45 protein-coding genes and 1 riboswitch (1 of these 46 only partly in view) are annotated in these 57,671 nt (G+C 55.8%); of the genes, 34 read left to right on the forward strand and 11 right to left on the reverse strand.

Annotated elements, in window-relative coordinates; translation table 11 throughout:
• Positions 1-9 precede the first annotated feature (9 nt).
• Positions 10-1,107, reverse strand: a complete 1,098-nt coding sequence (locus tag F1379_RS00550; RefSeq protein WP_150265208.1) for an ATP-binding protein — start codon at positions 1,105-1,107, stop codon at positions 10-12.
• Positions 1,108-1,782: 675 nt separating this feature from the next.
• On the opposite strand from F1379_RS00550, the gene F1379_RS00555 reads away from it, so the two are divergent.
• The 15 genes from F1379_RS00555 to F1379_RS00625 all read left to right on the forward strand — a co-directional run bounded on the left by F1379_RS00555 (position 1,783) and on the right by F1379_RS00625 (position 16,393).
• Positions 1,783-2,565 carry a uracil-DNA glycosylase family protein gene (locus F1379_RS00555; protein WP_239004499.1) on the forward strand — a complete coding sequence of 261 codons (783 nt, stop codon included), beginning with the start codon at positions 1,783-1,785 and terminating at the stop codon, positions 2,563-2,565.
• A gap of 182 nt (positions 2,566-2,747) precedes the next feature.
• The gene (locus tag F1379_RS00560) at positions 2,748-3,122 is read left to right on the forward strand and encodes a Na-translocating system protein MpsC family protein (protein ID WP_203457002.1); all 375 of its coding nucleotides are present in this window, start codon (positions 2,748-2,750) and stop codon (positions 3,120-3,122) included.
• Positions 3,123-3,258: 136 nt separating this feature from the next.
• Positions 3,259-4,044: an ABC transporter ATP-binding protein gene (locus tag F1379_RS00565; RefSeq protein WP_150265210.1), complete on the forward strand. Its 786-nt coding sequence runs from the start codon at positions 3,259-3,261 to the stop codon at positions 4,042-4,044.
• Positions 4,045-4,097: 53 nt separating this feature from the next.
• Positions 4,098-4,988, forward strand: a complete 891-nt coding sequence (locus F1379_RS00570) for an ABC transporter permease (protein WP_150265212.1) — start codon at positions 4,098-4,100, stop codon at positions 4,986-4,988.
• Positions 4,989-5,027: 39 nt separating this feature from the next.
• Positions 5,028-6,071 (forward strand): ABC transporter substrate-binding protein, encoded by a 1,044-nt coding sequence (locus F1379_RS00575; protein ID WP_150265214.1) that lies wholly within the window; start codon positions 5,028-5,030, stop codon positions 6,069-6,071.
• A gap of 211 nt (positions 6,072-6,282) precedes the next feature.
• Positions 6,283-6,921: a cysteine hydrolase family protein gene (locus F1379_RS00580; RefSeq protein WP_150265216.1), complete on the forward strand. Its 639-nt coding sequence runs from the start codon at positions 6,283-6,285 to the stop codon at positions 6,919-6,921.
• 110 nt (positions 6,922-7,031) lie between these two features.
• Positions 7,032-8,351: an MFS transporter gene (locus F1379_RS00585; RefSeq protein ID WP_239004513.1), complete on the forward strand. Its 1,320-nt coding sequence runs from the start codon at positions 7,032-7,034 to the stop codon at positions 8,349-8,351.
• Positions 8,352-8,683: 332 nt separating this feature from the next.
• Positions 8,684-10,234, forward strand: coding sequence for a B12-binding domain-containing radical SAM protein (locus F1379_RS00590; RefSeq protein ID WP_150265220.1), 1,551 nt, complete (start codon positions 8,684-8,686; stop codon positions 10,232-10,234).
• A 35-nt stretch (positions 10,235-10,269) separates the two neighbouring features.
• On the forward strand, positions 10,270-11,214 hold the full coding sequence (locus tag F1379_RS00595; RefSeq protein WP_150265222.1) for a tryptophan--tRNA ligase: 945 nt from the start codon (positions 10,270-10,272) through the stop codon (positions 11,212-11,214).
• A 3-nt stretch (positions 11,215-11,217) separates the two neighbouring features.
• Positions 11,218-11,667, forward strand: coding sequence for an aminoacyl-tRNA deacylase (locus tag F1379_RS00600; RefSeq protein WP_150265224.1), 450 nt, complete (start codon positions 11,218-11,220; stop codon positions 11,665-11,667).
• A gap of 19 nt (positions 11,668-11,686) precedes the next feature.
• Entirely contained in the window at positions 11,687-12,685 is a 999-nt protein-coding gene (locus F1379_RS00605) for an ABC transporter substrate-binding protein (protein ID WP_150265226.1), read from the forward strand.
• Between the two features lie 13 nt (positions 12,686-12,698).
• Entirely contained in the window at positions 12,699-13,610 is a 912-nt protein-coding gene (locus F1379_RS00610; protein ID WP_239004500.1) for an ABC transporter permease, read from the forward strand.
• A 30-nt stretch (positions 13,611-13,640) separates the two neighbouring features.
• A complete protein-coding gene (locus F1379_RS00615; protein ID WP_150265231.1) occupies positions 13,641-14,393 on the forward strand; it encodes an ABC transporter ATP-binding protein in 753 nt (250 codons plus the stop codon).
• Between the two features lie 33 nt (positions 14,394-14,426).
• Positions 14,427-15,251, forward strand: a complete 825-nt coding sequence (locus F1379_RS00620; RefSeq protein WP_150265233.1) for an alpha/beta fold hydrolase — start codon at positions 14,427-14,429, stop codon at positions 15,249-15,251.
• Entirely contained in the window at positions 15,248-16,393 is a 1,146-nt protein-coding gene (locus tag F1379_RS00625; protein ID WP_150265235.1) for an SDR family oxidoreductase, read from the forward strand. The genes F1379_RS00620 and F1379_RS00625 overlap by 4 nt, the downstream gene beginning before the upstream one ends.
• A 121-nt stretch (positions 16,394-16,514) precedes the next feature.
• On the opposite strand, the gene F1379_RS00630 is transcribed toward F1379_RS00625, so the two are convergent.
• The gene (locus tag F1379_RS00630) at positions 16,515-16,991 is read right to left on the reverse strand and encodes an FAD-dependent thymidylate synthase (protein ID WP_476739477.1); all 477 of its coding nucleotides are present in this window, start codon (positions 16,989-16,991) and stop codon (positions 16,515-16,517) included.
• Positions 16,985-17,218: an FAD-dependent thymidylate synthase gene (locus F1379_RS30780; protein ID WP_476739478.1), complete on the reverse strand. Its 234-nt coding sequence runs from the start codon at positions 17,216-17,218 to the stop codon at positions 16,985-16,987. The genes F1379_RS00630 and F1379_RS30780 overlap by 7 nt, the downstream gene beginning before the upstream one ends.
• A 416-nt stretch (positions 17,219-17,634) precedes the next feature.
• On the opposite strand from F1379_RS30780, the gene F1379_RS00635 reads away from it, so the two are divergent.
• Entirely contained in the window at positions 17,635-18,387 is a 753-nt protein-coding gene (locus tag F1379_RS00635) for a WecB/TagA/CpsF family glycosyltransferase (RefSeq protein WP_239004501.1), read from the forward strand.
• Between the two features lie 442 nt (positions 18,388-18,829).
• Here the strand turns inward: F1379_RS00635 and F1379_RS00640 are convergent, their stop codons facing one another.
• The gene (locus F1379_RS00640) at positions 18,830-19,582 is read right to left on the reverse strand and encodes an SDR family NAD(P)-dependent oxidoreductase (protein ID WP_150265237.1); all 753 of its coding nucleotides are present in this window, start codon (positions 19,580-19,582) and stop codon (positions 18,830-18,832) included.
• Positions 19,583-19,840: 258 nt separating this feature from the next.
• Between F1379_RS00640 and aroB the strand changes: the two genes are divergently transcribed.
• Both aroB and F1379_RS00650 read left to right on the forward strand, forming a co-directional pair.
• On the forward strand, positions 19,841-20,980 hold the full coding sequence (gene aroB / locus F1379_RS00645) for a 3-dehydroquinate synthase (protein WP_150265239.1): 1,140 nt from the start codon (positions 19,841-19,843) through the stop codon (positions 20,978-20,980).
• Positions 20,981-21,100: 120 nt separating this feature from the next.
• The gene (locus tag F1379_RS00650; protein WP_150265241.1) at positions 21,101-21,445 is read left to right on the forward strand and encodes a hypothetical protein; all 345 of its coding nucleotides are present in this window, start codon (positions 21,101-21,103) and stop codon (positions 21,443-21,445) included.
• Between the two features lie 114 nt (positions 21,446-21,559).
• Here the strand turns inward: F1379_RS00650 and F1379_RS00655 are convergent, their stop codons facing one another.
• The 3 genes from F1379_RS00655 to F1379_RS29650 form a co-directional block, all read right to left on the reverse strand.
• A complete protein-coding gene (locus tag F1379_RS00655) occupies positions 21,560-23,407 on the reverse strand; it encodes a hypothetical protein (protein ID WP_150265243.1) in 1,848 nt (615 codons plus the stop codon).
• Positions 23,408-23,575: 168 nt separating this feature from the next.
• Positions 23,576-24,517, reverse strand: coding sequence for a hypothetical protein (locus F1379_RS00660; protein ID WP_150265245.1), 942 nt, complete (start codon positions 24,515-24,517; stop codon positions 23,576-23,578).
• Positions 24,507-24,662 carry a hypothetical protein gene (locus F1379_RS29650; protein ID WP_162551039.1) on the reverse strand — a complete coding sequence of 52 codons (156 nt, stop codon included), beginning with the start codon at positions 24,660-24,662 and terminating at the stop codon, positions 24,507-24,509. The genes F1379_RS00660 and F1379_RS29650 overlap by 11 nt, the downstream gene beginning before the upstream one ends.
• A gap of 250 nt (positions 24,663-24,912) precedes the next feature.
• Here F1379_RS29650 and F1379_RS00665 point away from each other — a divergent pair, with 250 nt between their 5' ends.
• The 13 genes from F1379_RS00665 to F1379_RS00725 all read left to right on the forward strand — a co-directional run bounded on the left by F1379_RS00665 (position 24,913) and on the right by F1379_RS00725 (position 50,487).
• Positions 24,913-26,694 (forward strand): vWA domain-containing protein, encoded by a 1,782-nt coding sequence (locus F1379_RS00665; RefSeq protein ID WP_203457010.1) that lies wholly within the window; start codon positions 24,913-24,915, stop codon positions 26,692-26,694.
• Between the two features lie 22 nt (positions 26,695-26,716).
• Positions 26,717-30,106 carry a tubulin-like doman-containing protein gene (locus tag F1379_RS00670; RefSeq protein WP_150265249.1) on the forward strand — a complete coding sequence of 1,130 codons (3,390 nt, stop codon included), beginning with the start codon at positions 26,717-26,719 and terminating at the stop codon, positions 30,104-30,106.
• 4 nt (positions 30,107-30,110) lie between these two features.
• Positions 30,111-32,489, forward strand: coding sequence for a transcription initiation factor TFIID (locus F1379_RS00675; protein WP_150265251.1), 2,379 nt, complete (start codon positions 30,111-30,113; stop codon positions 32,487-32,489).
• Between the two features lie 998 nt (positions 32,490-33,487).
• Complete coding sequence (locus tag F1379_RS00680) at positions 33,488-34,765, forward strand: vWA domain-containing protein (protein ID WP_150265259.1); 1,278 nt, start codon at positions 33,488-33,490, stop codon at positions 34,763-34,765.
• 326 nt (positions 34,766-35,091) lie between these two features.
• Complete coding sequence (locus F1379_RS00685) at positions 35,092-35,727, forward strand: beta-mannanase (RefSeq protein WP_150265261.1); 636 nt, start codon at positions 35,092-35,094, stop codon at positions 35,725-35,727.
• A 253-nt stretch (positions 35,728-35,980) separates the two neighbouring features.
• Positions 35,981-37,243 (forward strand): TRAFAC clade GTPase domain-containing protein, encoded by a 1,263-nt coding sequence (locus tag F1379_RS00690; RefSeq protein WP_150265264.1) that lies wholly within the window; start codon positions 35,981-35,983, stop codon positions 37,241-37,243.
• Positions 37,240-40,374, forward strand: coding sequence for a GAP1-N2 domain-containing protein (locus F1379_RS00695; RefSeq protein ID WP_150265266.1), 3,135 nt, complete (start codon positions 37,240-37,242; stop codon positions 40,372-40,374). Before F1379_RS00690 ends, F1379_RS00695 begins: the two co-directional genes overlap by 4 nt.
• A gap of 1,452 nt (positions 40,375-41,826) precedes the next feature.
• A riboswitch (cobalamin riboswitch) is annotated at positions 41,827-42,021 on the forward strand.
• A 214-nt stretch (positions 42,022-42,235) separates the two neighbouring features.
• Positions 42,236-44,353 carry an S-layer homology domain-containing protein gene (locus tag F1379_RS00700; protein WP_150265268.1) on the forward strand — a complete coding sequence of 706 codons (2,118 nt, stop codon included), beginning with the start codon at positions 42,236-42,238 and terminating at the stop codon, positions 44,351-44,353.
• Positions 44,354-44,481: 128 nt separating this feature from the next.
• Entirely contained in the window at positions 44,482-45,282 is an 801-nt protein-coding gene (locus tag F1379_RS00705) for a DUF4430 domain-containing protein (RefSeq protein WP_150265270.1), read from the forward strand.
• Positions 45,279-46,217 carry an energy-coupling factor transporter transmembrane component T gene (locus F1379_RS00710; protein ID WP_150265272.1) on the forward strand — a complete coding sequence of 313 codons (939 nt, stop codon included), beginning with the start codon at positions 45,279-45,281 and terminating at the stop codon, positions 46,215-46,217. The genes F1379_RS00705 and F1379_RS00710 overlap by 4 nt, the downstream gene beginning before the upstream one ends.
• Positions 46,133-47,845, forward strand: coding sequence for an ABC transporter ATP-binding protein (locus F1379_RS00715; protein WP_150265274.1), 1,713 nt, complete (start codon positions 46,133-46,135; stop codon positions 47,843-47,845). The genes F1379_RS00710 and F1379_RS00715 overlap by 85 nt, the downstream gene beginning before the upstream one ends.
• Positions 47,818-48,504 (forward strand): ECF transporter S component, encoded by a 687-nt coding sequence (locus F1379_RS00720; RefSeq protein WP_150265276.1) that lies wholly within the window; start codon positions 47,818-47,820, stop codon positions 48,502-48,504. Before F1379_RS00715 ends, F1379_RS00720 begins: the two co-directional genes overlap by 28 nt.
• 273 nt (positions 48,505-48,777) lie before the next feature.
• Positions 48,778-50,487 (forward strand): methyl-accepting chemotaxis protein, encoded by a 1,710-nt coding sequence (locus F1379_RS00725; protein ID WP_150265278.1) that lies wholly within the window; start codon positions 48,778-48,780, stop codon positions 50,485-50,487.
• A 325-nt stretch (positions 50,488-50,812) separates the two neighbouring features.
• Here the strand turns inward: F1379_RS00725 and qoxD are convergent, their stop codons facing one another.
• From qoxD to qoxA, 4 genes are read right to left on the reverse strand one after another with little or no spacing between them, the layout of a single operon-like run.
• Positions 50,813-51,106: a cytochrome aa3 quinol oxidase subunit IV gene (gene qoxD, locus F1379_RS00730; protein ID WP_150265280.1), complete on the reverse strand. Its 294-nt coding sequence runs from the start codon at positions 51,104-51,106 to the stop codon at positions 50,813-50,815.
• Position 51,107: 1 nt separating this feature from the next.
• Positions 51,108-51,704, reverse strand: coding sequence for a cytochrome (ubi)quinol oxidase subunit III (locus F1379_RS00735; protein WP_150265282.1), 597 nt, complete (start codon positions 51,702-51,704; stop codon positions 51,108-51,110).
• Positions 51,701-53,644 (reverse strand): cytochrome aa3 quinol oxidase subunit I, encoded by a 1,944-nt coding sequence (qoxB, locus tag F1379_RS00740; protein WP_150265284.1) that lies wholly within the window; start codon positions 53,642-53,644, stop codon positions 51,701-51,703. Before qoxB ends, F1379_RS00735 begins: the two co-directional genes overlap by 4 nt.
• Before the next feature lie 46 nt (positions 53,645-53,690).
• The gene (gene qoxA / locus F1379_RS00745; protein ID WP_150265286.1) at positions 53,691-54,707 is read right to left on the reverse strand and encodes a cytochrome aa3 quinol oxidase subunit II; all 1,017 of its coding nucleotides are present in this window, start codon (positions 54,705-54,707) and stop codon (positions 53,691-53,693) included.
• A 501-nt stretch (positions 54,708-55,208) separates the two neighbouring features.
• Here qoxA and F1379_RS00750 point away from each other — a divergent pair.
• The 3 genes from F1379_RS00750 to F1379_RS00760 all read left to right on the forward strand — a co-directional run.
• Positions 55,209-56,351 carry a polysaccharide deacetylase family protein gene (locus F1379_RS00750; RefSeq protein ID WP_150265288.1) on the forward strand — a complete coding sequence of 381 codons (1,143 nt, stop codon included), beginning with the start codon at positions 55,209-55,211 and terminating at the stop codon, positions 56,349-56,351.
• Positions 56,352-56,516: 165 nt separating this feature from the next.
• The gene (locus F1379_RS00755; RefSeq protein ID WP_150265290.1) at positions 56,517-56,894 is read left to right on the forward strand and encodes a GntR family transcriptional regulator; all 378 of its coding nucleotides are present in this window, start codon (positions 56,517-56,519) and stop codon (positions 56,892-56,894) included.
• 3 nt (positions 56,895-56,897) lie between these two features.
• Positions 56,898-57,671: the 5' portion of an ABC transporter ATP-binding protein gene (locus F1379_RS00760; protein ID WP_150265292.1), read on the forward strand. Its footprint extends 129 nt past the window's final position; 774 of the gene's 903 nt are visible here — the first part of the coding sequence; its start codon is at positions 56,898-56,900; its stop codon lies beyond the right edge, outside the window.

Consider the following 57,671-nt stretch of genomic DNA (forward strand, 5'->3'; position numbering starts at 1 on the left):
CCTCCTTCATCAGTCGATAATGACCGTCAGCCCGGGATAGGCGGACGCCAGCTCTTCCCTGTATTCCTGCAGCCGGTGCCGCTGGAAGCCTGTGCGGAAAAACTCCGGGTCCGGCTTCAACGTGATCCCGGTGCCCGATTCTGCGGAAAGTCCGGCCGTCAGCAGGCCGGTAACAGGCACGCCGTGTCTGTAGGATTGGCGGTACACCCTGCCTTCACGGCGGATTTCCACCTCCAGCCGCTCGCTCAAGGCGTTGACGACGGCGATGCTGATTCCCTGGCCGGCTCCGGGGATATGATAGGGCGCGCTGCCGTCCAGCCGGGGGATTTCCGTCAGAATGGCCTGTACCTTCGGCGTAGAGCTGTCCGGAAGCGCCGATACCGGAATGCCCCGGCCGTTGTCGGACACGGTTACACTGCCGTCGTCGTGCAGGAATACGCCGACCTTGCTGCAGTAGCCCGCCTCATGCTCCTGAACCGAGTTGCCGATCACGGCCCGGAGGAGATGATGGACATCATAATCCGCGGCATGGCCGAAATACCTGCCGGGATTGCTGCGGGTCTCGGCCATGTCCGGATAACCGCCGGTATCCAGCAGATCCCCGGCGGCAGCCAAGAGCAGGAGAAAGGGCAGACGGCCGTGCTTCGGAACGGTATAGCGTCCGCTCTGCTCCTGGACCAGCAGATTCGCTGCCGTTAAGGCTTTCAGATGATGGTATAGCTGTCCTGTAGTCCCCATCCGAAGCTGCTCAACCAGCTCGGCGCCGGTCAGCGGCTCAATGAGGACCGCGCACAGAATATCCAGGCGCTGCTTGTGTCCCAAAGCGGCCAAGACCTTGACCAGTCTATCGCTGCTTACGCCAAGCAGCTGCTCCAGCCGGCGCTCCTGAGGCTCCCAGCGGAAGCCTTCGCCGCTCCATTCCATATGCCCGGAGTAGAATACGGCGCCTGCTTCTTTGGGCGTCTCAGCAGTTTCGTGCAGGGGGGCTTGAACCGCAGAGGGATAATCCCCGGCAGTTCGCGCTGCCAGCAGCTGCTGGACCAGCTGCTGAAGAATAGCCATCTGGGAATGGAGCTCATCCATTTCACGGCCGAAATCGCGGGTCATGAGATCACCGTCCAATTTGTATTATGTGATTACGTAATTATTATAATACGTAATAAATGGAATGTGAATACATAAATTTACATCCTGTTCATGTACGGAAGTAACTAGTGTGTATGTAATTTGTGTGTGGATGTAACTTGTGTGTGGATGTAACTAGTGTGGATGTAATTTGTGTGTACTGATGTAACTTGCGTGTACTGAGTAACTTGTGTGTGCGTTTCGTGTACGTAAGTAACTTGTATGTGTCCAGATGTAACTCGCTCCAGAAGTAACTTCGCGTCGGGAAGTAACTCAGGATGTATACTGGACAAGTTAAGCGTGCATGATTTGTGGAGTGTGGTCGAATTATCGTACACATATGGGCTGTTTAGCTTCGAGGCAGCCAATTGTGGTCGATTTTTCGTACACAATGCACCCATTAATCATCGGGGTAGCCGATTATGGTCGAAATATCGTACACAATCGGTCCTTTTATCCATGCAGCAGCCCAATGTGGTCGGTTTTTCGTACACAATGAGAAATGACTCTGCTGCAGACTGTGGTAAGATCTAATGCTGGCGCTGGTAGATAGAGCTGTTCTTCAAGTGGATCAAGCAGCACCCGGCGACTGTGAAATTCCACAATCAATTACAACCCAATTTATATAGACCAATAGGAAGAGGGGGAGCGGACGTCGTGCTTATTTCCAGTTATCTCAGCCAGTATAAAGAAGCCATGCTGGCGCTGCCGCAGGATCGGCCCTTGCTTAAGGAAGACCTGCTGGTCAGCGATTTCCTGCTTGCGTCCAGCGGAGACCTGAAGATGTATTACGCTCCGCATAACGAAGCGGTGAATCCCGCCGCCAGGGTGATGATCGTCGGCCTGACACCGGGCTGGACGCAGATGCGGGCTGCCTATGAAGCGGCCGTGCAGGCGCTCCGGGAGAATCTCCCGGAGACAGAGGTTTGTCTCCGGGCCAAAGCGGCGGCCAGCTTCGCCGGAACGATGCGGACGAACCTGACGCAGATGCTGGACGGACTGGGGCTGCCGGAGCTTCTGGGAATCGGCTCCGCAAGCGGGCTGTTCCGGGAGCGGAGCCTGCTGCACACGACCTCGCTGCTGCGGTTTCCGGTATTTGCGGCAGGCCGAAACTACAGCGGATCGCATCCGCGCTTGCTGGCAAGCGATTTTCTGAGAGAGACGGCACTGGCATCTGTTGCTTCCGAACTGACTGCGGTCGGCAACGCGCTTATCATCCCGCTGGGTGCCGCCGTGGAAGAAGTGTTCGGCCGGCTGGTGCGCGATGGCATTCTGGATGAAGCCCGCTGTCTGTGGGGCTTTCCCCATCCTTCAGGGGCTAACGGGCACCGGCACAAGCAGTTTCAGGACCGCAAAGAGCAGATGAAGCAGAGGCTGGAGCGTTTTTTACGAATAAAACTGCAAAGTGATCAACGAAGAAGGCGAATTGCCGACCAATAATAATGTTACTTTTTATTACACATAACTATATATTTAGACAAAATGTTACGAAAACTAACACATTTATTGTTGACAACTCTCTTAAACTCTTTATAATGAGGATAACGGCGGGCGAAAATGTTGTTTATCGAATAGTGTTGTTATATAAGATGACATAATATGATCTGCAGAGGTGTTCGCTGATGATCGCTTCCGCCGGGCAATGGAAACAGGATATTTTACGGATCTACAATGAGATCAACAAGAAGCTGTTCAATGCCGGTGTCCGGCAGCAGAAGGTTGATTTTGCCGGCAACAAGATTATTATCTTGTCGATCAACAGCCGGGTGCCGGTGCTCAAGGTGCTGGATACCCACGACGCTGCGGCCAGCCGGGAGATTAATCTCGTTCTGCATGAAGTGTTCAAGCGCGAGATTAAGCAGGCATTTCTGGATGAATTTCAAGTGAATATCAAGGCCGTTCTGAAAGATTATGATGTGGAGACCGAGTATTCCGGTACGATCATAATTTTGGAGAAGGACCTGGAGCATTATCTGAACGTTACGTTGGAACTCTAGCGGAAAGCAAGCGGAGAGCCGGCCTGCCGTCAGTTTTAGACATTAGCCTGTTTGGGCTGTGTCTTGAACTGGCGGCATTTTTATTATCCGGAGGTTATTCAGTTTGTCATATCACTTGAAACGGGAGGCTGGGCAGATGAAGACGAAGATTGAAATTGCCGGAGTGAGCAAATGGTTCCGCCGCGACGGGCAGGAAATTGCAGCGATGCAGGAGACGAATCTGAGCATTGAAGAAGGCCGGTTTGTGAGTATTATCGGTCCGAGCGGCTGCGGCAAATCGACGCTGTTCAATATTATCGCCGGGCTAATTCCGCCCTCGACGGGACGGGTGTTAGCGGATGGCGAGGACATTATCGGCAAGACGGGGCATGTAGGCTATATGCTGCAAAAAGATATGCTGCTCCCGTGGCGGACCATTCTCGATAACATCATTCTCGGAATGGAAATCCGCGGGGTGCCGCGCAAGGAGGCGGTGGCCCGGGCCCAGCCGCTCATGGACCGCTACGGGCTGAAGGGCTTCGGCGGACATTATCCGGCCGAGCTGTCCGGAGGGATGCGGCAGCGTGCGGCGCTCCTGAGGACGCTGCTATATGACAGGGATATCATCCTGCTGGACGAGCCGTTCGGTGCGCTGGATGCACAGACCCGGCTGACAATGCAGAATTGGTTGCTGGAGATTTGGGAGGACTTCCGCAAGACGGTACTGTTTGTGACCCATGATATTGATGAAGCGATTTATCTCTCCGACGACATTTATGTGTTCTCCGGCCGTCCCGGCCGCATTATATCGAAGATCTCCGTAGACATGCCGCGCCCGCGGCATATGGAGGATACCGTGTCCGCTTCGTTCATGGAGCTGAAAGCCCATCTGCTGGATCTGCTGTCGGACGGCGGCACTGGGACTAAGGTGCATATATCGTAGGCGGCTGACCAGCCGCAGGACGCAACACCCATACTACTAAAGGGGGAAGCAGCATGGAGAATGTGCAGAAGAAGGGATATGTAATCCACAGGTTCGAGGCGGCGGAAAGTGCCCCGCCCCTGAAGCAGGAGGCCAGGCAGGAAAGACCGGTCATTCTTGACGAGGAAGCGCAGGAGCGGCGCAGCCGGCGGATTGTCACTATAGGCAGACTGGCGGTAGCCGTGCTGATTGTGGCCCTCTGGGAAGTGCTGACACGCATCGGCTGGATGGATGCCTATTATTGGAGCAGTCCGAGCCGGATTCTCAGCACGACCTGGACGCAGATCACGGCAGGCACGCTGCTTGAGGATATCGCCTATACATCGAGTTCGACAATTCTCGGTTTTGTCGGTGGTACCTTGATCGGCTCTCTTCTGGGACTCTCCTTCTGGTGGTCGCGCAAATTCGCCGGGATCAGCGAGCCGTTTCTGATTCTGCTGAATGCGATGCCGAAGCTGGCCCTGGCCCCGGTGCTGGTGATTCTGCTCGGGATCGGCTTTTTCTCCAAGGTGGCGCTGGCTTTTGCCATGACGGTCGTGGTCGCGGCCTTGTCTGCGCACAGCGGCGTGCAGAGCGTGGATAAGGATATGGAGAAGCTGATGTACTCTCTCGGCGCCAAGCGGCATCAGGTCTTTACCAAGGTGGTGATTCCCTGGGCGATGCCCTGGATGATCAGCAGCCTGCGGATCAACATTGCCCTGTCGCTGGCCGGCGCCATCGTCGGCGAATTCATCGCTTCGAGCCACGGCATCGGCCGTATGGTCATTTATGCCGGAACCATTCTCGACATTAATCTGGTATGGGTCGGCGTTGTTGTCCTCTCCGTACTTTCGATGGTCATGTACATGGGCGTAGTGCTGCTGGAGAAATGGCTCTCGAAGGGCTACGGAATGAAGAAGGCTTAGCGCAGTGCGGTTGTAAATCCAACAAAAGGGGAGAAACTGATGAAGAAAAAGAACAAAGTCAAGCTGTCTGCGGTACTGCTGCTGTCCTCTGCCATTCTGCTCGCCGGCTGCGGCGGCAATGAGGCTGCCGAACCGGACACGGCCGCCGCCGAAGGTGAAAGTCTGAAGAAGCTGGTCATTGCGGAGCCGCTTCACTACACCGGTTACCTGCCGCTTTATGTGGCCCAGCGGGAGGGGTATTTTGCCGAAGAGGGGCTTGAGGTGGAGATGCTGCAGGCGGCGGGCGGCGCACATGTCACTTCGGTGGTCAGCGGCGACGCCTGGGGCGTCATCGGCGGTCCGGAATCCAATGCGCTGGCGAACATCGGCAATTCCGACCCGATCATTTCGGTCAGCAACGTGGTCAACCGCGCCAATGTGTATCTGATGGCCAAGAAGGGGACGGCTCCGGGCGGCAGCTCGAATGAGGAGCTGAAGGCTTTCTTAGAGGGAAAAAAAGTGAATGCCGGCCGCCACGGCGGTACGCCCAACCTGCTGACTCAATATCTGCTGCTGAAGCTGGGCCTTGACCCGCAGAAGGATGTGCAGCTGCTGGAGCCAGCGGATGGCTCAACCGTGGTGGCGATGGTGCAGCAGGGCGCGGCGGATATCGCCAACGGTGCCGAGCCGCAGATCAGCGACGGGATGGAGAAGGGCGTATGGGACGAGCCGTTCTATAAGTTCCACGATATGGGCGATTATGCCTACTCGGTGCTCAGTGTGAAGCAGTCGACGATTGAGAAGGACCCGGAAACGGTTCAGAAGGCGGTCAATGCCGTAGTCAAAGCGCTCAAGGCTATTCAGGAGGATCAAGAAATGGCGATGGAAGTGCTGAAGGCCGAATTTCCGACCTTGTCGGATACGGCGGCACAGGCGGCGCTTGACCGGGCGTTTGAGGATCAGCTGTGGAGCCCGGACGGCATCATTTCCGAGGAAGCGCTCGACAAGGATATGAATGTGATGATCAAGACAGGCATCTACAAGGGCGAATACACCTATGACAGTCTGGTCGATATGCAGTTTGTGAACAAGACAGCAGAGTAGAACTTTAGTGGAAGGTCACAGGAGGAAGAATGCCGAGGGAACCTGTGAAGGTTGACTAAGGTGCAGCGCCAGGGAAGCGACAATGTAAAGCAACACTAGGGAGCGAGAATGTAGAGTAATACTAGAAAGCAAGGCTGTTGAGCAGCATTGAAAGTAAGACCGCAGAGCGATCATACCACTGGGTTCTTTCAAAAAACGATGAGGTGACGATATGGAACTTACTGCTGATTTGATTATGCCGGAACGGACCGCACTGATTGTCGTTGATGTGCAAAATGACTACTGCCACCCGGAAGGGGCACTTGCTGTACGCGGAAATGATGTGACCGCCGTGCAGGAGATGATGCCGCGCCTGCATGGGCTAATATCCGCTGCACGGGCGAATGGAGTGCCGGTCATCTTTATTCAGACCTTCCATGAGCAGGCGACGGACTCGGCGGCGTGGGTTACGCGGTCTGGCCGCGGCTCGCTGGGCGTTTGCCGTAAGGGAAGCTGGGGCGCGGAGTTTTACGAGGTTGCGCCCCGGCCCGAAGAGACGGTGGTTAACAAGCATCGCTACAGCGCTTTTGTTAACACCCGGCTCGATTCGGTGCTGCGGACGCTGCGCATTGAGACACTGGTGATGACAGGAGTCAGCACTAATGTGTGCGTGGAATCGACGGCGCGGGACGGCTTCATGCTGGACTATCATATTGTACTGGCCGAGGATGCCTGTGCCTCCTATTCGCAGGCGGCGCATGATATGACCATTGAGAACATGGAGGGCTATTTCGGGGCGGTGTCTTCCGCCGCCGCTGTGGAGAACAACTGGAGGCTCTGGAGTGAAGCCGCGCTGAAGACAGCGTTATGAACGGCCGGGCAGCGGATTCGGGACGGCGTGCAAATAGCCGGGCAGTGAATGGCGGGGCCGTCAAAGCCGTCATCTGCCTGGGTGCCTTCCTGTCCAATCTGTCCGCCGGGATGTTCAACATCGCGCTGGTGGATATTTCGGCGGACCTCGGCATCCCGGTGTCCTCTGCGCAGTGGGTGGTCAGCATCTATCTGCTGGTCATTTCCGTGCTGCTGCCGGTCATGGGCCGGCTCGGCGATATCCGCAGCCGGCGGCGTGTGCATAACGCCGGACTGTTCACCTTCGCCCTCGGCGCGCTGGGCTGCGCGCTGGCGGGCAACGCCGCCATGCTGCTGTTCTTCCGCGTCATCCAGGGCATCGGCGCCTCGATGTACCAGGCGACCAATATGGCGCTGATCGTCTCGGTATTCCCGCAGGAGCAGCGGGGCCGGGCGCTGGGCCTGATGAGTACCTTTGTTGCCGCCGGCTCTATGGCGGGACCCGGTCTCGGCGGCTTTCTGATCCAGTGGTTCGCCTGGGAGAGCAATTTCTGGCTGCTGGCCGCCATCGCCGCCGTGGTGGCGGTGCTCGCCCAGCGCTGGATTCCCCGCGACACGGAGGTCTCCGGCGGCCGGCTCGATCTCGGCGCCGCGCTCTGGTTCGCGGTATGCCTGTCCACACTGATGGTCGCCGTTGATCTCGGCGGCCGGACATCCTTTGCCTCGCTGCCGGTGCTGCTGCTGTTCGCTGCATCCGCAGCTACAGCTGCAGCCTATGCCGCAAAGCAGCGGCATGCCCGGCGCGGCGGGGGGGCGGCCGCTTCTGCTGCGGCCGGCGGCCTGCTGTTCGCAGGCCGTTATGTGGCCATCGGCATTGTCATCACCGTGGTCACTTATATGGCCGCGTTCGCCGCACAGCTGGCGCTGCCGGCGGTGCTGCGAATGGCCGGCGCGGAGCCGGCCTGGGTCGGCCTCATCATGATCGGCTACCCGCTGGCGCTGGTCGTGACGGCCCCGCTGGGCGGGAGCCTCGCCGACCGTAAGGGGCCGCTCGGCATTCTCGCCGCCGGCCTGACGCTGATGAGCGTCACGCTGCTGGCGCTGGGCCTCGCCGCCCCGGCGCTCGGCGCGGCAGGAATTGCCCTGCCGGTGGTGCTGCTCGGCTGCGCTATGGGCATGATTACCTCGCCCAATACGAGCATCGTTATGGGCATGGCGCCGAAGGAGCAGCTCGGCATGGTCAGCAGCGTGCTGGCCCTGTTCCGCAACATCGGCATGATGTTCGGCACGGCGGCCGGTGGCCTGGTCATCGGCGGCGAATCGGCGGGCCGGGGCGGCAGCTATGCGGCCGTGTTCCTGGTCTGCGCCGCCTGTGTCGGCCTGGCCTGCCTCTGGCTGCTGCAGACCTTCCGCGGCAGCGGCAGGAAGCGGCTGCGCGAATCGGCACGCTGACTGCGGATGAACAGCCTGCGGTGCAGCGATAGGGGATTGCAGCAGAAATCTGCATAGCATAAAATCAAAGCCGGGCAGCATATTTCCATTAATAGGGAGAATGCTGCCCGGCGTTTTGGCCTGCTGCAGATGATTACATGATAAATTAATAGATCCTATGGAAAATAAATAAGGACCACTCAATGGTTATCATTGACAAAAAAATACAAGGAAATTATTATAAAAAAAGGCAAACGGATAGGTTGTCGTTAATAGTTGTGAAAATTCGAACAATCTTTTCATCTTTTTACTTTATTCATTTATAGTACTAAAGTTTATGGGAGGACTCGGGAATGTCAAGAGTGATACTAATGAAACCATACCTGGAGACGGATGCCACCTGGGAAATGATCAGAACCAGCAGCTATCTGGGGTTATGGTATATTGCCTCGAAACTGAAGGAAGTCGGGCATGAGGTCTGGTATATGGATGAGGTAATCCGGAATAATGGAATCCAACGCTCCCGCCTGTTTCAAACCGAACTGATAAACGATGCCTACACCGAAGTTCCACTGGAGCAATCCATCAATGAATACCGGAAAGAAAAGAACAGCTATTTCGAACACCATAGCCCGAAGGAATTTATTAATAAATACAGCGCTTTTCAGAATGGAATCATCAAACGGGTTATAGCGAAAACGGGAAATGAAATCGAGGAAACGCTTGAGGAGGTTGCGAAGATTTCCCCGGATTACGTGGGAATCTCATTAATCGCATCGGCGAATTTGCGGGCTTCAGTTAACACCGGATATGCAATCCATAAGAGGTTTCCCCATATCAAAATTATCTACGGCGGCCACCATGTGTCAGCAAATCCCCAGCAGTTCCTTAAGGACAATCCGTGGGTAGATCATGTTATTGTGGGCGACGGCATCGATATATTCCAGGATATTGTCGAAGGCAGAGTGGAGGATAAGATCGTCTATCAAGGCTTTAAGCCGATGTGCAATTTCCCGCTGCTGGATATGGAGGTCATTGCGGCGACCGGCTACCCCCAAGACCAGCAGTATTCCTATCCTTCATACGGGAGAAAATCAACCGATTTTATGTTCTCTAAGGGCTGCTTTCGCAAGTGCGAGTTCTGCTTTGCCGGGGGCCAGCCGGACAATAAGGTCAGCAATCTGGACTGGGATCTGATTGATGAACAATTCCGTCAGTTCAAGGCGGCAGGTATTCAAGAGTTGATCGTTCAGGACGATGCCTTTATTTTTGGCGGAACAGCCAATCTGGCACGTAAGCTGAATTTGATGAAGAAGTACGATTTCTACTGGCAAAATAGCGGCGGCATCGACTTTGAGATGCTAACGGATGATATTGTAGATTTATTTATCAATAATAACAAGACGTCCGGCGGGAAGCTTACAGGCATGTATGTTCCTTTTAATCCCCGGTTTTGGAATAAGGGGACCAGCGCTACCCAATCTATGGTGAACCGCTATGACCGGCATTTCGATAACCTTCACAGATTGCGGGATGAAGGCGGAATCTATGTATTCACCAGCGAAATCGTCGGGGCTCCGCATCAGACACGGGAAACAATTGTTGAGGATATCGAAAGCCATAAGCAAATGATTGGCGAAGGGTACCTTGACACAGCGTTGACATTATCGGCCACACTGCTGCCGGGAACCCAGTGGTACGACAATTTCGGCGATACGATAGTGAACAAGAATGATGTAGCCGGCTATTCGCTGTTTACGACACATCACAGAACCGAGAACCTGCCTGACCCTCGCATCATCGAAGAGCTATTCGTGCTGAGAACCAAGGAGCTGAACAGCATCCAGCACACCTACAACTGGCAAACGCCGTTTCCCAATTCGGTCTGGCAGTATGCCAATTGAGCGGCATTATTCTTTTGGGGAGTTGAAGAGCACTCATGAAAAAAATTATTCTCACCGGAATCAGGGCGACCGGCTTGCCCCATATCGGGAATTACTACGGTTCCATTAAACCGTTGCTGAGCCTGCAGGATGAATATAGGATCTTCCAGCTGATTGCCGATCTGCATGCTATCCCCACCGTCAGGGATCAGGCGCTGATGAACGGCAATGTCCGCTCAGTGACGGCTTGCTATCTCGCTTGCGGCCTGGATATTAAGAAATCTGTATTATGGAGACAATCGCAGATTACCGAAATGGCCTGGTTATCAATGATTCTGTTGTCCCTGGTGTCGGTGGAAGAGTTGAATGCCGAAATGAATCTTACCGCCAACACGGAGAAGGATATGATCAGCAGTCTTTATCCTGTCTTGATGGCCGCCGATACGCTGATGATGGGGGCGGACTTAGTGTTTGCCGGAAGGGACCATGAGTCCGGGCTGGCGTTCGTCCGCCAGCTGGCGCACAAGTTCAATTTGCTTTATGGGGATATTTTACAGGAGCCGGAGCCCATCTTTCCCGGTCTGCAGCACATGGTCAGAGGACTTGATGGAAGAAAGATGTCCAAATCCTTTGACAACACCATATCCTTAATTGACTCCAAAGAAGTGCTCTATAAAAAAATATTTGATATCGAAGGGGAGACCAGGGAAGAGAGTCTCCAAATCCTGATGGATTTGCTTTCGCTGACCGGCTCTGCTGCCGTTATTGATAAGGGCATGGATGCCGACGAGGCGAAGCTCCTTCTGTTCGAAGAGATGAACCGGGAGCTGGAGCCGATCCGCCAGAAATACCACGAGCTGATGCAGCAGCCGGAGGTTCTAGACGACGTGCTGCAGCAGGGGCTGGCGGCAGCTGAGACACAGGCAAGAGGGCGAATTGATCAAATTCTGGACAGCGCGGGCTTAAGCACAGCCGTCCGTAATCATGCTAAGAGGGTGTAGAAATTGCTGAATGTCAACCAAATTGAGGAACTGCTGAAGCTGGGCCAGGCAGAATTTGAGATCATCGATCATGAGCGGCCTATTCTTACCCTGGCCGATGCCAAAGCCTATTTTGATATCAAACTTGCCGTACCCAATCTGATTCTGAAGACAGACCGGGGGTTCTACGCGATGCTTGTTTCAGGCTCACGCGGACAGGTTGCGCTGGAAGATCTCAAGAACGTGCTGAATTGCGAAGTTGTGAAGATGGCCGGAAAGAAGGAGGTGATGGAGCAGACCGGCGTAGAACCGGGAAAGCTTCCGCTGATCGGGCTGAGCTTGCCGTATATTTTTGACAAGCGGATTCTTGAGCATAGCTACGCTTACGGGGGGGTTGGCGATCCATACCGCACTTTGCGCATAAACGCTTACGACCTGAAGAGAATCGTAGCACCTATAGCGGAATTTGATTGAAAGATAAGGGGGAAGCCCAATGAAGGGGAAGTATTTGCGCTTGTTATCGCTGGCGCTGCTGCTGATTACCATAGCGGGTTGTTCAAATCAAGCCGCGAATTCGGACAAGGATTCATCTAACAAGCGGATTGGGATACTTCAAATTGTAGAGCATCCATCACTGAACAGCATCCGGGAAGCGATCATTGCGCAGCTGGCGGTGGACGGATTCACCGAGGGGGACAACCTGACCATTGATTATCAGAATGCGCAGGGCGACCAGAATAATCTGAAATCCATCGCCCAGAAGTTTGTGCAGGAGGATTACGATGCCATCATTGCCATCGCCACTCCATCGGCACAAGCCATCGCGGGGGAAACTCAACAAATTCCGATCATCTTTGCGGCTGTTACTGATCCGGTCTCGGCAGGTCTTTTGAAGAATCTGGACAGTCCGGAGGGCAACATAACCGGAACCTCAGATATTATCTCCGCCGAGCAAAATCTGTTGCTTCAGTTAAAAATAACACCGGCTATTCACAAGCTAGGCGTTATTTATAATTCCAGCGAAACGGCCTCGCAGCTTGTCGTTAAGCAATTGAAGGAATATTTGCAGAGCGGCAGCCAGGATATTCAGCTCCAGGAAGCGACGGTAACCTCTACCTCCGAGGTGGATCAGGTTGTTCATTCTCTGATCGGGAAGGTCGATGCGATCTTCGCTCCCATCGATAATACGATTGCTTCCTCTATGCCGATCGTCGCGCAAATCGCCATCGACGCAAAGCTGCCGTTATACGTGGGAGCTGATTCCATGGTTAAAGACGGCGGACTTGCTGCTTATGGAGTGAACTACGAGATACTCGGAGAAGAAACGGCAGACATGGCTGCCGAAGTGCTGAATGGCAAAGCGGTCAAGGATCTTCCCGTCAAGGTCATGGACAGCTTGAATGTGTACGTCAACCAGACAACCGCAGATAAAATCGGCATCACCCTTCCGGATGAAATCCTGAAGCAGGCCTTAGAGGTTTTTAAGAACTGATATGAGCAGTTATGTGATCTTAGGTGCCCTGGCTTTAGGGTTAATTTATGGCATCTTATCGCTAGGGATTTACATTTCCTTCCGCATCTTAAACATTCCCGATATGACGGTGGACGGGAGCTTTGTGACCGGTGCGGCAATTTCAGCGGTTGTGACCACACATTATTCATTGATTCTGGTCATTCCTTTGGCTTTTCTGGGAGGATGCCTGGCGGGGAGCATTACGGCTTTTCTTCATATTAAATTAAAGATTCAATTGCTGCTTTCCGGAATCCTCACCTTGTCGGCGCTTTATTCCGTGAATATTAGAATTATGGAGGGCAAGCCCAACATACCTGTACTGCAGCAGACAACGATCTTTGAGCTTTGGGGGAGCGCGGAATCTCAGCAGTCAACCTCCATCGCTGTACTCGGTGTCTTACTGGCGGTTATGTTCTGTCTGCTCTGCTTCTTCCTGAATACGAAGCTGGGACTTTCCTTAAGGGCCACCGGAAACAATGAACAAATGGCAAGGGCGCTCGGGGTGGACACGAATATGACCAAATGGCTCGGGCTGGCTATTTCAAATGGGTTTGTGGCATTATCGGGAGCCGTTTTGGTACAGTATCAGTCCTTTGCAGATATCAGTATGGGGACAGGCGTCATTGTTACCGGATTGGCCTCTGTTATTATCGGGGAGGTCATCCTTTCGGGCTCCACGATTTTCAGGGGACTGCTGGCGGTTGTACTTGGATCGGTAGCTTACAGATATATTATCGCTGGTGCAATACAGATCGGTATGCCTCCCACAGATCTGAAGCTGATGTCAAGCCTGATCGTCATTATCGCATTATCCATGTCATTACTACACAGCGGGGGAATCCGGGGGAGAAGAAGGCGGTCCGGCCTGGGGCGCAATGGGACGGATTTCACTCCGCCGCAGTAGACTATTTTAGCGGGACTGGTGGAGAGAGGCATGCTAGAAGTCCGAAAGCTGAAGAAGATTTTTGCCAAGAAAAGCTTCAATGAAAAAATCGCCCTGGCTAACATCGACCTGCATCTTGGCTCGGGGGAGTTCGTAACCGTTGTCGGCGGCAACGGGTCCGGCAAGTCAACGCTGTTCAATTGTATCGCCGGGGTCGAAACACCGGATGAAGGCCGAATTGTACTGGATGGAAGAGATATCACTTACTTGGCGGAGCATCAGCGAGCCGTTTATATCGGACGGGTCTTTCAAGACCCTCTCAAGGGAACCGCATACGACATGACCATTGAAGAGAACTTGTCGCTGGCGTATTCCAAAGGAGGGAGAAGAGGGCTGTCACGGGCTATAACCAAAGCAGATATCCGCAAATTTCAGGAACGGCTGTCTACACTGAACCTGGACCTGGAGAAACGGCTGAAACAGAAGGTCGGACTCTTGTCGGGAGGACAGCGGCAGGCACTAACCCTGTTGATGGCAACTCTTGTGAAGCCGAAGCTGTTGCTTCTGGATGAACATACTGCGGCGCTCGATCCGTCAACGGCCAAGCTCGTGATGAGTCTTACGGCCAAGGTGGTCAACGAGGAAAACATCAGTACGATAATGATCACTCACAATTTAAGAGATGCATTGGAATTCGGGTCACGCACAGTCATGCTCTCTTCAGGAAGGATTACTATGGATATTCATGAACGGGAGCGGCAGCTGGTTACAACTGATAAGCTTTTCGAGCAATTAGAGCAGTAGTCTTAAGAACGATATCTTATAGGAGGCTATACCATGGAGAATATAATGGACAAGATCTTGTTATCAAACGGCGTTGAAATCGGATATAATTATCAATTTGTCGACGAAAGCCTGGAAACACTGGTGTTTATGAACGGCACCTTTAATACGATGCGGGATTGGAATGAGATCGGAGATATTCTTAAACAAAAGCGTCCTTACAATATTCTGACCTTCGATATGCGGAATCAGGGGGAGTCTACCAAATTCACAACGGACTTTGCTTATTCCGATTTTGTGGAGGATGTCTCCAATTTGTTTGAAGCCTTAAAGCTGGATCAGTTCACACTGATTACCTACTCCAGCGCATCGACGATAGCCATCGATTACATCCTTGGCCATCCCAATAAAGTCAACCGCTTAATTCTGGGGGCTCCGGTCATTAATCCTTACGGAAAGTTTAAAAGCCAGCTGCTCTCCCGCTCCTCTCTGAAAATGTTTGAAATCGGCGATCTCAGCGACGTTATCGTACTGTCGTTCGGGCTGATGTACAGCAACAGATTCATTGAACAGAGCAAGGATTTTTTTGAAGCGATTCAGGACCAATTCCTGCAATCGATCGATAAAGAGGTGCTGTTGCCGTATATGAAAGCCTGGGACGGGAACGAGATGGATATAGCCAAGATCACAACAGCGTTCTCCGGTATTCCGGTTTTCTATATTCATGGAGAAGAAGATGTCTTCAATCCGGTTTATTTCTCGGAAAAGCTGCAAAGCGAGGTTCCTGGATTCCAGTTGTGCACCTTGCTTGGCAATGGGCATGATTTCTTGGCAGAGGACAAGGAAGGGTATATCCGGCTTCTGCAAGAAATTCTATGACGGGACTTGAACTCCAAGGGAATGTTCTCATAACTGGCGTCACAGGATTTATTGGCAGACATCTGCTTTACGAGTTCCTGAGAGCGTCTATGGAAGTGACTGGATCTTGGAGAATATACGTTCTGATTCGGGGCAGAAAGGGGCTATCGGCTTCCGCAAGAATAGATCATTTGCTGACCCATGCATACCTTCCCGATTATCTTAAGCCATATGACCTGGAAGATTTGACGGATAATATCACTGTTATTGAAGGGGATTTGGAGGATTCTGATCTGCAGGTACAGTTCGGGTTGCACATTGCTAAAGAAGATCCGCTGTTCGTCATACATAGTGCAGGCTCAGTGAATCTTTATAACACGGCTGCGGCTGAACAAGAGGTGCATCACACCAATTGGCTGGGAACAATGAATCTGCTCCATGCCATTGAACCCTTTAACAGTAAGCTGGTGTTCATCAGCACCGCATTCTCCTGCGGCATTGTCGAGGGGCTCATCGGGGATAATTACTCCATCTATCAAAACAACAGGTTCAGGAATCCTTATGAGAAATGCAAGAACCAAACGGAACAATTTATTGAGAGCTACTGCGCAGAGAATAAGATGAAGTATCAGATCCTGCGGCCGAGTGTAGTATGCGGAAGACTTCTAGATGCTCCGCTTTATTACATCTCAAAGTTCGATGTATTCTACGGCTGGACGAAATTCTTCTGGAATTTGCAGAACCAGGGAAACAACGAACCTTTAAGAATCCATATGTCCCGGGATTCCAAAGTTAACGTAGTGCCTGTGGATTTTGTGGCCAAAGCGGTCCTGGCATCATTTCAGCAAGATATTCCTTATGTTAATCTCACTTATCCGCAATCCATTGCTAACCGCCATCTGTATGGTTCAATGCTCCACGCCTTGCATTTCGATCAATATGAATTCGTGGAGGAGATGCCTTCCGGCCTGAATAAGAGCGAGAGGTTCTACTACCGTTCTATAGACAAGGTTTATAATCCCTATTTAAACCAATGCAATAATGAATACGACAGCAGATTGATCTGTAGCCTGACAGGCACCGAGCTCATTACGGAGATAGACCTGCAAGCATTAGCCGGATTCTCGATCCGCAACAGTTTTGATGAAGAGCGAGTTTACTAGCGCAACAATTGCTTTTCCTGGCGTGTGCCAGAGAACTGCAGGATTAAGCATGAGAAACCCTCCGCCTGTGACCGGCGGAGGGTTTCTTATACTGGCACAGGGAATCCGCCGTGCACTCGGCTTACTGTGTTCCCAGCAGCTCACCCGCTGTCACCGGAAAAAGCGTCTTGACGATGTCCAGAACAGCCAGGGCGTAAGCCTGGATTTCCCGCTGCGCATCATGCTCAAGGCGCTGCTGCAGGAAATGCGCCGCCGATTGCAGGGAGGCTGTCCAATACCAGCGGACGTAAAGCCCGTAAGCGGGAAGGAACAGCCGCGCCTGCTCGGCGCAGATGCCTTCGGCCAATGCGGCTTCGTATTTCTCCAGCCCCAGCTCGGTGTAGCGCATCAGCTCATCCGTATATTTTGTCCCGAGTTCCCAGGATACTGCATTACCGCTGCCCTGCTTGGAGTTCTCCGGTGCTTGCCGCCACTCCCCGGCCCCGGGTATATAAAAAGCCGGTTCCTCTGTAATATATCTCCGGCTCGATTCATTCCAGGCCTCCAGACTGTCTCCGGTACCCTCATAGTGGGCGGAGCCGACGATATATTTCACCATTGCCGGGCAACCATCAGCGGTGCGTACACCTCAAGCTGAAGCATGGCATGCCGGAAAGGTGAAGTATGGCCCTCTCTGGCCAGAAAGGATATAAGCCGGATGTCTTTATCCGTAAGTGCGGCCGATTGTTTGGCATAGGATACGCGCGCTGCATTGACGACGGTCAGATCGCTCCCCATATGATCGATGAGCCGGATGTACCCTTTGTCAAGAACCTCAATATGCATGATATACCCCCCAGTGAAATTGATTCTACCCTACCTAATTCCGTACAGACACCGGCTCTCCTTCATCCCTATTAAGGCGAAATGGTGGACATCCTGGCCTGTATGGCGGCCGTTAAAAAGTTCCTTGTAATCGGTCGGCAGGTATTGATAAGGTAAAAGATGCTGTTAGAGTAATAATAATGTGATACAAGCAGAAATACAGATATTGCAATAGATATGGAGGATGCCGAAGCGGCTAAGGCAGATGGCGGTGGCATTTCTGTTCAATTCCCGTGAAGAAGTGCTGTTTCTGCGCAAAAATTTCGAAAGCGCATTCCTTCCGGGCACAGTCAGCAGATTTACGTTCGCTCCATGCATTCGCTGGCAGGGGAGCCGGGCATCCAGTGGAGCATTCTATAAGATTGGGAGATGATGAAATGATGACAGATACAGTATCCATATTGGGTGTGCCCTTTTCCAAAATGAGTCTTGCACAAACGGTGCGGCACTTGGATGAACAGGTTCAGGACAGGCCTGCCGGCTTATACCATGTGATAACGGCCAATCCGGAGATTACGTTGGCCAGCCAGTCGGACGGACACCTGCGGGAAATTATCGGCACGGCGGATTTGATTGTTCCGGATGGCATCGGTATTGTGCTGGCGGCCAAACGCAGAGGAGAGCCGGTAGCAGAAAGAGTGACCGGTTATGATCTGCTGCTGCGCCTGCTGGAGAAGGGCAGTGAGCGGGGCTGGAGCTTTTATTTGTTGGGTACGGATGAAGAGACAAGCGTGCGGGCGGTAGAGAACATTAGCCGCGATTATCCGGGAATCCGGATTGCCGGCAGGCACCACGGCTACTTCGGTGCGTCCGAAGAGCCGGGCATTCTCGCGGATATCCGCCGCAGCCGCCCGGATGTTCTCGTGCTGGCGATGGGCGCGCCGTATTCGGATAAATGGCTGTACAAGCATAAGCGGGAGCTGGAGGGAGTTAAGCTGGCTTTTGGCGTGGGCGGCAGTCTGGATGTCATCTCCGGCAAGGTGAAGCCTGCACCGGCGGTCTGGAAGAAGCTGAATCTGGAATGGGCGCACCGTCTGCTGTTCGCACCCGCCGCCAAAGGCCAGAAATCACGCTGGCGCCGACAGGCAGCCTTGCCGAAATTTGCGTACCGGGCCATTCTCCGGAAGTGAGGACATGGCTATGGTAAACATGAGGAGGGTGGATGAATTGGAGAAAACAGAGATTCTGCAGAGAGGTGTAAGCCGGATACAGGAGCTGCGTCGGGGGAAGCCGGTCTACGTACGGGTGGCGAATAGCGACGCGGGGGCCAAACGTTTCTATGAACCTATGGATTCGCGGAGCATACCTACTGCCGCACACAGGATTAGCGCAGCTATAATGAATACAGCCCCCGGCTTGAGTGCCGGGGGCTGTATTGAATGACCGGGCATTAGAGCGTGCTTGGCGGCAACTTGCATAATTACTTGCAGCGCCGGCGCAACAGGCTCCTGCTGCACTGGCGCAGTAAAGTTCCTGCCGGCACCGTCGCAGCGAAGTTCCCGGCCTGCATTGAATTTCTCGCTTGATACTCTCCCAGCAGATGTTCAGATCTATTACTCTAGCAAATCCGCATTAAATCACATAAGGAGCCGGTTCCAGGCTTTCGGCCTTCAGGACTGCTTCCTCCAGCGTCATGCCTGTAAAGCTCTGCGCGGGAAGGAAACGGCCGTTCACGCCGTCATCCACAAAAGCGCCGACAGCAATGCCGGGAACGACGCTCTCCACCTGGTTCGGCGCATTCGGGCCGCCCAGATCGGTGCTGCACCAGCCCGGATCGGTTAGGCTGATGATAACGCCCGTGCCGTCCAGACGGGAGGCCAGGTCCTTGGTGAATTTATCGAGCGCCGCTTTGCTGGCCGCATAGCCGGCCTGCTCCGGCTCGTTTTTGATGCCGCTGGTGGTGTTGATGACCCGTCCAAAGCCGCGTTCCAGCATCTTCGGAATCAGACGGTTGCAAATGGTGACAGCCGAGATGAAGTTGATCCGGAAGCTCTGCTCGAAGTCCTCAACCGGCGTCTGCCAGTAATCGGTACGGTAGGCAATCTGCACGGCAGCATTATTAAACACGATATCGACGGCCGTTCCCCTGGCTTCGATTTCATCCAGCATCGCCAGCACTTCTTCGTGGTTGCCTAACTCGGCCGAAACGCTGTAGGCGTCCACCCCGAGTGCCAGTACTTCCTGTTCAAGTTCTGCCGTATGGGCGAGATTTCTGCTGTGCAGGATCAGGTTGCAGCCTTGCTTGGCCATAAAGAGCGCAGTCTGATAACCGACACCCCGGCTGGCGCCGGTAATCAGTGCCCATTGTCCCTGTACATTAACCATAGATTTTAGCACTCCTTTTCAACTATATTATGGAAGAAATTTTATTCATTGCGGTGTTCCGGAAGCGTTTGCTTCCCCGCAAGTTTAGCATAAATGTCCGGCCCGTTTCACTATAGATTTTGCAGCTTGCTTGTTGGTGGTCTGCATTTCATTGCTTTCGCAATTCAACGCGGAATAGCAATAAAGGATTCCTCTGCTCCGGCGGCGAATCTATCCAATAACCAAACTATTATTTAACGAAAAAAGGGGTTGCGGCGTATGTCCCAAAGCTTTCAGGTTGCCTTGCAAAAAGTGGTCGATCATTCCTATGAGATCGAGATCGGCGAGCATCTCTTTCCCGCCTTGCTGAAGGATCTTCAGCAAGGGCTGGTCACGGGGGTAAGCAAATATGCAATCATTACGGACTCCAAGGTTGAACCGCTGTACGGCCAGCCCTTGCTCAAGCTGCTGCAGGAGCATGGCTTTCAGACCGAATTGTTCGTATTCCCCGCCGGAGAGAAATTCAAGACCCGCGAGACCAAGGCGCAGCTGGAGGATCAGCTGCTGGAGCGCGCTTACGGGCGTGACTCCTGCATCATTGCCGTCGGCGGGGGCGCGGTGACCGATTTGGCGGGATTCCTTGCCGGAACCTTCGGCCGCGGCATACCGAGCCTGAATGTGGCAACCACGCTGCTGGCTGCGGCCGATGCCTCCGTCGGCGGCAAGACCGGTGTGAATACTCCGGTCGCCACCAACCTGATCGGCGTGTTCCACCAGCCGCGCAAGGTGTATATTGATCTGGCGGCCTGGCGCACATTGCCGGCCCGGGAGCTGCGCAGCGGGCTTGCCGAGACAATCAAGCATGCTTGTCTGGCTGATGCGGAATTTTTTGCTTATCTGGAAGAGAACGTAGACAAGGTCATCTCACCTGACGGGGAGCTGGTGCTGGACCCGGCGGTTTGTGAGGAGATAGCCCTGAAGAACTGTGCGATTAAATACCGGGTCGTGGAGCAGGATGAGCATGAAAGCAATCTTCGGCAGATTCTGAATCTTGGACACACGGCCGGCCGGGCGCTGGAAGCGGTCAGCGGCTACACGCTGCTGCACGGGGAGGCGGTAGCTGTCGGGCTGGTGATACAGGCCAGACTGGCCGTGAAGCTGGGGTATTTGCAGGCTGCAGAAGCCTCACGGGTAGAAGCCTTACTGCGTAAAGCAGGTTTGCCTGTGGAAATCCCGGCCGCTATTACGAACCGGATGCTAATGGACAAAATGTACACAGATAAAAAGGTGCGCGGCGGACGCATACGCTTTGTTTTTCAGGAAGGAATCGGCGTAATGAAGGTGTTTGAAGGAGGCGCTTATTCCACTCCGGTCGATGAGGAGACGGTGATGGAGCTGCTGGAGGAGCTGCGCGGCTGAATAAGCTGAACAAGTCCGTTAGTGCGTAAATAGTCGGCGAGTATTGAATCCCTACCGCTCATTCCGGGTAATGGTAGATTAATGGGTACTGTTATCATAAGAAAAATGGAGGGATACCCTATGGGCAATCCGCTGAAAGAATTTAAACAGAGCATCGACGGGCTGAAGGAATCGCTGGATGGTGTGAAGCAGTCGGCCAATCGGCTGAAGGAGCCGGTGGATGAGGTGAAGGCGGGCATACAAGCGACCAAGGAGGCGGCGCTGCACCGTACAGACGGTGTGAAATCCGAATTCAAGCGGATGAAGGCATCCCTGCAGGAGAGCAAAGCGGCCGTAGCCGAGGTCAAGGACACTGTTGCGGCCTCCGCTGAAGTGCTGCACACCCAAAGACGCTACCGCAAGCTGAAGCAGCCAAAGCGGCCGTCTCTGCTGAAGAGAGGGCGCATGGCCTTGATTGGAAGGTAAGCGGATATATAAGAGAAACGGAGCTCCCAGCTTAATGGGCGGCTCCGTTTTCTTTATAACATAGCTGAAAGTATACATTGGGGTTCCGGTGGGGAATGGAGCGTGCGCTGAGTGCTAGTTCGGAATATCCGAACCGGTGTCCATACTCTCTTCTCCAGATAAACCATCGTCCGGCAGCTGCACATTCAGGCTCTCTATAGATTGGACGACAAATACAGGCATGAGCTGGGAGCCCAAATCCGTATCGGCTATTTCATAGCCGGTCCGGAATTGTCCGGTGATAAGAGCCTGACCAACGGTATACTCGAAATCACCCTGCAGCAGTACATACCGCCCGCCGGAGCCGGCCACGGCTCTGCCGGCATTGTCGTAATAAATCTCGCCGCTGAACGAGACCGTCTCAAACGGATGCTGCTCCAGCTCTCCGGCGGAGATGACCGGAACGACCGGTGTCTCCTGGAGCACCTCAGAGAATTGATAGACCCCGGCGCTTTCGCGGTAGATAGCCGTCCGGCCGCTGCTGCCGTCGCCGAGCTCTGCGTTGAGCACCCGGATGGAGTGGTCATCGGAAGCAAATTCGTAGCTGTCCCCGGAGAAGCTGAGCAGCGGAAAAATACCTGTGCCCGAGACGGTATATCCCGCGAAAGAGGTGCGTCCTTCTTCGCCTCCGCTCTCCGCTACCACAACCGGCAGCCCGGAAGCATCCGACAGCTCCCTATCGAAGGCAAGCTCCTCAAGCGGCCCAAGCTCCAGGACAACTTCTCCGCTCCGGGTGGAGACCACGCCGTCCGGGTTCAGCTCGGCATAATACAGCTTGCCCGCGCTGTCCACACCGGCTACCGCCATCTGCAGGCCGTTCAGTCCTGCGGCGGCAGCCACATGGGTATACATGCCTTCCTGCTCGCCGCCCGGCAGCAGACGGACCGGCTCCGCCAGATTCCAGGCCAACTGCGCAGCCTTGACCTGTTCAGCCGTGTCTGTAAGCGCGGAGAGGTCGCGGTACAGCTGAATGGCTGCGGCATAATCGCCGCTGCGGACGAGGCGCCCGGCGCTCTTGACCAGTTGGGTGGTCCTGCTGTCGATCAGCTTCAGCACCTCCGATGTACTAAAACCGGCCTTGGAGGCATAAGTCCGGTAAGCTGCAGCGTGTCCGGCGAAGGCGGCTGCCTGTTCGCCCTCCAGATCCTTCTCCAGCATGAGCTGCGCACTGGCCTCGGCCTGTTCCTGCAGCCACGGTGCCGTATAGCTGTGGTCGCTGTACGCCTGCTGCATGGACAGCGCACTGTCCAGCATCGGCCCGAAGCTGCCGGCGCCTGCAAAGGCCCGCAGCCTGGCTTTGTCATACGCTGCGAACTGCTTCGCCAGCCCGTCCGCTTTAGCGTCCTCACCGCCGTAGTAGTCGGCCGGGATCTGCAGCAAATTCCATTTGTAGCTGTCGTCCCCGTTCTCGCCGGCTGCAGCCGTCTTTCCGGTCTCCAGCCCTGCCCCGAACTGCAGCCGGAACTGCTTGAAGCCTGCCGTGATCTGCCCGGAGATCCCGGTTTCCGCCGAAAGCTGCCGGTAATAGGCTTCATAAGGCCCGCCGGTAACCATATACTTCGCCTTCAGGTTAACCAGTGAGGCGTAGCTCTCCATGAATCCGGCAAAATTACCGGCAATCAGCTGGTCGGATACGGTCAAGGACAGCGTGGCGAGTCCGTTACGGATTGCCGTAATCGGATCGAGCTCCTGCAGCCGGGAGGAAATTTCTTCTTCATGGTACCGGATCGCCGGGTTCTCCGCCGCCCGGCGGTACAGATCTTCCGCCGCAATCAGATCCCCGGCAGCGTACAGCCGGTCCGCCTCGTTCACGTCGCGGATTTTGTCCCCGATCAGCAGGCCCTTCCGCGCAAGCCCCGCCAGCATCAAGATACACAAAATAATCATAATATTCCGCAGGGATATCACTTGCTTGAACGTCATATATTAGTAGCCCCTTTTTAAATCTAAAATTTCATAAGCTTCGGGGCGAACCCGGTTGTTACAAAACCTTATATCTCTCGCAGAAACGGCCCCCTTCCAACCGGGACGGCAGCCGTTTCTTCTTGTTAAGCGTAAATATTCACCGGTATCCCGGGCCTGCCGCGGCGGCTAAACCTCGGGGTCCCAGCGGTATTTGGCTTCCCGGACTTCCGCCACCTTGTGGTCAAGGCCGTTCCAAGGCTCGTAGGGGCTGCTCTCGATAAGTCTTGACAGGCGCAGAAAGCGGTCCTTTGGCAGGTCCTGTATGTACCCTCCGATCATGCTCGAATAAAGCAGCGCATAGCGTTTCATCCGTACAGCTGCTCCGGCGACGCCAGTCATAATGGCCTGCCCTTTGGGCATTTCGAGAATTTGCGCTTCGTAAGCTTTAACATAGCGCAGGGTGCGGTCCTTGATGAGCTCAGGGCGAACCCGTGCCACTTCGCCGATATACTCGGCAAGCAGCGGCTCGAAATCCTTGAGCAGCAGCTGCTCCAGCTCCAGAGGCATATCCTTGCGGATCTGGAAGCCGTGCAGGAGAGCCACCCGCTGGCGGGAGACGCGGTCACCGCGCAGCAGTACGGCAACCTCGCGCAGCTTCTCATAGGCCAGCACATCGTTCTCGCGGAGCACGGAGACGGCCTCCTTGCGGTTGATTTCCAGGCCGTCCCGGACAGCGCCGATGTTCCGGGCGAACAGGCGGTCAAGCGCATACAGATTTTCATTCTGCCGGACTTTCCGCTGTGTGTAGTAGAGTATGCTTGCCAGCACAATGCCACCGGCGGCAGAGAGCGCCATCTGCTGCAGGCTTTCGCCGAAGTAGGCGGCAGCCAGTGTCAAGAGAATCACTAGCAATAGCCGGGTCTGCATGCTGCGGCGTGCATTTGCTGCGGCATGCCGCTCCACGGTAACAAGGGAGGCGCGGCCGCACTGGCCGCAGCGTTCTCCGTCAAGAGCGGTGAAGCGGCCGCAGCGGCGGCACACCCGCAGCTTGTCGAAGGCATAACGCGGCGCTTTGAACGGCCGCAGGGTTACGGGCTTCTTCGAATGTACAGCTTTCTTATCGGCCATGAGCGGAATCTCCTCCGTTCAAGGTCGCCAGCAGTCTTTCGTCGATCTCATCCGGGGTCAGCGGTTTGCGCTGGCGCAGGGCATAGCGCACAATCTGAATGACGGCATAGAGAAACGTTATTCCGAGAATGACGTATGAAATCATGGAACTCTTCCTTTCTCGCTTGGGAAGCATGGGCTGTGAGGATGCCCCGAAGACAGGGCTTTCGCCGCATCCTGGTCCGGGTTCCTGCGTCCCAAAGTTGAAGTTTACAAGGTTTAATTATATCATAATGGCATGCTATTGACAGAATTTAGCTAACCCTGGCGGCCAATCGGGCAGTCTGCCGAAATCAACGTAAAGAGGAGCCATCTTTATGCTTCGTACACAACTGAACAACCTACCATTCCGAAAGATGCTGCAGCGCATTGTACCGCTGCTGCTGGCCGTCGCTCTCCTGATCGGGCCATTCGCAGCCCGCACAGCCTTGGCTGCTTCTGCGGCACCCGCCCGCATCGACGCAGTGCTGCTGCTTGATGTCAGCAAATCCATGAACACCAGCGACAAGAACAATCTCGCCGGTGAAGCGATGAAGATGTTTATAGATATGCTCTCGACGCAAGGCGACAAAGTCGGCGTCGTGGCCTATACTGACAAGGTGCAGCGCGAGAAAGCGCTGCTTGAGATCAACTCCGCCGCCGACAAGGAGGACCTGAAGGATTTCATCGACGGTCTGGACCGCGGCGCCTATACGGATATCGCCGTCGGGATGGAGGAGGCCGTGAAGGTGCTGGAGAACGGCAGCGATCCTTCCCACGAGCCGATGATCGTCATGCTGGCGGACGGCAACAACGATCTGGATGAATCCAGCGGCCGGACGCAGAGCGAATCCGACCAGGAGCTGAAGGCGGCGGTAGAAGCGGCCAAGCAGAAGGGCTACCCTGTATACACTATAGGCCTCAATGCTGACGGTAAGCTGAACAAGCAGATTTTGGCCGATTTGTCGTCACAGACGGGCGGCAAAGCGTTCGTTACCGATTCCGCCGATGATCTGCCGCAGATTCTCAGCGAGATTTTTGCCAGCCATCTGAAGCTGAAGGTTGTACCGGTACAGTCGATCACGGCCAACGGCAGCTTCCAGGATGTAACGGTCAATGTGCCCAACAGCAGTGTGCTGGAAGCGAACATTTCGATTATGTCCGCGCAGCCTGTCACCGTGAAGCTGAGTGATCCTGCGGGCAAAGAGGTCGCCATTCCGTCAGATGAAGTGTTGCTGTCAAAGTCCAGCACTTACAGCCTGATCAAGCTGCTGTCACCGGAGCAGGGAGACTGGAAGCTGCAGGTGAAGGGCGTCAGCAAGGACAAGATTGATATTAATCTGGTATTCAACTATGACCTGGAATTGAAGATAGACACGCCTGCCTCAGCCGCGTATAAGAAGGGCGACACCGTAGATGTCCTCTCCCATCTCTATGCCAGCGGCACTCAGGTAACGCTCAGCGATTTGTATCAAGATATGAATGCGGTGCTGCTGGTGACTGACGTAGACGCCGGCACGACCGAGGAGATTCCGCTGGACAACTCTGGAGCCGAGTTCAAGGGCAGCTTTGAAATCAAGGAGAGCCATGATTACGAGCTGAAGGTCCGTGCGGAAGAGAGCAGCTTTTACCGCGAAAGCGATATTGTGAAGATCAGTGCCAAGACGGGAGCTGCACCAACGGCCGGCACCGGAGGCTCAGCGCCAAGTCAAGAGCCGCTGCAGGACGAAGGTAAATCTTCCGGTCTCTTGTACTACATCATCGGCGGCATCATTCTGCTTGTTGCCGCTGGGGTAGCCCTGTGGCTGCTGCGCAAGAAATCTACCCGTGGTTTCGTAGGCCAGATAGTCGTGGAAGTGCTTGACGGCAACACAGGGGAGAAGACATATCCGCAGTACAAACGCCTCTCCGGCTTCCGCGGAAAGTTTACGCTGCACCAGCTGCTGCAGCTGGCGCCTGAACTGAAGGAGACCGAGAAGCTGGTCTTTACCCCGGGCAAAGGCGACAGACTGCTCCTGAAGGGCGGCGAAGGGCTTGCCGTAGAACGCTCGGGCCGGGCGGCTGACGTATCAAGAGGTCTTGAGCTGAAGAGCGGAGACCGGATCACAGTAACACTGCAAGCCGTAGACAAGTCTATTATGCTGGAATATCTGATATAACGAACGCTTAGGGGGAGAACCTATGAAACCGGTAGTAAGAGAGCATATTCAACAGCTTGATGTATCGCTGGGCGGAGGCATCGTCAGCGACAAGATCCGCGTCGATACAATTGACAACCCGATTTTGATCATCGGCCTCGGCGGCACGGGCATCGACGCCCTGCTGCGGCTGAAATACCAGATCAACCGCCGCTTCAAGCTGCCCGAGGACCCGCTCACCAAGAAGAAGCGGGACAAACCGGACAATGTGGAGTTTCTGGCGTTTGAGACGAATGAACAGGACCGCGGCAAGAAATACAAAGGCATCGGGCTCGACCCGCAGAATGAATTTGTGCTGCTGGCCAATGCCGAGATCGGCGGACTGCTGCAGAACCGCAGCATCCTTGATCCTTACATCACCGAGTGGCTGTCGCCGGAGCTGAGCATTACGGACGGCATGAACGGTGCCGCAGGGGTGCGGCAGGCCGGACGGCTGCTGCTCTTTACGAAGATCAACCAGGTGGTCGGAGCCATCGACAAGAAGATCAAGACGCTCTCCGTCGGCACGAGCAAGAAGCTGATGGTCTTCCTGCTGACCGGCCTCTCGGGCGGTACAGGCAGCGGCGCTTTCCTGGACATCGCGTATATCGTGCGCGGCATTATCGAGCGTGATTACGGCGCAGCCGGCGTGGACAGGGTGAACACGCTCGGGTATCTGTTCACGCCGGATGTGAATCTTTCCAACAAGAGCCTCAGCGAGCATACGCGCGAATATATCCGCAAGAACGGCTATGCCGCGCTGAAAGAGCTGGATTACTGGATGAATGTGGACAGCCGCGGCGAACGGTTCCGCCAGAAGTACGGAAATATCCTGACGGTCAATTCGCCGCTCCCGCCGTTCAATCTGTGTCACCTGATCTCGGCAACCAACACCGAGGGCAAGCTGCTGGAGAATGCCTATGATTACTGCATGAACGTGACGGCGGAGAACATTACCAACTTCATGGCCAGCGAAGAGAAGCAGTCGGGCGAAGAATTCGCCATCCATGACTATATCAGCAACATCCGCACCAATATTGCACAGATGAACAAGACGTATCCGGCTAACTATGAATACAATATTATCGGCGCTTCGTCGGCGGTGCTGCCGATCGAGGAAATGACGACCTATCTGGCTTACCGGCTGTTCGACAAGATGGACAAGATGTTCCAGCAGGCTCCCGGCCAGGAGGAAGTTGAGAAGACGGCGCGCAAGCTGGGCATCGACCTCGACACGATGATTAAGACCTTTGAGTCGCGTGTGCCGGAGCCGCTGCCGGGCTTTGAGAACAGCGAACGGCTGAGCCATGGCAATGTGATCAAGAACCAGGTCGTGGACATGGATACGGAGCTGGAGCAGACCTTCCTGGTCCGGGCGCGCGAAGAATATATTAAGGCGAAGAAGCAGCTGCCCGGCGAAATTGCCGGCAAGTTCGGCGAGGAGCTGGAGCGGATCTTCCTGCATCCCGAGCAGGGGCCGTTCTATGTGTCGCGGCTGCTGTACACGGAGAAGGGCTTCTGCATCCTGAAGCTGATCCAGTCCTATATTGAGACGCTGCGCGAGAGCCTGCTGCGCCTGCCGCGCGACATCGAGGCCGCGCAGGACAGCGCCGAGGAGAAGCTGGGCGATGCGCGGAGCGCTTTTGTCTCGAAGGAGAAGAAGAAGAACGCCTACATCGAAGCCAAAATCAATGAGTACTGGCTGCATGCCGATGTGGAGCGCACCGAGCAGATGATCGAGTTCTATGAGGATTTGTTCGAGCTGCTGAACGAGCAGAACAGCCGGATTTACGGGGTTTTCACGGAGATACTCAGCTCGCTGAGTGCGATTTTTGAGAAGAACGGCGATATCTTGACCCACGGCGAGGAGCAGACCGACCATAAGGGTAACAAAACGTACTATTGGAATATCGTCAATGTGCCGGATATTACGGCAACGATTTCGAAGGTGATGGACCAGAAGGACGGCGACGATCTGATCCGCGATTTTGCCCGGGAAATGCTGAAGCACTCCGGACGCTGGGTGAAGGAGCAGGAAGTCGACATTGTCCGCTCGATCTCCGAGTTCCTGAGCGATAAGTTCGGTGATCTGATTACCCGCTCCATGGAGGACTTCCTGGTCATGAAGTACGGCCGCGAGGAACCGCTGGAGAAATTCGTGGAGCGGATCATTGCCGGCAGACTCGACGAGGATGCGGTGCCGGTGTTCCATCTGAGCAACAGCTCCGGCAGTCTGCACTTCCCGTCATGGGGCTTCGTCTCCGTGCCGGTGAAGGCGCCGGCGATCCTCAAGGGCATCCGCAATTACCAGAACAATGCACTGGGCAAATCGCAGTTTACGGTTAAGGAGAGCGAGGTTAAGAACCGGATCTTCTGGCTGAATACCCGCAACGGGGTGCCGCTGTTCGTCTATACGCCGCTGCGGGTGTATGAGGAGAACTATGAACGCACGATTCTCGACAAAGAGGGCATCGGCCGCCATCTTGTAATGACCGACAAGGAGAACTGGACGTACCTGCCTTCGCCGATTCCGGAGAAGTCCTGGGGCGAGACCTATGCCAATCCGCGGGTGCAGGAATACAATGCGCGGGTCCGGGCGGACTTCGCGAGAGCGCTTGAAGCAGGCGTCCTTGTGGAAAAAGGGCTCGACGACAATACCAGCAGCCGTTTCTCCGTCATCTTCACCAAGCCGTTCGATCTGGACAGCCTGCTGAAAGGCTATGATCTGCAGCTGACGGCTTCGCGCCCGAACCTCGGGGAAGTGAAGAAGGCGTCGGATGAACTGAAGCGCCTGCGTGAGACCGGTCTGGAGCGCGAGGGCGTGAAGGACATCTTCGGCAGCATCAACCGTGAGCTGGCCCAGGAGAACCTGATCCGTTCACCGCAGCTGATTGCCCGTGTCCGCGAGGAGCTGGCGAAGTACGATGTGCTGGCGGCAAAGGCGGCAGAGCTGGAAGCCCTGCTGCATCAGCATCTGGACGAAGACAAGTGGCTCGACCAGTTCATCGAGGCGCTGTACACCGATACGATCGTGAAGAAAGGCGCGCTCTATGTCTATGACCGCGACGAGGAAGAAGAAGCGTGGGAGCCGTTCGCCAATTTAATGAAGGAACGCAGCTATGTCGAATATGCCGTGTACCGTCATTTCCGCGGGCTGGATGACAAGAGCCGCAGCGTACTGCTGCGCAAGGCCGCGCGCCGTGCGGGTGAAATGACCGCAGCCGAGGATGTGTCTCCGCTGCTCTACAAGCTGGAGGGACTCTATGTCTCCTTCCTGGAAGCACGTGATTCGCTGGAATATGAGCGGGTTGAGCATGCCGACGGCGACGAGATGTACAGCTTCTACAAGACGCTGACCTCGAAGCTGGGCAGCATCCGCAGAAAGCTGAAGTAGCGCGATGATCAGGACACTTGCTAACCAGTATGCGGCAGGCTATGCGCGGCAGGAGCAAGCGCTTAGCAGCAAGGGCGACGGACGCAGCAGCATCCATTACCCGGCCTTGTTCCTGTTCCTGGGCGACAAATCGGCGCCGGCCATCGGGCCGGTGCTGGACTCCTGCGAGCGGAAATGGGACAACGCCGGAGGTGTAATGGCGCTGCATGCCGCTGCGGAGCCGGCGGGCAAGGGGCAGTCAGAAGGCGGCAGGGAGCGCGTGATGGCGATGAAGCTGCCGGCTGCAGCGGGACGTGATCCCCGCACCGTCCGCCAGGACGTGTACCGCGAGTTTCGCGAGGACGGCGGGTATCTTGCCGGAATGAACCGGGTCCTGCGGCAGCTCAGCAACAGCATAGCGGATTATGGGCGGCTGTATTCTTCCTTCGACGTCATCCATCTCTCCATCGTTACGCGGGTCGATGACCCGCTTAATGTGCTGCTGCCGGAGATTACACTGCTGGCCCGCGCCGTGCTCAGCCAATCCTTCAAATCGGTGCAGACCGATTTGTACCTGCTCATTAACGAGCGGGAGCAGGGTGACAGCTTCGGCTATTCCAGCTCGGTAGGACTGGCGTTTCTGCGGGAGCTGGATGTTATGCAGCTCGCGGAATATACGTTCCACGCGCCGCTGCTTGTCACGGAGGACGGCCTGTCCATCCCGGTATCCCATGGCCCGTCGCCGCTGTTCGATCTTGTCTATACGCTCTCGGACAAGAACGAGCGCGGGATGAGTCCGGTTCACGGCATGGATGACAATTACGAGATTATTGCCCATATCAGCCTGCTGAAGAACCGGGTGCGGCCGGCTGCGGACGCGGCCTCCGGGCACGGCGGCTACAACAATATGACCTTCAAGAGCGGCATCCGCGGCAGCTCGGGCCGGCAGGGCTATGCCTCGGCCGGCTTCTCCGCTGTACGCCGGCCCGACAAGCCGATTGCCCTGGCCGTGCTCTACCATGCGTTCCGCGGGCTGGCTTCCCGCATGCGCGAGTCCGGCGAGTGGAGCCTGCGCGAGCGGCAGGCACTGCTGGGGCTCGCGCCCGAGAGCCTGCGTGAGCGGGCGGCTGGACTGCTGCCGGATGAAGCCGGCCTGGAAGACATGACCGGCCTGATGAGCCATGGCCGCCCGTCCTTCGGCGAGCTGAAGCCATTGTCTCTGCGCGAAGCGGAGACGCTGCTGTTCGGCGGCGGCGGCGAGGCGTACTTCCGCGGCAATTTCGCGGAGGTCTCCGCCGCCCGCCTGGCGGGGGCGGACCCTGGACGCGAATGGGCCGCCGTGCTGGCCGCCCGCGAGCAGGCCACCCCGCCGCTGACGTTCTATCAGCTGGCGGAGTGGACGCTTGAGCAGGGCGGGGGCAGCGTGCTGCAGGCATTGCGGCAGCACATGGCCGGCCTGCGCGCGGCGCTGGCTTCCGCGCGCGGCGAGCTGGAGCAGCTCTACGCGGAGAGCGTAGAGCGCCAGCCGTTCCAGCGCGTGCCGCTGCTGGACAAACGGACGGTGCGCAATTTCATCCATTACCTGTTCACGAACGTGTACGGCAGGAAATATGAGATTTTGCGCATGGAGCGCGAGCTGGACCTGTGCCGCCTGTACGATGCCGCGCTGGAGCGGCTGCATGAAGAGAGCGCGGCCCAGGTCCGGGCCATGGAGGACATCGAAGCGGAGCTGCGTACGGCGGCGCTGGAAGGCATCGGCCGGGGCAGCACGGCGGTGGACCAGAACATAATGGAATATTACCGCGTGGTTACCGAAGAGGTCATGAATGACATTGAGGCGCGGCGCGGACCGGGCATCTTCCAGAGCGAGCGGTTTATGGGCAGCATGTCCGAGCTGCTCCGGCAGGGCGGGCCGGCGGTCGTAGAGCGGCTGGCCGGGGTATGCCGGAGGGAGCTGCTGACGGCAGAGCCGTTCACGCTGCCCTTCGAGGAGGAGCTGCTGCGGCGGGCCAATGTGGCCGCCGCTTACGAGAACCGCGAGATCGTCTCGAAGGAGGAGCTGTTCAAGCAGCTCTACCGCAGCCTGGAGGACGAAGCGATGATCAACGTCCGCCTGTTTGAATATACCCAGGAGCACCGGCATGAAGAGAAATACTTCTTCGGCGACAGCACCTCCGCGTTTCTGCGCTACGCCGCTGCCGAAGACGAGACTACACGTGTGTACCGGCTCGGCCTGGTGCATGAAGAGCGCCGCAGCGGCGCCGAGAAGCTGAACCTGATGGGCGGCTTCCATCTGGAAGACCTGCTCTACTACCGCAACGGCAAGGTCTACTACGAGACGTATGTCCAGAACGGCTACCGGCTGCACGGCGTGGAGGAGGAGTCGCTGCCGCCGCTCCGGTAAGGCAGCTCTCCTGGATGGAGGGCCTGCAGATGAGCGGACACATAGTTGGTGCAGGTGAGTTGGGTGCAGGCGGGCAGACCCAGATGAACTAGTGCGGGTGAGATGCCGCAATGGTGGGCGAAGATAAGCTGGTGCTATGAGTTACATCATGATAAGCGCTGATAAGTTGGTGCTGGTGAGTTGCCGCATGCTGGGCGGAGATAAGCTGGTGCGGATGAGTTCCCGCAATGGTGGGTGCAGATAAGCTGGTGCTGGTGAGTTACAGCATGATGAGCGCAGATAAGCTGGTGCGGGTGAGTTACAGCATGATGAGCGCAGATAAGCTGGTGCGGGTGAGTTGATGTACTATGCGGTTAGAAGGTACATGGCTGCAATTAGAGGCCGACAAGGTGCTAGTTGGATTTTTGCCACTTATTTTACGAATACAGGGCTATTTTCCGGATCTAGTTGGATTTCCGCCATCTATTTGGACGAAAATTCGCTCCAGTCGTCACTTTTACTACGATTAAGTGGCGATTATCAAACTAGACTACAGCGAACCAGCATAAACGAGCAATTTAAGTGGTGAAAATCAAACTAGTGTGTTGCCCAAGCGAAATCTAAGGACGGTATCCGCCGCCATCCCAAGCTCTTACTAGCAAGTTAGATGTCATTGCTGCATTTTGGCGCGGTCAAAGTACTAGTACCTGGGATCAACCCAAAATAAACAGACACCATGTCAAGCTAGATCATGCCAAGCTGACTTATGATATGGTCAAAGCACTGCTCTGGTCCTGGTTTGGTCTGACATTGGATTCTGTTGCACTTAATGCAGCAAAATCATCAGTTTATCCCGGATTTGGGCTTTTCTCATTTATTCTGAAGCACAGAATACACTAGAATTACTGTAGATGGACAATTTGCACCAAACTGTTGTATGAAATGCATGCTTACCGGGTGCAGGGCGGCACGGGTACCTCTGATGTTAATCAGTTTGTTTCCTGAAAGGATGAATAGTAATGCAGCGAAAAATCAATGGGCTGCTGCTCTGCTTCAGTCTGCTGGGCGGCGGGATCGCTTTTGTGCTTGGGGAGCTGCTGCTGGACCGCAGGCCCTACGATCTGCCGAATATTGTGCTGGTCGGCATCTATTTCGCGATCGTGGCACTTGGCGTCGGTATCGGCTGCCTGCTGGCGGAGATGATCTCGCCGAAGCTGAACGGCCTGTCGTGGAAGCAGCGCTACCTGAGCTTATCATGGAAGCTGCTGCCACTGACAGTAATGCTGCTGCTCGGAGTTGGCACGCTGTCCGAGTTCGTGTATGAGCTGAACTTCGGCGGGGTGAAGCCGGTCAAGAATGTCGTCATGGTAATCGACGACTCCGGCAGCATGAGCCAGAGCGACCCCGGCAACAGCCGCTACACGGCGGCCGAGGCGCTGGTAGAGCGGATGGACAGCGACAACCGGGTCGCAGTGGTCACGTTCAGTTCGGACGCTGCGGTAGTACAGCCGCTGCTTCCGCTGTCTTCGGCCGGTAACCGGGATCAGGTCATGCAGGTGATTCGCAGCCTGCAGACCACGGAAGGCGGCACGAATATCAGCGGCGCGCTGACCGAGGCGATGAATGTTGTGAACAGCGACGGCAACGGCAGCCGGGGCGCGATGGTCATCCTGCTCTCGGACGGCGTAAGCCAGTTTGATACCTCCAGCGAGCTGAACGATTATGTGAGCAGAGGTATTAAGGTGAACACCATCGGCCTCGCGCTCGATGATCCTTCCGGTTCCAATCTGCTGCGGGACATTGCAGCGGTGACCGGCGGAGAATACTACGATGTGGCCGACGCAGAACGGTTAGGCATGGTGTTCCAGCAAATCTATGATCGACTGGGTGACCGGACGCTGCTCACAGAACGCACCGATGCGACGGCGGACAGTCCTTATTATGCAGCTGTACGAATCCTCGCGTTGACACTGATCGGCACCGCACTTGGAATCGGCCTGGGCATCATCTTCGACAACCGTCATCTGGCCAAGAGCTTTGGCATCGGGGGCTTCCTCTCCGGACTCTGCGCTGGTCTGATTCTTGAATTCGGTCTTAGCGGCAGCTCGTTCGGCGATCCGCTTGTCCGGCTCATAGCACTGCTCGTGCTGGCCGGAATTATCGCGTTGTTTACGCTGGTAGTGCCGGTTGGCGAAGGGCGGCTGACCCGCCGCGGTTCCCGCAACGCGGGGGCGCCGAGCCAGACTGCCGACAGCTTTCCGTCGCCGCGCCGCAACCGCGGCAGTAAAGGATTTTAGCCGGGAAGGCTACGAAATAAGAGCAGCGGAAGTGCAAGGGAAAGCTGGAATAGAGCTAAGAAGAACAGTAGAAGAGCAATAGAAAAGATACAGAAAAGCTACAGTGAGAGTGAAAGCTGCAGAAGAGCAAGGGAACACTGCAAAAGAGCAATACAAGAGCAATAGAAGAGCTACAGAAACACTACAGCGAGATATGAAAGCTGCTGAAGAGCAACAGAAAGCACAGATAGCACAGATAGCACAGATAGCTGCAGAAACTATTAAAGATCTGCGGGAGATCTGTAGTTGACCTATAGTAGTTGAAAACAGGAAAGGGGCTGCCGGTTATGCGGTACATTGAGATGACACCCGATACCCCGGTCATTACCGGCGTAGTCTCCCGGGTGGAGGAACGGGTCTGCACACTGCGCTGGCATTGGCCGGACAGTGTGCAGGCCGTTTGCATCCACAAGGCGGCTGCGGAAGGCGGGGCGGGAGATACGCCTCCGGTGTCCGGCATGAAGCTGTATACGCGGGAAGAATACAAGGCGAACAACGGCTTCCGTGACCGGCTGGACGAGATCGGGCTGGTCGCTTATACCGTATTCGCCCGGCTGCAGGAGGACGGGGAGGCCGTGCTGGTGACCCAGCGGGACGGCAGCAACCGGACGCTGGTCAGTGCAGGCAAGGCGCGCATCTACTATTCGATCACCCAGCGCAAGGCGCTCTTCGGCAAAACAAAGAGCGTACATATGACCATTGCCGCCGAAGTGCCCGTGCCGAAGGAAGCGCTCTGCTACGTCAAGAAACGCGGCGGCGCCCCGTCCTCGCGGGAGGACGGGGTCCAGTTCCCGTTCGTGCAGGATTTCGCCGCCGGACGCAGCGCCTTGCCGCCGATCGAGATCGGCAAGGAGGATCAGGTGCGGATTTTTTTTACCGATGGACGCAAATACGGGCAGTATTATGAATTGGTTCCGGAGTGAGCCTGCCTATGAATCGGACCCGGCATAAAGAGGCGGGCAGCCGGCAGGCTGGCTGCACCTCATAATTGCGCTGTGTACATCTGCAGCGGGAGAAGTAAGGTAAGTGTGGCTGCGGAGTTCCGATGACCTGCTATAGGCGCAAGATGGCTGCCAGAGGCTGGCGTCCGGACCGGTGGTGCATACACCGCCATGCAGCTGTACAAAGCGCAGTTATCCGTTTCAGATCAAGACGCTTGTAAGAGGAGGATGAGAGATGTCGTTTTTCAGCCGCTTTATGAAGAAGAACCAGCCGCAGGCGCGGCCGCTCTTTTACGATATTGTGTGTCCCTACTGCTTCAGCAAGTTCCAGCCGGATGAAGTCGTCTTCCGGGCCATGCACAGCCGTGAGGATGATGAGAACTACGCGCTGAGTGAAGACGATGCGCTGAATAAATACCGCGAACGCTTCGGTCTCGACACAGTCGATGATCTGGAAGCTGTGTTGAACCCGGCGGATATTCCCGAGGAGTACCATCATTACACCGACCATGTGCTGACCGGTCTGACCGACCGTTATGGCGTGCTGACGCGCAGACGTCTGTGCCCGGCCTGCCATAACGAGCTGCCGGTAACGGCCGGGAAGGTGCCAAGCAATATTATTTCAATTGTCGGCGCCTCCCAGGTCGGCAAATCGGTGTATATGACCTCGCTGATTCATACGCTGCAGCATACGACGGCGGGACATTTTGACGCGGCCTGCATGCCGCTGAATGCCGAGATCAGCCGGAAGTTCCGTACGCTGTACGAAGAACCGCTGTTCGAGCGGGGCGATCTGCTGGCTTCTACGCAGAAGGAGAAGATGCAGGAGCCGTTTATTTTCCAGTTCGTGTTCAAGGATGAAGCCAAGCCGCCGCTGACGCTGGTCTTTTTTGACGTCGCTGGTGAAGGTATGGTCGATCAGGACTATCTGGGGCTGCACGGCCAGCATATCAAGAACTCCGCCGGGATCCTGTTCATGGTTGATCCGCTGCAAATTCGCTCCATCCGGGAGAAAATCCGTATCAACTACGGCGACCGTCCGGGCGCGTGGGTCTCGCAGTATGACGAGCCGCGCGATGTGGTGCTGACCCTGTTCGGTGATTTCATCGCCTATCAGGAGAAGAGCAAGACGGAGATTCCGACTGCGGTGGTCCTGACCAAAAGCGATATGCTGCACTCGCTCAAGGATGAGGACGGCGATTACATTAAATCAAACAGCAACGTGTTCAACAACTACGTGCACCGCAACACGCTGAATCTGGATGAGTTCCACAATATCGACGGGGAAATCCGCCGCTTCATTTCCAAGGTGGACCGTCCGTTCAAGGATACGATGGATGTGTATTTTGCCAATACGGGTTATTTCGCAGTTTCCGCACTGGGCAGCAATCCGGTCAATCAGAAGGTGGAGGGCGTGGTCAGCCCGATCCGGGTGGACGAGCCGTTTATCTGGCTGCTGCATAAGCTGAAGTACATTGAGGGGAGCGACGGGCCGTGAACAAGTGGTCAGGGTCCATGATTACCCAGCAGATGTACACCCGTGAACGGCGCGGCGTGTACCGGACGACAGAGGGCTTCGATACGGTGGCGAAGTCGGAAAGTCTTGACAACAATTTTGTCAAAAAAATCATTCATCCCTTCTGCCTCTACGACGCACCGGCGGAGCTGACGGCACGGGGCGAGAAGACGGAGGAGCTGTATCCTTCCGCGCTTCATCTGTTCCATACGGAATCGGGCGAGACGATTATCGGGCGTAACCGGTTTGTGGCGGCGGATTTCACCGGGCAGCGCAGCGCTTTTTTCGCTCATAATTATGTAGTGCCGCCGCTGCGCTCCGAAGAGATTACGGAGAGCTACGCTGAATGGCTGAACGCCGAATTTGCAGACAGCTATGCTGGTGAACCGGGCGGTACGCTGCCGGAGCTGGAGAAAATTCCAGTGCGCCGCCGGGAACGGAATCTGGAGCCGCAGGCGGTACTGCGCGGACTCGGCTTCACGGAAGAACTGTTCAAAGCGCTGCTGCAGGCGGTCATGACTGCGGTAGCCGGCAAAAAGAAGCTGTATGTCGCCCTCGATGTGCCCATCGGTGAGCTGTCCGCGCGGGCGCTGGAGCTGACGGAGGTGCTCTTTACTTGTCTGCCCTTTGATTTCCGGCGCAGGCTGGGCGTCATTACGTATGCCTCGGAGCCGCAAAGCCGCAAATATATTCACCTGACGTTTGTGGAACGTGGCTCGCTCCGCCCCGGCGACCGGGCCATCGAACGCGATTTCGTGTTTGATCTGCCTGCCGGGCGGATATTAAACGCTGAATTCGGCGAGGGCGGGGGAAAGCAGGCTTTTGCCGGGCTGGCCTGGAAGACGCTGGCGCAAAGGGGAAGTCTCGATGACTTCGCCCGGTTTGCCGATGCACTGCTGCGCGGAGAAAGCGCAGAGCGCAAGCTGTCGCTGGCAACGTACAATGAGCTGGCGGTCTTTTATGAGGTCGAACAGGGCAATGAAGCGCTGTATGCGGAGAATAAGACGGCCGTGCTGAGCGGATTGCTGGCCTACCTGAAGCCGGAAGGAGCGCTGGAGAGCCGGGTGCGGCTGAACGATATTTTTCTGGAGCGGTTTGACCGGGAATACGACCTGATCCGCAAACGGGGGATTCCGCAGGCGGAGCTGCTGGAGAGCTTCCGGGATTATTTTGCGCTGAACGGCCATAATTACCGGGTTAAAGTCGTCGATTATTTCATTAACGGCATGCTGAATGCCAAGGCGGCGGGAGAGGAAGCAGCTCTGGCGGCGGCTTATGGAATCATTGAAAGCAATGATGAGCTCAGCTTCTCTTTCTTCAAAAGAGTTCTGGCCCAGCCGGTGTTCCGCCGCGAGCTGCTGGAGCCTTATCTGGAAGCGCGGCTGGTCAAGGCGGGCAAGCCTGCCGATATTCTGCGTTTTGTCGCCCATTGGGGCCGGGTGCTGCCGGAGGCGCTGCTGCAATCCTCGGTCCGTGATACGGTTAAAGACTACCTGCTGGAGAAGCTGCAGCGGGACAAGGACCCGGTGGCGGCAGTGTCCGGGCTGCATGAGTACCTGGACCTGGCGGACAAAGAACGGCGCCGGGGCAGGGGAGAGGGCGCTTCGCCCGAGGCCCGCGCGCTGCTGGAGGAGCTGGCCGGGGCCGCCGACCGCTTTCTGCTAAACCGGCTGTCCTTGGAGGAGCTGTCCCTGGAGGAGCTGCTGGAGATTTCCTTCCTTCGTTATAAGGAAACCTCCGACTGGCAGCCCCCGCTGGACGCGATCAGCCGGCAGAAGGCCAATGCGCTGCGCGCGGCGTACCGGTGGTTCGGGGAGGAGAAGCCGGATGAGTCGATTTTTGCCGGGCTGACTCCCCGTGAGCTGGATGATGTACAGCTGCTGGGCCGCCGCTGGCTGAAGGAGGCCCGCGGTGCGGAGCCGTTCGAACGGCTGCCGCTGGCCTTCTACCACAGCATGGAGCGCGAGGGCGGCCCGCTCGACTATGATGCGCTGCTGGAAATGGTGGAACGCAAAGCGGACGGTGACAAGGAGACGGTGTACCGGTTCCTGGCCTGGAGCCAGGGCAACCCGCTGTTTACCGTGTCGAACAAGAAGCTGTGGCCGGGTTACCGCCGGGCGATTCTGAAGTATTTCCGCAGCCGGGACCGTGAAGCGTTCAAGAACCGCGAGTTCCGCAAAAGCTATGCTGCTGCGGCCGGTCCCGCACTGCAACATGTCTACAACGAGGTCCGCTCCCAGCAGGCTTCGCCGCTGGCGCGGTGGATCAGCCGCAGCCGTATGGGGCTGATTATCTCCGGGATTGGACTCGGCGTGGTGGTCATTGCCGCGCTGGTTGTCGCCAGTCTGCTGCGTTCCGGCGGCGATGACACCGCGCAGCCGGAGGCAAGCGCTGTAGTACCGAGCGCCACCCCTGTAGCCAGCGGGCCGGCGCCGGTCTCCGTGACGCTTGCCGCAGGCACAGATAGTGCGGGCCGGCTCGTGTTCACCTTCGCCGACCCCGTAGAATGCTCCGCCTTCAAGCCGGCGGAGATCTCGGTCGTCACCTCCGCCGGTGAGACGGAGGTGTACCCGGTCACGGCGACGACCGGCAGCTGCCTGCTGCCGTCGCCGGAGACGGATGCCGCCGGTACGGACGGCGGCAATGATGCGGCTGCGGGAACCGACGCAGCCGGGGATGAGGGCGCCGCGGCGGACAACGCGGGCGCCGGCAATGCGGCTGCGGGGAACGACGCAGCCGGGAACGAGGGCGCCGCGGCGGACAACGCGGGCGCCGGCAATGCGGCTGCGGGAACTGACGCAGCCGGGGACGAGGGCGGCGCGGCGGACAACGCGGGCGCCGGCAATGCGGCTGCGGGAACCGACGCAGCCGGGGATGAGGGCGCCGCGGCGGACAACGCGGGCACCTATCAGGTGACCGTCCAGCTCGCGGAGGACGCGGTCCTGGAGCCGGGCAGCATGATCACGGCCGGCACCTATACGCTGACGCTTGAGCCCGCCGCCGGCGCAGCGGGTACGCCGATGCCATCCGCCTCTGCACCGGCAGATGACGAAGCTGTCTCGCCCTCGCCGGGTGACGATGCAGAGGGAACGGCGGCTGATTCTGCCGGATGAGGGTAACAGTTAGCGTCAGTGGTAAAGCTTCAGACACAACGGTAAGCATCACCGGTAACAGTAAGCGCAAGAGCGAAAAGCCAAAGTAACATTAGTTTACAGTAGAGGTCATCGTCAGAGTGTGTCTTAGAGAAATCGCGAGATAGGACAACACTAACGTAGCATAATCGCCGTATAGTCGTAGGCTAGAGTTGTAGGCTAGTTTCATTATAGCTGTGGTACGGCCGTTGATATGTTTGCATTTAGCCGTGGTGTAGAGTAGTCGTAGAATAGCTTGCATTATGGCTGTGGTGTAGAGCCGTCGTAGAGTAGTTTGCATTATGGCCGTGGTAGTGCATTCGTAGAATAGTTGCATTATAGCCGTGGTATAGCCGTGGTGTATTCGTAGAGTAGTTGTAGAATAGCTTGCACTATACCCGTGGTGTAGTGAGCCGCGTAGAATAGTTGCAGTACAGTAACAGCCCATAGTAACAGCATAGGCACAAAGTACGTTCACAGTAATAGGTAACAGTTAGAGTTAACACTCATACTAATATTTGTTTGCCAGACGATTCCGGACACCAGGATTCTGCCGAAGTAACGACAGCCTGTGGTCCGGTTTTTTGCGCAAGATAGAGCTCGGCCAAAGCCCTTGAGGCGCCAACGAGCAATCAGCGGCAGGATAAATGCTGTGTTAGAGTTAAATGCATCCTGATAAATGCATTCTGTACAACTATATCGTTGAAGATAGGCTGTTTTTTCCATATAGATGTATTCTGTGCAATTAAAAACCCGGAAAAGCAGTCAAAGAAGGTCAACCCCTGCTTTTAATTGTACGAAATGCAGCTATTGTATCCCGAAGGTGCTTTTTCGAGGATTTAGTTGTACAAAATGCAGTTAAGCCAGCAGGAAGCGACTCGCGCGCCACAAGGCAACTCAGCAGACGGCTGCGTGATGTACAAAGAATAGCTTTGCCGACAGTCCGGGTGTGAAGGCCGGTAAGTTACTTATACTGGGCAGCCCGGCAGAGCAGTATAGATTAAGCCGATAAGTAGCCCAACATAAAGCGCAAGGTGGAATTGTTAGACAGGCTGGCGTCAGGAACATAAAGAAAGTGACGGGTTGTCCAGTGACGGTTTTTTTGAGAGTAACTTGTTGGGCAGCCTGGCAGTGTACTATGGAGTAAGTTGATATGTAGTAGCCCAGCATAAAGTGTTGAATTAACTTGTTAGGCAGCTCGGCAGTGTACTGGAGAGTAAGCTAGATAAGTAGTAGCCCAGTGTGGAGTGTTAAGAGTAACTTGTCAGGCAGCTCGATGTAAGTACTACAAATCAAGGTGACAGGCAGCCTGGAGTGTAGCGCTAAGAATAACACGGTAAGCAGGGCGGCAAAAAGAGGTTTTTGACGGACGGGGCTCAGCTTTGGTATAGACAGCACCTGCAATACTGGATATGATTATGAATATTGCAATTTCATAAGCGTTAGGGTAAAGGTGCGGATTCCGTGGAGGAACCCGCTTAATAGGGAAGTCCGGTGCGAGTCCGGCGCGGTCCCGCCACTGTAAATGCTGAGCGACTCTTCAGAACAGGCCACTGCCGGAAACGGCGGGAAGGCGGAGGGAAGCGGTGACGCATAAGTCAGGAGACCTGCCTTTGTCCACAAGTGGTTTCGCTTCTTCGGGGGTAAGAATGCGGAACATGGGTCTGCCAGGCATACGGATGTAACATTCCTGTCTGTGCTGCAGCTCTGATGGAATTACCCCGGCCGCCTGTTGCAGGCGGTCTTTATGTTGTGGCCGGCGAAGTCCGGCGAAGGTCTAAGGACAGGTGCAGCTACACCTTTCCTATCATCACACTACAGAAAAGAGGTCGAGATTTAACCGATGAAAAAGCACTTATCTCACATGAAATTCACTGCACTTGGACTGGCCTTCATGCTCATTGTGGCGATGTTCGGTACGGCATGGGCTCCGGCTGGACGTGCTGCCGCTGCGGAGTCGAATGCGGCTGCGGCAAAGGTCAGCGTGTCGGAGGCGGTGTATTCGGCTGCTGAATATATTCTGGGCGGCGGCGTGCAGTCCGATTGGCAGGCCATTGGACTGTCCAAAGCCGGCTACAAGGTAGACGGCAGCTACCAGAATTCACTGGAAGCCAAGGTCAAGGAGGCCAAGGGCAGCTTCAGTCGTGCAACGGATCTGGCCCGTACGATCCTTGCCGTCAAGGCACTCGGCGGCGATCCTGAGCAATTTGGCGGGTATAACCTGATTGCCCGGCTGTACAACCATGACAAGATTGCCGGGCAGACGCTGAACACCGCAGTATACGCGCTGCTGGCGCTCGATTCGGGCAGTTATTCAATCCCGGACAGTGCTGCTTGGACCCAAGCCAAGCTGCTCAATGAAATTGTAGCCAAGCAGAATACGGACGGCGGCTTTGCCCTTTCGTCAGGTGCCAGCGATCCGGATATGACGGCGATGGCTTTAACGGCATTGGCAGCCCATAAGGATGATGCCAAGGCAGCGTCTGCCGGCGAGCGGGCCGCAGCCTGGCTGTCGTCTGCGCTTGATGCAGGAGGCGGTTACGGTGACAGTAGCGAAAGTGTAGCCCAGGCCATTATCGCCTTGACTTCCTTCGGCGTCGATCCGGCTGGTAGTGCATACACCAAAGGCGGCGTGGAGCTTGCCGGCAAGCTGCTCAGCTACCGGAATGCAGACGGCGGCTTTGCCCACAATACCGGCGGCACTTCCAATACGCTGTCGACGGAGCAGGCGCTGCTGGCGCTGGCCGCTTACAGCAGCTTCGGCCAGAATGGCGGCAAGCTGTATGATTTCAGCGAAGCGGCGGTGGTTAATCCGCTCGTGCGCGTGAATGTGGCGATTGAGGGGCCGGAAGCCGCTCTTGGCCAAGCGAATGTCTATGCGGGCAATGTGCTGACCGCTCTGGAACGGGCCGCGCAGGCCAATAACCTGGCGCTCGTGAACGAATCGGGCAATTATGTGACCGGCATCGGCAGTGTCTCCGCCGGACTCTACGGCGGGTATGACGGTTGGATGTATATCGTATCCCGTGAGGGACAATGGATTTACCCGAGCGTGGGCATGAATGATTTTGCCTTGCAGGAGAATGACAAGGTGCTGGTGTATTATGGAGGAGACGTGACCCAAGTGGTGGATGCGGTGGCTGTTCATCCGCAGAAGCCAACACCGGGCGAGTCGATTACACTGACGGTGACGCAAAAGCAATGGCTCTGGAATGCAGCGACCTTCACCTCCGATCCGGTCAGCTCCCCGGCGGCGGGTGTGCAGTTGTCGGTTGGCGGCCATACGGTTACAACGGATACCTACGGCAACGCCACGATTAACGGTGGATTGTCTGCGGGACGTTATACGGTAACGATCACCGGATATGCCGAAGGTAAAGCGCCTGCGCTTGTCCGGTATACCGGGGAGCTGGGTGTAAGCTCCGGTGCGGCTTTTGCCGACGAGAAGAGCATCTCGGCATGGGCACTGGCAGCTGTGCGCAGTGCGGCCGATGCCGGACTGGTGCAGGGTGTGAGCGAGGAGTATCAGGTGTTCGCGCCAAAAGAATATATTACCCGCGCCCAATTCGCAGCGCTGCTGCTGCGGTTGACCGGTCAGGAGCCTGCGGCGGCTTCTGCGGCCCAAAGCTTCAGCGATGTGAAGCCGGGGGCCTGGTATTACGGTGCAGTGAGCAAGGCCAAGGAACTGGGCTACATCAGCGGCAACGGCAGCACGTTTAATCCGGACGGCGTGATTACCCGGCAGGATATGGCGGTAATGATTGCCAAAGCCTATGATCTGGCCGGCAACGGCGCCGCAGCGTTCAGCTTCACCGACGGCGGCAAAATCAGCCCGTACGCGCTGGAGGCGGTAAGTGCTGTAACGGCGCTGGGGTATATGAGCGGCAACGGCGGCGCTTTTGAGCCTGGCGCTTATGTGACGCGTGAAATGGCGGCGGTTGTGGCAGTCAGACTGCCATAGGTTATCCTGCGTTAAGCTATGCTGCAGGTGATTAACGGCGACCGGTTATCCGGAGCCGCATATTGTATAGGGACAGAACGGGGATGAATGCCTCGTTCTTTTCCCGTTTTTGGAGGTGTGCTTCTCTGATGATACGAACAATATTGCGCAGCGGTCTGTACCCGCTGCTCCTGCTGCTTACGGCGCTGCTTGTCGCCGGCTGCGCCTCCGGGGCGGATGAGTCGGCGGGCGAAGCGCCGACTCACCCGGCGGCCACGGCTGCGTCCGCTTCGCCGCAGCCGGATCTTGCGGCCTCTCCGTCCCCCGGAGAGGCTGCCGTACCCGGCACGGGCGCAAGCTCCGTGCCGGGAAGCAGCGCGGCGCCGGCTACAGCGGCGCCTGCCCCGCAAGGGGCCGCCGGTGAGACGGCGGCGGCCTCAACTCCACAGCCGGCGCAGACCCAGGCGCCGGCCGCCACAGCGGAGCCGGCCGCCACGAAGCCGGCAACCGCCCGGCCGGCGGCCACCCAGTCGCCGGCCAGTAAGCCAGCGGCCACCAAACCGGCCGCCACACAATCGGCTGCGCCGACTGCGCAAGCTGCGGCGGAGCGGACCGTAACGCTCACCATCGTCGGCGATGAGGAGTTCGGGACGATTCTGGCGCCTGCAGCCTACGAGGCAGAGGAAGGCGAGAGCGTGCTGGAGCTGCTGAAGCGGATTACCCGCAAGCACAAGATTCCCCTGGAGTTTCAGGGGGCGGGAAGCTTTGCCTATGTTGAAGGTATCGGCAACCTCTATGAAGGCGACCGGGGTGCGGAGAGCGGCTGGATGTACAAGGTTAACGGTGAGTTTCCGGACAAGGCAGCCGGCGGCTATACCGTCAGCTCAGGTGACAGCATTGAGTGGCTGTATACTCTCGACCTGGGCAAGGATCTCGGAGCAAGCCAATGAGCGGCTTCGGAGCGATGCATCCGGCGGTTGCCCTGCTGTATTACGCCGGACTTCTGCTGTTTGCGCTGCTGCAGCTTCATCCGCTGTTCCTGCTAACCGAAATCTTCGGGATAGTTCTGCTCACCGTACTGCAGGGGCAGGTGCGTCTGCTGCGGGGAGTGCTCTGGTTTCTGCCAGTGGCGCTTTCCGTAGCCCTGTTGAATCCGCTCTTCTCCCACCGGGGTACGCATATCCTGTTCTATGTGTGGGACCGGCAGATTACCCTGGAAGCCGTACTCTACGGACTGGTGACGATGACGATGCTGCTGACGGTATTTGTCTTGTTCATCTCTTACAATTACAACATCACCGCCGATAAATTCATGCATTTGTTCGCGGGGGCCGCGCCGAAGACGGCGCTGCTGACGTGGATGGCTATCCGCTTCGTGCCGCTCTTTCAGCGGCGGCTGCGGGAAATCACGCGGATACAGCGGGTCCGGGGGATAGATACCGGACAGGGAGGCTTGCGCAAACGGATGAAAGACGGCATGATCCTGCTGAAGGTGCTGGTCAGCTGGTCGCTGGAGGAGGCGCTGCAAACCGCTGATTCGATGAAAGCGCGCGGGTACGGCGTCCACAAGCGCAGCAGCTATGGCGGCTACCGGATGGATCGTCTGGATAAGCTGGTGCTGCTGTGGCTGGCGGCCTGTGCCTGCATTCCGCTTGCGGGCTGGCTTGCAGGCCATGGGGTACCCGAAATTTATCCGCGGCTGAAGCCTATGGAGTGGGGCTGGGAGGAGGGCTGGATGTATGCCGGCCTGTGCCTGTTCGTCCTGACTCCACCCGCACTCGAAGGAAAGGAGAAATGGTTATGGAGATCCTCGCGGCGGAAGACTTATCCTTCCGCTACCCTGAAGCCCGGCAGGACTCGCTGCATGAACTCTCCTTCACGATAGAGGAAGGAGAGTTCATCGTGCTGCTCGGCCCTTCGGGCGGCGGTAAGACAACGCTGCTGCGCCATTTGAAGCGCGAGCTGACCCCTGTAGGGACGTGCAGCGGCCGTATCCGCTACCGGGGACGGCCGCTGGCGGAATTGACGCCGGAGCGGGCGGCGGGAGAGATCGGCATGGTCTTTCAGAACCCGGATGCGCAGATTGTAATGGACACTGTATGGCATGAGCTGGCCTTTGGGCTGGAGAATCTGGGTTATCCGCCGCAGGTAATGCGCAGCCGACTGGCGGAGATTGCCGCTTTGTTCGGGCTGGAGCCGCTGCTTTATCAGCCGGTGCATCAGCTCTCCGGCGGCCAGAAGCAGCTCCTCAACCTAGCTTCGGTGCTGCTGCTCCAGCCCAAAGTGCTGCTGCTGGACGAACCGACTTCCCAGCTTGACCCTGTCGCTGCCCGCGAATTCATCCAGACGGTCTATCGGCTGAGCGAAGAGATGTCCATGACCGTTATTATCAGTGAGCACCGTCTGGAAGAGGTGCTGCCGCTGGCGGACCGGGTATGGCTGCTGCAGGACGGTGCCTTAAGCGTCCAGGGTACTCCTCGTGAATTTGCCCGTGATGCATACGCGGCGGGAGCCGTTTCTGGAGTCCGGGCCTATCTGCCGGCGGCCGCCCGCCTGTTCTTCGCTTTATCACCGCCGCAGATTGCTGCCGGCCATCCTGAGATACCGCTGACCGTCAGAGAGGGAAAGCGATGGCTGCTGGGAACTGCAGGTCCGGACCGGCGCTTCGGCAGCACCGACGAACCTGCTATGCATGAAGGGCCCGTTCAAGCTCTTCACGGCCGTTCGACTGGCGGGCAACCAACCGGCGGGGACATGCTGCTGCAATGCCGGGAAGTTACTTTCCGCTATGAGAGGGATACTCCCGATGTGCTGCGCAAGCTGTCGCTGTCTTTGCACCAGGGTGAATGGCTGGCGGTGATGGGCGGCAACGGAGCCGGAAAATCCACACTGCTGCATATCCTTGGCGGACTGGAGCAGCCGCAGCGCGGCAAGCTGACCTACGCCAAAGGGGTGAAGGCGGGATACCTGGCCCAGAATCCGCTGCTCTACTTTAGCCATGACACCGCTGCGGAAGAGCTGCAGCATATGGCCCAGGTGGCCGGGCTGGGGCCGGAGGAGGCAGCCCGCGGAATTGCCGGGCTGGCGGAAGCATTCCAGCTTGGCGGGGTGCTGGAACAGCATCCCCTTGACTTAAGCGGCGGCCAGCAGCAGAAGCTGGCGCTGGCGATGGTGCTGCTGCTGCGCCCGGCGGTATTGCTGCTGGACGAGCCGACGAAGGGACTGGACCCGGGAGCCAAGGAGCGCTTTGCGCAGCTGCTGCAAGGACTGCTTCAGCAAGGCGTAAGCATGATTACGGTAACGCATGATGTGGAATTCGCGGCCAGATACGCTACCCGCTGTGCGCTGATGTTCGACGGCAGCATTACGGCAGAAGGAACACCGGCCGAATTCTTCGGCGGCAATTATTTCTATACGACGGCAGTCAACCGGATGGCACGGGAGTTGCTGCCGGAGGCACTGAGCTTAGAGGATGTGATTGAAGCATGGCCAAGTACCGCTACCCGCTGCTGATTGCTCTGGGGCTGTTTCTGGCGCTTCTGGGTCTGACGGCTGCACTGAAGGACCGCCATTATATGCTGCTCAGCCTGGTCATGCTGGCCGCCGCGCTGCTGCCGCTGTTCATCCGGCTGGAGCGCCGGCCCCTAGAAGCAAGGGAGCTGGTATTGCTGGCGGTACTGTCGGCTGTCGCCGCCATCAGCCGGATTCCGTTCGCCGCCCTGCCTAATGTGAAGCCCGTTTCCGCGCTGGTCATTCTTTCGGCGTATGTTTTCGGTGCCGAGGCAGGGTTTATTATCGGCGCTGTTGCCGCGCTGGTCTCGAATATTTATTTCGGCCAAGGTCCCTGGACACCATGGCAGATGTTCGCGTGGGGGTTGATGGGCCTAACTGCGGGCTGGCTGCGGAGTATCCCTCTGCTGCGAAGCCGGGCCGGGCTGCTGGCCTTCGGCTTCGTCTGGGGCTTCCTCTTTGGCTGGATTATGGATATCTGGTATTTGCTAAGCCAGCCGGAAGCGCTGAGCTGGAAGCTTGCGGCAGCAGCCGTTGCTTCAAGCTTTTACTTTGACTTGGCCCATGCGCTGTCCAATGTTGTGTTCCTGGCGGTGCTGGCCGGAGGCTGGACGAAAGTATTGGAGCGGTTCCGCCGCAAATACGGTCTGCTCAAAGAATAGAGAACAAGGCACTGGCCGGATTTAGTGCCACCCTGCCTGCTGGTCAACCTGCGTATATACACCCGCCGCTGCTGAAGGCGGCTTTTTTTATGAGATGGATAAGCGCTGAGAATCTCCCGCATGGACAAATGGGGTGTTTTTACATGGGGATAGTTCTGAGAGAGTAGGTCCAGGAGATGATTTCGACAATTTTCACGCTCAACATCAACAATTCGACCTTTTTCGCCGATAAATAGCATTACACAGCATGAGATGAAGAGGTGAATAGGAAAGATGAAGCAACTGAAAGTGAAATATAAAATGGCGGTGCTTGCAGCTATCGCCGTCATTGTGATCATCGTTCTAGGCATGGTCGGAATAATGACCACCGATGATATGGCGAAGCGTTCCCAGAAGACATACAGCGAAAATCTGCAGCCGATCTACCTGGTGACCGAGATCCGGGCGACCAACCGTGTGATTGAGTCCTATCTGCTGGAAGATCTGCTCAGCACTGATAAGGCAAAGACTCAGGAGCTTGCGGAAGGAATTCAATCCGGCATAGAAAAGAACAACGGGCTGATGAGACAGCTTCGGCAGATACAGTTCGGCGATACTGCCATTACCGATAATATCAACCAGTACGTGTCGCTGCTGGATGATTACCGGGCGCAGCGTGAAACGATTCTGCAGCTGGCCGCCCAAAATATGAACAGAGAAGGCTATCAGGTCTTCTCCGGAAAGGCCTTCAGCGAAGCCCGCACACAGATGACCGGTCTGCTGGATGAGACCTCCAAGCTGCTGTTGGCCGATGCCGAAGCGCAGAATAAGCTCAACTCTGACACAGCCGCAAGCTCCCAGACGACGAACGGTGTAATTATAACTGCAGCTTGGGTGCTCATCATTCTGATCAGCGTCCTAATCACACGGTTAATCACGAAGCCGCTGCGGGAGCTGCAGGGACTGATGAAGCGTGCGGAAGAAGGAGATCTGTCGGTAACGGCCGCTTACAGCTCCAGGGATGAGATCGGCCAGATCAACGAGTCCTTCAACCGGATGCTCGGCGGGTTGAGGTCCATGATGCAGGGCATTGCGGAGAGCGCAGAGATGCTCTCTGCCTCCTCCCAGCAGATGAGCGCCAGTGCGGAGCAGACGGCGCGCGCTTCGCAGCTGATTGCCGAGACCTCCAGTGAAATTGCCGAAGGCTTCGAGGCTCAGGCGGTGACCATTGAGCGGACGACCTCCTCAGTGAAGACGATGGCAGAGGAGATTAATGCGATGGAGCGCAGCGGCGGAGAGATGTCCGGACTGATGAACGAAGCTGCAGACTCGACCGACCGCGGAGCCGAAGCGGTGGAGCTGATCCTGGACCAGATGCAGCGGATTGACAGCAGTGTGTCCGGCAGCCAGGCAGTAGTGACCAATCTGGGCAGCCTGTCCGAGGAAATCAACACGATTATTACCACAATCAACGGAATTGCTACGCAGACCAATCTATTATCGCTGAATGCTTCGATTGAAGCTGCAAGGGCCGGTGAGCATGGCCGGGGCTTTGCGGTGGTGGCGGGTGAGATCCGCAAGCTGGCCGAAGCGACAGGTGCAAGCTCGCTGCGGATTACGGAGATTATTACCCATATCCAGCTGCAGACGGCAGAAGCCGTGGAGGCAATGGCCCAAGGCTCAGCCCAGGTATCAGATGGTGTAGCGCAGAGCGCGTTGGTAGCCAAAGCCTTCAGCGAGATTCAGCAGTCGATTGATGCTGCCCTGCGGCAGACGGAGGGGATGCAGGAAGCGATCCGGCATATCTCCGTAGAGTCGGAGGGGGTTGCGCAGGCGATGGATGAAGCGAGCCGGATTTCACGCAAAGGCGCGGGCGATGTTCAGGATACCAGCGCAGCAAGCGAAGAACAGCTGTCGGCCATGGGCGAGATGTCTTATTCCGCCCAGTATTTGGCCACGCTTGCCGAGGATTTGCAGAAGGAATTGAGCCGGTTCAAGCTGTAATCCGGCAGGCTCCTAATGTTCAGGTGTAATTTAAGAGGGATAGCAGAGCGGGATATAAGCAGAGCAGTGATTCAGGAGAATCGCTGCTCTGCTTTACTTTATGGCGGTTTCTTTTTCGGATTGAAGTCATGCTGTAGCTCCTGCTCCAGATGATCACAAAAAGATTCAACGGGGGACAGCAAGGGGATCTGGCCTAAATGCAGCGATTGTATTTAGTGCAGCAGAGTGTACATTTCAATCCTGATCAACGAACAAACAAAAACCCGCCCCCGGCTTCTGCCGGGGGCGGGAATCATTCATACTACAATGCAGTTATTGGAGCGCTTTACGCGTACCAGCCCCATACGAAGATGAACAGCGTTCCGAAGATCGTAATCAGGCCGACGAACAGCGCGTAACCGATATTGATGTACAGCTCTTTCTTGGTATCGGCAGATTCACCGATATGCATGAAGACGAAGAGCTGGAGCGATGCCTGGATGATGGCCGTTATCAGCAGCACTGTCATATTTGCCGCATCGGAGAGGTCTCCGTAAATGACGACGAGTGCAGCTGCTGAAAGGACCAGGGACGCAAGATAACCGATCACATGACGGATGGGAAACAGTTGCTTTATCATATCACATCAGTCCTTTCAGGTAGACGAAGCTGAAGATAAAGATCCAGACAACGTCCAGGAAGTGCCAGAACAGTGAGAAGATAAATGTTTTGTTGGCGGTAGCCGGGCTGATGCCCTCGCGCCAGAGCTGAATCATAATGGCCACGCCCCACAGAAAGCCGAAGCTGACGTGAGCGCCGTGGGTGCCGAGCAGAACGAACAGACTGGACAGGAAGCCGCTGGTCTGCAGCGTTGCCCCTTCATGCACGTAAGTGAAGAACTCGTCAATTTCGATGCCGATAAAGGCGAGGCCCATCAGCAGCGTGATGCCCATGAACACCAGCGTAGCCTTTTTGTAACCAAGACGCATGGCATGTACGGCCAGACCGATGGTGAACGAACTAGTAAGCAGCAGGAATGTTTCCGCCAGCACCGGGCCGATCTCGAACAGCTCAGGGCCGCTCGGACCGTCCGCAAAGCGGTTCACCATGACAAAATATACTGTGAACAGGGTGGCAAAGAGCGGGATTTCCGCTCCCAGGAACACCCAGAATCCGAAGATTTTATTACTGTTCTCTTCCGTTGAATATTCAAGCGGCTTGGACGCATCTATCTTCATACAGTCTCACCCCGCAATTTCTTTTCGGTAGCGGCGACTTCTTCCGCCGAAATATAGAAGCCATGATCCCGCTCAAAGGACATGACGGCCAGCATAATGATGATGCCGACCCCGGCGACGATGGCCGGAATCCACATGCTGAAGACGAGGAAGAAGCCCAGGAAGAAGAAGATTACTCCCAAAATGAACGGCTTTCCGGTGTTGTTCGGCAGGTGAATCTTGGTGATCTTGTCTTCGTACAGCGGAATATTCTTCCGTTTGGACTCCCAGAAAGGATCGCGGGATTCCACTTTAGGAATTACAGCAAAGTTATAAGCCGGGATCGGACTATGCGTCGCCCATTCCAGGGTACGGCCGTCCCAAGGATCGCCGGTTGTATCTCTTGGTGCATAACGTGTACTCCAGTAAATGTTGTATACCAGAATGACGAAGCCGATCGCCAGGCCCACAGCGCCGACGAAGGAGAGCATATTCAGCGGGCCGAAGCCGCTCTCTTCGGAGTAGGTATACGTACGGCGTGTCATGCCCATCAGTCCCAGGAAGAACATCGGGAAGAAGGTCACATTGAACGAGATCGCGATCCACCAGAAGGCGTGCTTGCCGATCCGGTCATTCAGACGGAAGCCGAATACTTTAGGGAACCAGTAATGGAACCCGGCGATAACCGCGAACACGGCGCCCGGAATCAGCACGTAGTGGAAATGCGCAACCAGGAACATCGTATTGTGATACTGGTAGTCGGCGCTGGCCATCGCCAGCATGACGCCGGTTACCCCGCCGATCGTAAAGATCGGAATAAAGGCCAGCGTGTATAGCATCGGTGTCGTAAAGGTTATTCGCCCTTTGCGCAGGGTGAACAGCCAGTTAAATATTTTGACCCCGGTCGGTACGGCTATCGCCATCGTGGTGATGGAGAAGAAGCTGTTGACCATAACCCCTTGACCCATCGTATAGAAGTGATGCGCCCAAACCACGAAGGAGAGGAGCGAGATAATCACCATACTGAAGACCATGGAGGTGTAGCCGTACAGGTTCTTCTTGGAGAATGTGGCGATAATTTCACTGTATATCCCGAAAGCCGGCAATATTACGATATATACTTCCGGATGGCCCCAAACCCAGAACAGGTTGGCCCAGAGCATATCCATCCCGCCGTTGGCCATCGTGAAGAACTGCGAGCCGAACAGGCGGTCGAACATCATCAGCGCGAGCGCTACGGTCAGAACCGGGAACGCAAAGACGATGATAATGTTGGTGATCAGCACGGACCAGGTGAACATCGGCATCTTCATCAGCGTCATGCCCGGTGCGCGCATCTTCAGAATAGTGACGATAAAGTTGACGCCGGTCATGAGTGTCCCGATACCGGAAATCTGCAGCGCCAGGGAGTAATAGTTGTTGCCGACCGTCGGACTGAACTCGAGACTGGCCAGCGGGAAGTAAGCCGACCAGCCGGCATCCGGCGAACCGCCGATGACGAAGGAGATATTAAGCAGCATGGCTCCCATGAAGAAGAGCCAGAAGCTGATCGCATTCAGCCGCGGGAAAGCGACGTCGCGTGCGCCGATCTGCAGCGGGATGATCACGTTCATCAGGCCGATGATAAAAGGCATTGCCATGAATAGAATCATGATCAGACCGTGCGTAGTAAATACCTCGTTATAGTGCTGTGCGTCGAGGAATTTCATCTCCGGCGCTGCGGTCTGCAGACGCATCATCATTGCATCGACGCCGCCGCGGAACAGCATGAGCAGGGCGGCGATGATGTACATGACGCCAATCCGTTTATGGTCTACTGTAGTAAGCCACTCGCGCCACAGGTATCCCCATTTTTTAAAGTAGGTAAGTCCAACGAGAATCCCGATGGTTGCCAGTGCGATACTGATCATGGCTCCGTAAATCAGGGGTTCGCCGTGAACCTTAAATTTTTCTAAATCCATTAGGGTGGCTCCTTTCAGGGTGATTGCTTCGAACTATGGCAAGAGCTTAGTGGCCCTCGTGTGTACTTTCATCGACAGGCGAGCTTGGGAGCGGTTCTTCCAGCTCCGGATGCGGCTCACCATCAAATTCGGTCTGGCTGGAAGGCTCAGGTGAAGGATGAATCTCCTTATTCTCCTGATGATCCTCGTTTCCGTTATCCAAATCCGTTTCCGTACCACCGCCGCTCATATGCTCACTGTGGTCTCCCGGTGGCGGGCTGAATGTCAGATGAGTGGAGGAATAGGTTTTGCGTCCGAGATGCTCGGCGGCCAGCAGTGTCTTGAACTCATCCTCGGTCAGCTCAGGGGCTGTGTCCTTGACTTCCTTGACCCAGTCATTGTATTCTTCGTCGCTCATAACCAGCGCTTCAAACTCCATATGGGCAAAGCCCTTGCCGCTGAAGTTCGAGTTGCGGCCCATATAAGAGCCAATGGTGTCGGCGGAGAGATTCAGCTCGGTGAGCATGTCGCTCATCGCATACTTTTGACCCGCAAGCTGCGGAATCCAGAAGCTTGTGATGGTGCCGAACGAATAGAGGCGGAATTCCACCGCACGGTGAACCGGAATGTTGACGTAGTTAACCGTTTCAATGCCTTCCTCCGGATAGCTGAAATGCCATTTCCAGTTGGATGAGGACGCATAAATCACCAGCGGGTCCTGATCCTTGTACTCTTCGGCAACATTCTCGACGGCATGCGTTGACTTGACGGTAACGACGGACAGGAAGGCTACGATAATAATCGGGATAATAATCCAGATTGCCTCCAGTACCTTGTTGCCCTCCTCATGCTCGGGAATGTACCCTTCGTTGCTCTTCTTGGCCCGGTATTTCACCAGCACGAAGACATATAAGATGTAGACAACGGCCAGAACACCTAGCATCACCAGAATCGAGAGAATGATGGTGTCCGACAAAGTCCGTGCAGCCGGTCCCTTCGGGTTCAGAACAGCGAGCGAACTGCATCCCGGCAAGAGCAGGACTAGGCTGAGAAACAAAGCGTATAAAGGTCCCTTTTTGTTCATAACGAACTCCTTCCTTCAATACTTTTCATTGGCCGATCGTTAAACAATCAATCCATAACCTTAATCTATAGTAAGAATTACTTACCCGGATTGCAAAAGACATTTTTTGTCATAAAGACTAGAAACGACCTTAAAAATGGCGATTCAGTTAAAGATATTTGTCTAAATTGTTACGTTACTTGTTATGTATGACAAAGATCACTGTAACGACGCGTTTTAAGCTGTTTTTAAGGAAGTTCACAATTTAGACAATTATAAATGATTGTTACCAATTTCGTCACAACTACTTTGTCTGAAAAACCGGTATTGTATGCGTTTTTTCGTTGCGGTGACAGGGTTCGACGCGATAAAGAGCTTTTAAGCTAAAAGTTACGATTGTGTCTTTTTTCACAGCAGAAGGGTAACAGCATTTTCTGTGGCCGGTTACAATCTCTCAAATCTCCTAATTCAGGGATGTGATAAAGTAATAGATAAATATACTTAGTTAGGAGTTTAGAGCCGGTGCCCATTAAAAAAGTAATGCTATTATTCTTGTCTTTATACCTCCTTCTTGGCACATTGACACCGGCAGCCGGAGCGGCTGCGGGCGGTGTTTCCCCCTCATTGAAGCTTGCTGTAGAGGACTCGGTGTCGGAAATCCGCGCGGTATCGATCCATAACACCTATTATGTACCCCTGCGCAGCTTGTCCGACGCGCTTGGCTGGAGGATTACCGGTCAGAAGAATGGAATCCAGGTAGCCGGGAACTCACGTTCATTGCTGCTGCTCAGCAATAACGGCGGGGCCTTGCTGAAGGACGGTACCACGGTGCCAATGAATACCGTTCTGGATAACGGCAGTCTGTTGATTCCGCTGAAGCTCAGCATCTATCTTGGATATAGCGTTTCCTATGAACCGGATAAATATTTGCTGCGGGTATGGAGCGGTGCGGCGAAGCTGGACAATGCCGCTTTTGCGGAGAAATTCAAGGCTGAATTAAAGCCGAAGCCGTCGCCTGATGCCGGAACGGCAGCATCCAGCGGCAAACCCGGGCAAACGGTCTACCTGACCTTTGACGACGGGCCGTCTGCGACGACAACGCAGCTGCTGGACCAGCTCGGCAAGCATGGAGTGAGGGCGAGCTTTTTCATGCTGGGACAGCACATGCGGCAGTATCCGGCTCAAGTGAAACGGATAGCCGCAGACGGCCATGGCCTCGGGCTGCATGGCATGACCCACGTCAAAGACAAATTTTATGCCTCTCCGGCAGCCGCTTTGCAGGAGATGGAGGACGCGAATGCAATTCTGACAAAGCTTGCCGGGAAGGGAACTACACTGATCCGTCCGCCATATGGCAGCAAGCCCTATTTTACCCGAAGCTTCAGGGATAAGGTGCTGGTCCAGGGGTACCATTTATGGGATTGGAACGTAGATTCTGAGGATTGGAAGTACAAAGAGGACAGTGCGACGATCTATAACTCCGTTATGGCGCAGGTGCACAAGCTGAAGTCAAGCAAGACTGATCCGGTCATCCTGATGCATGACCAGAAGGCAACACTGCTCGTGCTGCCGCGAATTCTGGATGAACTGAAGAAGGAAGGATATAGCTTTGGAGTGATTACCGGCAGTATGACACCGGTGAATTTCTGGAAAGACAAACGTTGAAAAGCGGAAGAGCACAGAATATACATGCTGCGTTCAGGGAAACGGTCCGGGAGGGCCGTTTTTTGTGTTGACAACAGTATTCAACTGTATTATTAATAATAGTACAGTTAATACAGATGCTATGGAAATTGCACTGGTCGCAGCATTCAGAAAGGAGGACGGCCATTGTTCGAATTGGATATTCGCAGCCGCAAGCCGATATACGAGCAGCTTACCGACAAGATTAAGGAAATGATTGTGCACGGAGTTCTGCAGCCGGATGAACAGTTGCCTTCGGTAAGAGTCTTGTCCTCACAGCTCACCGTCAACCCCAACACAATTCAAAAAGCATACCGGGAACTGGAGCGCGAGGGCTACATTTATTCGCTTCCGGGCAAGGGGAGCTTCGTGGCGGTGCTTGGGCCCGAGCTTACGGGCGGCAGGCGGGCAGAGATGCGCGAAGCATTGCTGCGCCTGATGGCTGAGGCCGTGTATCTCGGATTTACCGAAGCCGAGATTGGCGAATTGTACCGTCAGGCGCTGGAGCAGAAAGAAAGGGGATAAATGATGATCGAGATTCGCGGAGTCAGCAAGAGCTTCCAGGGAGAGAAGGCGATTGACGGCGTATCGCTCACCGTGAAACGGGGAGCCATTTATGGGCTGCTCGGTTCCAACGGCGCCGGCAAAACTACGCTGCTCAAAACGCTCGCCGGCATCTACCGGCCAGAGGAGGGGACGGTCACAATCGGCGGCCAGCCGGTCTTTGAACAACCGGAGGTAAAGCGCGGAGTGATCTTTATGCCGGATATTCCGTATTTTTTCCCGCAGGCCTCCCTGCGGACGATGGCTGAATTCTACCGCTCCGTGTATCCGGGGTGGAGTGATAAGCGTTTCAAGGAGCTGGAGGCGGTGTTCAAGCTGGACACACGCCGCAAGCTGAGCCGGTTCTCCAAGGGGATGCAGCGGCAGGCTTCGGTATGGCTGGCGCTGAGCTGTATGCCGGAGGTATTGATTATGGACGAGCCGATTGACGGGCTGGACCCCGTAATGCGGCGGCAAATCAAGAACCTGCTGTTCCAGGAGGTGGCGGACCGTGGCCTTACAGTAATAATATCCTCGCACAATCTGCGCGAGATCGAGGATCTGTGCGACCATATCGGCATTATGCACCATGGCCGCATGCTGGTGGAGCGGGAGCTGGATGAACTCAAGGCAGACACACACAAGGTGCAGGTTGCCTTGCGGGATGACAGGCATGCGACCGCGCTGGCCGCCAAGCTGCAGATTCTGCACCGGGAGACACGCGGCAGTGTCAATCTCTATATTGTCAAAGGGGACCGG

This window comes from Paenibacillus tepidiphilus, assembly GCF_008635795.1.
In the GTDB taxonomy this organism is placed as follows: Bacteria; Bacillota; Bacilli; order Paenibacillales; family Paenibacillaceae; genus Paenibacillus_AQ; species Paenibacillus_AQ tepidiphilus.

What these genes read in the sequence shown, in the direction of transcription:
- F1379_RS00670 (WP_150265249.1), top strand. Translation starts at nt 26,717, where the DNA reads ATGAAACCGGTAGTAAGAGAGCATATTCAACAGCTTGATGTATCGCTG.
- F1379_RS00665 (WP_203457010.1), top strand. Translation starts at nt 24,913, where the DNA reads ATGCTGCAGCGCATTGTACCGCTGCTGCTGGCCGTCGCTCTCCTGATC.
- F1379_RS00675 (WP_150265251.1), top strand. Translation starts at nt 30,111, where the DNA reads ATGATCAGGACACTTGCTAACCAGTATGCGGCAGGCTATGCGCGGCAG.
- F1379_RS00575 (WP_150265214.1), top strand. Translation starts at nt 5,028, where the DNA reads ATGAAGAAAAAGAACAAAGTCAAGCTGTCTGCGGTACTGCTGCTGTCC.
- F1379_RS00550 (WP_150265208.1), bottom strand. Translation starts at nt 1,107, where the DNA reads ATGACCCGCGATTTCGGCCGTGAAATGGATGAGCTCCATTCCCAGATG.
- F1379_RS00580 (WP_150265216.1), top strand. Translation starts at nt 6,283, where the DNA reads ATGGAACTTACTGCTGATTTGATTATGCCGGAACGGACCGCACTGATT.
- qoxD (WP_150265280.1), bottom strand. Translation starts at nt 51,106, where the DNA reads ATGATAAAGCAACTGTTTCCCATCCGTCATGTGATCGGTTATCTTGCG.
- F1379_RS00570 (WP_150265212.1), top strand. Translation starts at nt 4,098, where the DNA reads ATGGAGAATGTGCAGAAGAAGGGATATGTAATCCACAGGTTCGAGGCG.
- F1379_RS00700 (WP_150265268.1), top strand. Translation starts at nt 42,236, where the DNA reads ATGAAAAAGCACTTATCTCACATGAAATTCACTGCACTTGGACTGGCC.
- F1379_RS00635 (WP_239004501.1), top strand. Translation starts at nt 17,635, where the DNA reads ATGATGACAGATACAGTATCCATATTGGGTGTGCCCTTTTCCAAAATG.
- F1379_RS00615 (WP_150265231.1), top strand. Translation starts at nt 13,641, where the DNA reads ATGCTAGAAGTCCGAAAGCTGAAGAAGATTTTTGCCAAGAAAAGCTTC.
- F1379_RS00630 (WP_476739477.1), bottom strand. Translation starts at nt 16,991, where the DNA reads ATGGTGAAATATATCGTCGGCTCCGCCCACTATGAGGGTACCGGAGAC.
- qoxB (WP_150265284.1), bottom strand. Translation starts at nt 53,644, where the DNA reads ATGGATTTAGAAAAATTTAAGGTTCACGGCGAACCCCTGATTTACGGA.
- F1379_RS00625 (WP_150265235.1), top strand. Translation starts at nt 15,248, where the DNA reads ATGACGGGACTTGAACTCCAAGGGAATGTTCTCATAACTGGCGTCACA.
- F1379_RS00685 (WP_150265261.1), top strand. Translation starts at nt 35,092, where the DNA reads ATGCGGTACATTGAGATGACACCCGATACCCCGGTCATTACCGGCGTA.
- F1379_RS00655 (WP_150265243.1), bottom strand. Translation starts at nt 23,407, where the DNA reads ATGACGTTCAAGCAAGTGATATCCCTGCGGAATATTATGATTATTTTG.
- F1379_RS00715 (WP_150265274.1), top strand. Translation starts at nt 46,133, where the DNA reads ATGGAGATCCTCGCGGCGGAAGACTTATCCTTCCGCTACCCTGAAGCC.
- F1379_RS00605 (WP_150265226.1), top strand. Translation starts at nt 11,687, where the DNA reads ATGAAGGGGAAGTATTTGCGCTTGTTATCGCTGGCGCTGCTGCTGATT.
- qoxA (WP_150265286.1), bottom strand. Translation starts at nt 54,707, where the DNA reads ATGAACAAAAAGGGACCTTTATACGCTTTGTTTCTCAGCCTAGTCCTG.
- F1379_RS00720 (WP_150265276.1), top strand. Translation starts at nt 47,818, where the DNA reads ATGGCCAAGTACCGCTACCCGCTGCTGATTGCTCTGGGGCTGTTTCTG.
- F1379_RS00565 (WP_150265210.1), top strand. Translation starts at nt 3,259, where the DNA reads ATGAAGACGAAGATTGAAATTGCCGGAGTGAGCAAATGGTTCCGCCGC.
- aroB (WP_150265239.1), top strand. Translation starts at nt 19,841, where the DNA reads ATGTCCCAAAGCTTTCAGGTTGCCTTGCAAAAAGTGGTCGATCATTCC.
- F1379_RS00590 (WP_150265220.1), top strand. Translation starts at nt 8,684, where the DNA reads ATGTCAAGAGTGATACTAATGAAACCATACCTGGAGACGGATGCCACC.
- F1379_RS00710 (WP_150265272.1), top strand. Translation starts at nt 45,279, where the DNA reads ATGAGCGGCTTCGGAGCGATGCATCCGGCGGTTGCCCTGCTGTATTAC.
- F1379_RS00725 (WP_150265278.1), top strand. Translation starts at nt 48,778, where the DNA reads ATGAAGCAACTGAAAGTGAAATATAAAATGGCGGTGCTTGCAGCTATC.
- F1379_RS00680 (WP_150265259.1), top strand. Translation starts at nt 33,488, where the DNA reads ATGCAGCGAAAAATCAATGGGCTGCTGCTCTGCTTCAGTCTGCTGGGC.
- F1379_RS00660 (WP_150265245.1), bottom strand. Translation starts at nt 24,517, where the DNA reads ATGGCCGATAAGAAAGCTGTACATTCGAAGAAGCCCGTAACCCTGCGG.
- F1379_RS00585 (WP_239004513.1), top strand. Translation starts at nt 7,032, where the DNA reads ATGTTCAACATCGCGCTGGTGGATATTTCGGCGGACCTCGGCATCCCG.
- F1379_RS00560 (WP_203457002.1), top strand. Translation starts at nt 2,748, where the DNA reads ATGATCGCTTCCGCCGGGCAATGGAAACAGGATATTTTACGGATCTAC.
- F1379_RS29650 (WP_162551039.1), bottom strand. Translation starts at nt 24,662, where the DNA reads ATGATTTCATACGTCATTCTCGGAATAACGTTTCTCTATGCCGTCATT.
- F1379_RS00620 (WP_150265233.1), top strand. Translation starts at nt 14,427, where the DNA reads ATGGAGAATATAATGGACAAGATCTTGTTATCAAACGGCGTTGAAATC.
- F1379_RS00640 (WP_150265237.1), bottom strand. Translation starts at nt 19,582, where the DNA reads ATGGTTAATGTACAGGGACAATGGGCACTGATTACCGGCGCCAGCCGG.
- F1379_RS00690 (WP_150265264.1), top strand. Translation starts at nt 35,981, where the DNA reads ATGTCGTTTTTCAGCCGCTTTATGAAGAAGAACCAGCCGCAGGCGCGG.
- F1379_RS00735 (WP_150265282.1), bottom strand. Translation starts at nt 51,704, where the DNA reads ATGAAGATAGATGCGTCCAAGCCGCTTGAATATTCAACGGAAGAGAAC.
- F1379_RS00705 (WP_150265270.1), top strand. Translation starts at nt 44,482, where the DNA reads ATGATACGAACAATATTGCGCAGCGGTCTGTACCCGCTGCTCCTGCTG.
- F1379_RS00650 (WP_150265241.1), top strand. Translation starts at nt 21,101, where the DNA reads ATGGGCAATCCGCTGAAAGAATTTAAACAGAGCATCGACGGGCTGAAG.
- F1379_RS00595 (WP_150265222.1), top strand. Translation starts at nt 10,270, where the DNA reads ATGAAAAAAATTATTCTCACCGGAATCAGGGCGACCGGCTTGCCCCAT.
- F1379_RS30780 (WP_476739478.1), bottom strand. Translation starts at nt 17,218, where the DNA reads ATGCATATTGAGGTTCTTGACAAAGGGTACATCCGGCTCATCGATCAT.